At 62.9% G+C, this 57,671-nt stretch carries 45 protein-coding genes (2 of these 45 running past the window's edge); 15 read left to right on the top strand and 30 right to left on the bottom strand.

Annotated features, from left to right (window positions below; genetic code table 11):
- Together J5J06_17130 and J5J06_17125 are read left to right on the top strand one after the other, a co-directional pair.
- Positions 1-99, top strand: the end of a protein-coding gene (locus tag J5J06_17130; protein ID MCO6438821.1) for a cyclase family protein. Its footprint begins 531 nt before the window's first position; only the last 99 of its 630 coding nucleotides appear in the window; its start codon lies off the left edge, out of view; it ends in the stop codon at positions 97-99.
- Positions 100-323: 224 nt separating this feature from the next.
- Complete coding sequence (locus tag J5J06_17125; GenBank protein MCO6438820.1) at positions 324-1,229, top strand: ADP-ribosylglycohydrolase family protein; 906 nt, start codon at positions 324-326, stop codon at positions 1,227-1,229.
- Between the two features lie 151 nt (positions 1,230-1,380).
- Here the strand turns inward: J5J06_17125 and J5J06_17120 are convergent, their stop codons facing one another.
- The 7 genes from J5J06_17120 to pilM form a co-directional block, all read right to left on the bottom strand.
- On the bottom strand, positions 1,381-2,097 hold the full coding sequence (locus J5J06_17120) for a glycosyltransferase family 2 protein (protein MCO6438819.1): 717 nt from the start codon (positions 2,095-2,097) through the stop codon (positions 1,381-1,383).
- A 76-nt stretch (positions 2,098-2,173) separates the two neighbouring features.
- Entirely contained in the window at positions 2,174-3,229 is a 1,056-nt protein-coding gene (locus tag J5J06_17115; GenBank protein ID MCO6438818.1) for a KpsF/GutQ family sugar-phosphate isomerase, read from the bottom strand.
- Between the two features lie 23 nt (positions 3,230-3,252).
- Positions 3,253-4,206 carry a hypothetical protein gene (locus J5J06_17110; protein ID MCO6438817.1) on the bottom strand — a complete coding sequence of 318 codons (954 nt, stop codon included), beginning with the start codon at positions 4,204-4,206 and terminating at the stop codon, positions 3,253-3,255.
- Between the two features lie 71 nt (positions 4,207-4,277).
- Positions 4,278-7,358, bottom strand: coding sequence for a hypothetical protein (locus tag J5J06_17105; protein ID MCO6438816.1), 3,081 nt, complete (start codon positions 7,356-7,358; stop codon positions 4,278-4,280).
- A gap of 255 nt (positions 7,359-7,613) precedes the next feature.
- Positions 7,614-9,509 (bottom strand): hypothetical protein, encoded by a 1,896-nt coding sequence (locus J5J06_17100; GenBank protein MCO6438815.1) that lies wholly within the window; start codon positions 9,507-9,509, stop codon positions 7,614-7,616.
- Between the two features lie 80 nt (positions 9,510-9,589).
- Positions 9,590-10,870, bottom strand: coding sequence for a hypothetical protein (locus J5J06_17095; protein ID MCO6438814.1), 1,281 nt, complete (start codon positions 10,868-10,870; stop codon positions 9,590-9,592).
- Positions 10,871-10,926: 56 nt separating this feature from the next.
- Positions 10,927-12,942 carry a type IV pilus assembly protein PilM gene (pilM, locus tag J5J06_17090; protein ID MCO6438813.1) on the bottom strand — a complete coding sequence of 672 codons (2,016 nt, stop codon included), beginning with the start codon at positions 12,940-12,942 and terminating at the stop codon, positions 10,927-10,929.
- Between the two features lie 119 nt (positions 12,943-13,061).
- Here pilM and J5J06_17085 point away from each other — a divergent pair, with 119 nt between their 5' ends.
- Positions 13,062-14,666, top strand: coding sequence for a MiaB/RimO family radical SAM methylthiotransferase (locus J5J06_17085; protein ID MCO6438812.1), 1,605 nt, complete (start codon positions 13,062-13,064; stop codon positions 14,664-14,666).
- Positions 14,667-14,682: 16 nt separating this feature from the next.
- Here J5J06_17085 and J5J06_17080 read toward each other — a convergent pair whose 3' ends face one another.
- Positions 14,683-15,381, bottom strand: a complete 699-nt coding sequence (locus tag J5J06_17080) for a zinc metallopeptidase (protein ID MCO6438811.1) — start codon at positions 15,379-15,381, stop codon at positions 14,683-14,685.
- Between the two features lie 314 nt (positions 15,382-15,695).
- Between J5J06_17080 and J5J06_17075 the strand changes: the two genes are divergently transcribed.
- Both J5J06_17075 and J5J06_17070 read left to right on the top strand, forming a co-directional pair.
- Positions 15,696-16,769, top strand: a complete 1,074-nt coding sequence (locus tag J5J06_17075; protein MCO6438810.1) for a N(4)-(beta-N-acetylglucosaminyl)-L-asparaginase — start codon at positions 15,696-15,698, stop codon at positions 16,767-16,769.
- A 251-nt stretch (positions 16,770-17,020) separates the two neighbouring features.
- On the top strand, positions 17,021-17,785 hold the full coding sequence (locus tag J5J06_17070; GenBank protein ID MCO6438809.1) for an NAD-dependent deacylase: 765 nt from the start codon (positions 17,021-17,023) through the stop codon (positions 17,783-17,785).
- 138 nt (positions 17,786-17,923) lie between these two features.
- Here the strand turns inward: J5J06_17070 and J5J06_17065 are convergent, their stop codons facing one another.
- The 3 genes from J5J06_17065 to J5J06_17055 all read right to left on the bottom strand — a co-directional run bounded on the left by J5J06_17065 (position 17,924) and on the right by J5J06_17055 (position 21,311).
- Positions 17,924-18,421, bottom strand: coding sequence for a hypothetical protein (locus J5J06_17065; protein MCO6438808.1), 498 nt, complete (start codon positions 18,419-18,421; stop codon positions 17,924-17,926).
- Positions 18,422-18,851: 430 nt separating this feature from the next.
- On the bottom strand, positions 18,852-19,406 hold the full coding sequence (locus J5J06_17060; GenBank protein MCO6438807.1) for a sigma-70 family RNA polymerase sigma factor: 555 nt from the start codon (positions 19,404-19,406) through the stop codon (positions 18,852-18,854).
- 24 nt (positions 19,407-19,430) lie between these two features.
- Positions 19,431-21,311 (bottom strand): serine/threonine protein kinase, encoded by a 1,881-nt coding sequence (locus J5J06_17055; GenBank protein ID MCO6438806.1) that lies wholly within the window; start codon positions 21,309-21,311, stop codon positions 19,431-19,433.
- 218 nt (positions 21,312-21,529) lie between these two features.
- Between J5J06_17055 and J5J06_17050 the strand changes: the two genes are divergently transcribed.
- Positions 21,530-22,348 (top strand): alpha/beta hydrolase, encoded by an 819-nt coding sequence (locus J5J06_17050; GenBank protein ID MCO6438805.1) that lies wholly within the window; start codon positions 21,530-21,532, stop codon positions 22,346-22,348.
- 84 nt (positions 22,349-22,432) lie between these two features.
- Positions 22,433-27,232 (top strand): AMP-binding protein, encoded by a 4,800-nt coding sequence (locus J5J06_17045; GenBank protein MCO6438804.1) that lies wholly within the window; start codon positions 22,433-22,435, stop codon positions 27,230-27,232.
- A gap of 8 nt (positions 27,233-27,240) precedes the next feature.
- On the opposite strand, the gene J5J06_17040 is transcribed toward J5J06_17045, so the two are convergent.
- The 17 genes from J5J06_17040 to J5J06_16960 all read right to left on the bottom strand — a co-directional run bounded on the left by J5J06_17040 (position 27,241) and on the right by J5J06_16960 (position 45,900).
- Positions 27,241-28,650, bottom strand: coding sequence for an MBL fold metallo-hydrolase (locus J5J06_17040; GenBank protein MCO6438803.1), 1,410 nt, complete (start codon positions 28,648-28,650; stop codon positions 27,241-27,243).
- A 491-nt stretch (positions 28,651-29,141) separates the two neighbouring features.
- Positions 29,142-30,065 (bottom strand): carbohydrate binding domain-containing protein, encoded by a 924-nt coding sequence (locus tag J5J06_17035; GenBank protein ID MCO6438802.1) that lies wholly within the window; start codon positions 30,063-30,065, stop codon positions 29,142-29,144.
- On the bottom strand, positions 30,065-30,679 hold the full coding sequence (locus J5J06_17030) for a hypothetical protein (GenBank protein MCO6438801.1): 615 nt from the start codon (positions 30,677-30,679) through the stop codon (positions 30,065-30,067). Before J5J06_17030 ends, J5J06_17035 begins: the two co-directional genes overlap by 1 nt.
- Positions 30,676-32,325 carry a prepilin-type N-terminal cleavage/methylation domain-containing protein gene (locus tag J5J06_17025; GenBank protein MCO6438800.1) on the bottom strand — a complete coding sequence of 550 codons (1,650 nt, stop codon included), beginning with the start codon at positions 32,323-32,325 and terminating at the stop codon, positions 30,676-30,678. Before J5J06_17025 ends, J5J06_17030 begins: the two co-directional genes overlap by 4 nt.
- Positions 32,326-32,360: 35 nt before the next feature.
- Positions 32,361-33,761 (bottom strand): sigma-54-dependent Fis family transcriptional regulator, encoded by a 1,401-nt coding sequence (locus tag J5J06_17020; protein ID MCO6438799.1) that lies wholly within the window; start codon positions 33,759-33,761, stop codon positions 32,361-32,363.
- A complete protein-coding gene (locus J5J06_17015) occupies positions 33,758-34,939 on the bottom strand; it encodes a HAMP domain-containing histidine kinase (protein MCO6438798.1) in 1,182 nt (393 codons plus the stop codon). Before J5J06_17015 ends, J5J06_17020 begins: the two co-directional genes overlap by 4 nt.
- 267 nt (positions 34,940-35,206) lie before the next feature.
- Positions 35,207-36,829: a 2,3-bisphosphoglycerate-independent phosphoglycerate mutase gene (locus tag J5J06_17010; protein MCO6438797.1), complete on the bottom strand. Its 1,623-nt coding sequence runs from the start codon at positions 36,827-36,829 to the stop codon at positions 35,207-35,209.
- Positions 36,830-36,870: 41 nt separating this feature from the next.
- A complete protein-coding gene (locus J5J06_17005) occupies positions 36,871-37,884 on the bottom strand; it encodes an NAD(P)H-binding protein (protein ID MCO6438796.1) in 1,014 nt (337 codons plus the stop codon).
- Positions 37,885-37,950: 66 nt separating this feature from the next.
- Positions 37,951-38,358: an aspartate 1-decarboxylase gene (locus J5J06_17000; GenBank protein MCO6438795.1), complete on the bottom strand. Its 408-nt coding sequence runs from the start codon at positions 38,356-38,358 to the stop codon at positions 37,951-37,953.
- A gap of 69 nt (positions 38,359-38,427) precedes the next feature.
- On the bottom strand, positions 38,428-40,101 hold the full coding sequence (locus J5J06_16995) for an FAD-dependent oxidoreductase (GenBank protein MCO6438794.1): 1,674 nt from the start codon (positions 40,099-40,101) through the stop codon (positions 38,428-38,430).
- On the bottom strand, positions 40,098-40,679 hold the full coding sequence (locus tag J5J06_16990; protein ID MCO6438793.1) for a rhodanese-like domain-containing protein: 582 nt from the start codon (positions 40,677-40,679) through the stop codon (positions 40,098-40,100). Before J5J06_16990 ends, J5J06_16995 begins: the two co-directional genes overlap by 4 nt.
- 91 nt (positions 40,680-40,770) lie before the next feature.
- Positions 40,771-41,079 carry a winged helix-turn-helix transcriptional regulator gene (locus J5J06_16985; protein ID MCO6438792.1) on the bottom strand — a complete coding sequence of 103 codons (309 nt, stop codon included), beginning with the start codon at positions 41,077-41,079 and terminating at the stop codon, positions 40,771-40,773.
- A gap of 127 nt (positions 41,080-41,206) precedes the next feature.
- Positions 41,207-41,947, bottom strand: a complete 741-nt coding sequence (locus tag J5J06_16980; GenBank protein ID MCO6438791.1) for a cytochrome c — start codon at positions 41,945-41,947, stop codon at positions 41,207-41,209.
- 187 nt (positions 41,948-42,134) lie between these two features.
- Positions 42,135-43,274 carry a DegT/DnrJ/EryC1/StrS family aminotransferase gene (locus tag J5J06_16975; protein ID MCO6438790.1) on the bottom strand — a complete coding sequence of 380 codons (1,140 nt, stop codon included), beginning with the start codon at positions 43,272-43,274 and terminating at the stop codon, positions 42,135-42,137.
- A gap of 53 nt (positions 43,275-43,327) precedes the next feature.
- Positions 43,328-44,050 carry a glycosyltransferase family 2 protein gene (locus tag J5J06_16970; GenBank protein MCO6438789.1) on the bottom strand — a complete coding sequence of 241 codons (723 nt, stop codon included), beginning with the start codon at positions 44,048-44,050 and terminating at the stop codon, positions 43,328-43,330.
- Between the two features lie 9 nt (positions 44,051-44,059).
- The gene (locus J5J06_16965) at positions 44,060-44,719 is read right to left on the bottom strand and encodes a hypothetical protein (GenBank protein MCO6438788.1); all 660 of its coding nucleotides are present in this window, start codon (positions 44,717-44,719) and stop codon (positions 44,060-44,062) included.
- Between the two features lie 56 nt (positions 44,720-44,775).
- Positions 44,776-45,900 (bottom strand): Gfo/Idh/MocA family oxidoreductase, encoded by a 1,125-nt coding sequence (locus J5J06_16960; protein ID MCO6438787.1) that lies wholly within the window; start codon positions 45,898-45,900, stop codon positions 44,776-44,778.
- A 431-nt stretch (positions 45,901-46,331) separates the two neighbouring features.
- Between J5J06_16960 and gap the strand changes: the two genes are divergently transcribed.
- The 3 genes from gap (at position 46,332) to J5J06_16945 (ending at position 49,581) form a co-directional block, all read left to right on the top strand.
- Positions 46,332-47,357 carry a type I glyceraldehyde-3-phosphate dehydrogenase gene (gene gap / locus J5J06_16955; protein ID MCO6438786.1) on the top strand — a complete coding sequence of 342 codons (1,026 nt, stop codon included), beginning with the start codon at positions 46,332-46,334 and terminating at the stop codon, positions 47,355-47,357.
- 54 nt (positions 47,358-47,411) lie between these two features.
- The gene (locus J5J06_16950; GenBank protein MCO6438785.1) at positions 47,412-48,644 is read left to right on the top strand and encodes a phosphoglycerate kinase; all 1,233 of its coding nucleotides are present in this window, start codon (positions 47,412-47,414) and stop codon (positions 48,642-48,644) included.
- Between the two features lie 115 nt (positions 48,645-48,759).
- Positions 48,760-49,581: an FRG domain-containing protein gene (locus J5J06_16945; protein MCO6438784.1), complete on the top strand. Its 822-nt coding sequence runs from the start codon at positions 48,760-48,762 to the stop codon at positions 49,579-49,581.
- Positions 49,582-49,764: 183 nt separating this feature from the next.
- On the opposite strand, the gene J5J06_16940 is transcribed toward J5J06_16945, so the two are convergent.
- Positions 49,765-51,207, bottom strand: a complete 1,443-nt coding sequence (locus J5J06_16940) for a glutamine synthetase (protein MCO6438783.1) — start codon at positions 51,205-51,207, stop codon at positions 49,765-49,767.
- A gap of 297 nt (positions 51,208-51,504) precedes the next feature.
- Here J5J06_16940 and J5J06_16935 point away from each other — a divergent pair, with 297 nt between their 5' ends.
- The 5 genes from J5J06_16935 (at position 51,505) to J5J06_16915 (ending at position 57,116) form a co-directional block, all read left to right on the top strand.
- A complete protein-coding gene (locus tag J5J06_16935; GenBank protein ID MCO6438782.1) occupies positions 51,505-52,857 on the top strand; it encodes an adenylosuccinate synthase in 1,353 nt (450 codons plus the stop codon).
- Positions 52,854-53,615: an isoprenyl transferase gene (locus J5J06_16930; protein MCO6438781.1), complete on the top strand. Its 762-nt coding sequence runs from the start codon at positions 52,854-52,856 to the stop codon at positions 53,613-53,615. The genes J5J06_16935 and J5J06_16930 overlap by 4 nt, the downstream gene beginning before the upstream one ends.
- A gap of 253 nt (positions 53,616-53,868) precedes the next feature.
- Positions 53,869-54,258 carry a hypothetical protein gene (locus tag J5J06_16925; protein ID MCO6438780.1) on the top strand — a complete coding sequence of 130 codons (390 nt, stop codon included), beginning with the start codon at positions 53,869-53,871 and terminating at the stop codon, positions 54,256-54,258.
- Positions 54,259-54,327: 69 nt separating this feature from the next.
- Complete coding sequence (locus tag J5J06_16920) at positions 54,328-55,668, top strand: hypothetical protein (protein MCO6438779.1); 1,341 nt, start codon at positions 54,328-54,330, stop codon at positions 55,666-55,668.
- A 668-nt stretch (positions 55,669-56,336) separates the two neighbouring features.
- Complete coding sequence (locus J5J06_16915) at positions 56,337-57,116, top strand: enoyl-ACP reductase (GenBank protein ID MCO6438778.1); 780 nt, start codon at positions 56,337-56,339, stop codon at positions 57,114-57,116.
- A 67-nt stretch (positions 57,117-57,183) separates the two neighbouring features.
- Here J5J06_16915 and J5J06_16910 read toward each other — a convergent pair whose 3' ends face one another.
- Positions 57,184-57,671, bottom strand: the 3' portion of a protein-coding gene (locus J5J06_16910) for a hypothetical protein (protein ID MCO6438777.1). It continues 334 nt past the right edge of the window; the window shows 488 of its 822 coding nt (coding positions 335-822); its start codon lies beyond the right edge, outside the window — the gene reads right to left on this strand; its stop codon occupies positions 57,184-57,186.

The raw sequence follows: 57,671 nt of genomic DNA, 5'->3' as shown, positions 1-57,671 counted from the left end.
GTTCCGGCCGGTGTGTACGAGCTGATCTCCCTGCCGCTCAAGCTGGTGGGTTTCGATGCGAGTCCCGTGCGGGCGGTGCTACGGAAGACGGAATGCTGAATTCGGAATGCGGAATCCCGAGCGCAGAGCATGGCGCCACGACCAACTCGGCGTGCTTGCTCTGGAAGAACAGGAAAGCCGCGAAGCGCTTTCGGGGGAGCCAAATTCCACATTGAGTTTGAGGAAGCATTCCGGGAAGCGAAGCTGCCGGAACGGCCGGACTACGAGCGAGCGAACGACTTTCTGATTCGCGCTCGCCGAACGGCACTTAACGACGAGGCATGATGAATCCAGCAAGCTGCAGCAACACTGACTCTCTGGATCGTGCCTGGCTTTCGCTGGAGGGCCTGTCGCTTGGCGATGCTTTCGGCGAGTGCTTCTTCGATCCGTCCATGCGCGAGTCCCTTGAGAGCCGGGAGTTGCCCGACGGACCGTGGTTCTACACCGACGACACGATGATGGCCTGGAGCGTTGTGGATGTGCTGGCCGAACATGGGACGGTTAATCAGGATCGGCTCGCGCAGCTCTTCGCCGACAGGTTTCGCAAGCAGCCGAATCGTGGGTATGGTGCAGCAACTATTGGACTGTTGGAGCGCGTGGCCACCGGATTCGGCTGGCGAAGTGAAGCCGCCCGCCTCTTTGATGGCGACGGATCGATGGGGAATGGCGGGGCAATGCGCGCTGCGCCAGTCGGTGCCTACTTTGCCGATGACCTCGACCGCGTTGTCTCTGAGGCAAAGGCCTCCGCTGCGGTCACACATGCCCATCCCGAGGGCCAAGCTGGTGCCATCGCAATTGCTGTGGCGGCTGCCATGGCATGGCGCACGCGCGATGACTCAAACCAGGCGAGCGGTGTCCTACTCAGAAAAGCCTACGACTTGACTCCCGATGGTCTGACCCGCGACGGTATCGGGCGGGCTATGGAAGTTGGCCCGACAGCTACGTCGCAAGATGTTGCCGTCGCTCTGGGGAGTGGCCAGAGGCTTCTCGCATCCGACACGGTTCCTTACGCGATCTGGTGCGCCGGCCGTCATCTCACCGATTTCGAGGAGGCATTATGGAACACCGCAGCAGGCCTGGGCGACGTTGACACCACTTGCGCCGTGGTCGGTGGGATTGTGGCATTGGCCGTTGGCGGTGAAGAGCTACCAAGGGAATGGTTGCGCCGTCGCGAGCCGCTGGAAAAGTGAGGCCAGATGCTTGTACCGCAGCCATCGGACCGGCGGCTGAAACCGCCGGCAACGATCGTGTGCCCTTCGGGCGAAGACGGCGACAGCGATGGCGTGCGAATGCGGACAATGTCTTTTGCTGTTCCGCAGGAATCGAACCGTACGGTTCAGCTCAATCAAAAAACCGAAACCGAATGATCGCCCAGAGGGCGGGAAAGCCGTCGAGCCAACTGATTTTCTTGCCCTCGTCGCGGGCCCGGCCGGCGTAGCTGATGCCCACTTCGTAGACCCGCCAATGCCGGCCCTGGCGACTGCGGCGGGAGACCTTGGCGGTGAACTCCGGCTCGAAGTCGAAACGGTTGCAGCGGAGTTTCAGGCCGTCGAGCACCTCGCGGCGGAAGACCTTGTAGCAGGTCTCCATGTCCGTCAGGTTGAGGTTGGTGAACATGTTTGAGGCGAGGGTGATCATGCGGTTGCCGATCATGTGCCAGAAGCGATCGACGCGGTGGGCGGCGCCGCCGCGAAACCGCGAGCCGTATACCACGTCGGCGCGGTCCTCGATAATGGGCTTGAGCAGGTAGCCGTAGTCTTCCGGGTTGTACTCCAGGTCGGCGTCCTGAATGAGAATGATGTCGCCGGTGGCGAGCTGGAATCCCTCGCGAAGCGCCGCCCCCTTCCCCCGGTTGACCGATTGAAGTTTGACGACGAGGTCCTGATCCGGCCAGCGGGCCTTGATCCGCGGGTAGAGGTCCCGCGTGCCGTCATTGGAGGCGTCGTCGACAATGACGATCTGCTTGGGCATGCCCACGTCGACGGCGATGACGCGGGCGAGCAGCAGCTCGAGCGTGTCGGCTTCGTTGAAGACAGGGATGACGACGGTGAGCTTCATGCGGAGAAGGCAACAGGCAACGGGCAACAGCCAACAGTGAAGAAGCGTCGAAGATGACCGGACTCGCGGCGGAACATCAGGACGGATCAAACTCCGAGAAGCCGCGGGCGAGCAGGTCCTGGATGTCGATAAGGCCGAGGAGCCGGCCGTCGTCATCAACCACGGGAAGCTCGTCGATGGCGTGGCGGCGCATCAGTGCCAGACCCTCCACAACGCGAGCGTCGGCCGAAAGACGCTTGGGATTTCGCGTCATTTTCTCGGAAACGGGGCGATCAGCGGCGTAATCGCGTTCCTTGAAGAGCCGGAAAAAATCGCCGTGCGTGATGATGCCCAGGAGAAGCCGCCGGTCATCGACAACGCAGGCCGCACCGGCGCGATGCGGCGCGCGGAGGATCGTCTCATGACACTCGGCGAGGGTCGTCTCCGCGCCTACCGTCGGGCAATCCTGACCGGTACGCATGATCTCGCCCGCCTTCATCAGGAATCGCCCAAGCGCCCCGCCGGGGTGGTAGCTGGCGTATTGCTCCGGCTGAACGGCTTTCACCTCCATGACCGTCAGCGCGAGCGCATCGCCCATTGCCAGCATGGCCGCAGTCGAGGAACTGGGCGCCAGGCGGAGCGGACAGGCCTCTTCCGTCCGGCCAATGTCGAGCACGAAGTCCGCCAACTTCGCGGCGGCGGAATCGGGCCGCGCGGTGAGAAGGATCACACGACATCCCAGGGCACGAAGCCGGGGCAGAAGCTCGACCAGTTCGGAGCTACCGCTCTTGGACAGGGCAAGGATCACGTCGTCGCCGTGGACCATGCCCAGGTCGCCGTGGAGGGCTTCGACAGGATGCAGACTGAAACTGAGCGTGCCAGTGCTGGCAAGCGTGGCCTGGATCTTGTTGCCGACGAGACCGGCCTTGCCCATGCCCGTGACGCAGACACGCCCTCGACAATCAAGAATCGCGCGAACGGCGCCCGCAAAAGAAGCATCCAGCCTCCGGGCGGCGTCCTGAATCGCGGCGGATTCGGCGGTCAGGATGCGCCGACCTGCGGACAGCAGCGCGGCGTCCGTCGAACGCGCCTGGGGCGCCGCGACGGAGCTTCCTGCCGGGGTTCTCGACAAAGTGGGTGTGTCGGGGTTCATTCAGCCTCGATCACTTCGGTTCGTCAATTACCGTCTCGATATCGGACACGGATCCACTCGCGGCGGATTCCGCGATCGACAAGTCCGTCGACAACGCGCTTTACATCCGAAGATAACTCGCCGTCGGCCTTTGACCGCATTGCCGAAGGCGCCACCATCGTGATGCGGACATTCTCGCCACGTTCGACGCTCTGCACAATGCCGCGGGCGATGTCGTCAAGTGAAGCTGGCTTTCCGCCCGCAGACAGCCCGCCTCCGGGATCAAGCTCGATCTCCACTTCCGCCCGCCGGTCGCGGGATTCGATGGAAATGACGCAATTGGTCCCGATCGGAGGAATAGCGTCGGTGTTGGTACTGAGCCAGAGGGCCTCGTTGTCCGAGGTGTGCGACGAAGCAGGACTGATGAGGGCCATGTCGAAATCGACAACGCAAATGACGGTGCCTTCAAGATCGGCGAGAAACCTCCCCTCGGGCGATGACCGCGACCCGGCGAAGACCCAGTCGATGTCGTCGAGCGGCTTATCCGTGTTCTTGTCGAGAAGCCATCGGGCGGCCGGTACAGGGTCCCGGTGGCCGGAGGCATCGCACTGAATCATGATCCGCAGCGATTCCCCGGTGGCCGGAATCGCGCGCTGCTTCTCCATGTCGTAGCGCGGCGGAGAGCCGGGCTCCAGGCCCATGAGTCCCATGGCGTGATAAATATCGCGTGGACGAGCGGGAACCACCAGGATGCTTTCGTGTTCGCGGGTCATGGGGCTGCACGCGAGCAGCTCCAATGGGCCCTCCCGCAGAACGACGCGCGAATCGACCTCAACCGCTCGCCGCTTCCAGTCGATTCGTATGCCCTCGACAAACTCCTTGGCTGCGTCTTTGGCGGATTCGCTGCCGGATGGAAGGGCCTGCGGAGCAGCCTTCGGCTGCCCGGCATCGGCCGCGACGTGCGGAACGGAGAGAATTGCGCCGGCGCTGAGGACCACCGCCGCGAATCTCAGCCGCCTGCGCGCTATGCGTGTGATCTGTAGGACGAGCGATCGGTCAGACGCCGCCATCATTCACGCTTTGCGAAACCGGGGTAGGCCAATTCCTCCTGCTCCGACTGGATCAGGATTTTCGGCTTGATGAGGATGAGCAGAACCTGCTCGTCTTTCACCATCGTCCGCGAGGAATAGAGCCGCTTGAGGAGCGGTATGCGCGAGAGAATGGGAACGCCCGCTTCGACTTCGGTCTCGCTCGCCAGCTTTTGCCCGCCGATGAGCAAGGTCCCGCCATCCGGCACGGAGACCAGGGTCTGAACGCGCTGCGCGGACAGCGTGGGCAACTGGACAAAGGCCTGGTTGGCGCCCGTACCACCGCTGAAGTTGAACGTCTGGAGGTCGAGCAACCGGGTCACGCCGGGCGAGAGAAGCATCATCACGTAACGGCGGTCCGCGGTGACAGTCGCGCGGACAAAGAGGCTGGCACCGGCGTCAATCGTTCCCGTGATGGGAGCCTGAGCAACAGCACCTTGGGCGACGACCGGCTGAAGCTGACTGATGAAATTCTGCTGAATGGTCACCGCGATCCAGGCGGACGCCCCATTGAAGACGACGAGGCGCGGCGCCGTGAGAACCGTGGTGCGCGAATCAGCCTGGGTGGCGCGAATCAGGAAATCCACCTGGATATTGTCCAGGAAGCTGCCGAACACGTTGAGCGCCGGCGGGATGGACTGGCCGCCGAAGCTGCCCGGAACGTCGGACGGAAGATTGGCGGGGTTGGTGAACCCGAGAACGCTGTTGTTGACCGGGACAGGGGTGAGCTGCCGACCGGCGCCGCCGTTGGCCTGGGGCACCAGGAACGGGCGGCTATATGGCTGGGCCGGAGCGTTACCCGGCGTAGTCAACGGGAGGCCGGTATTGGGCGGTTGAGAGCCGAACCCCAGACGCGAGAACGAACGCGGAAGCAGCAGATTGCTTCCCAGCACCGGATCGGTGAGGGGACCCGTGCCGCTGTCGACGAAGTCGTACCCGGCGTTGCCCGCATTCAGAACCACGTCGAGGTCGATACCGATTTCCTCGAGGTAATGGCTCGATACCGTAATGAAGAGTGCCTCGACCGAAATCTGGATGGCGCGCTCGGCGCGAAGCTGCTCCAGAAGACCCACGATCCTGCCGTGCGCCGCGGCGTTCTGCGTGACGACAAGCTGGCCGTTGAATTGATCGATCCGGCCGACGTCGCCGCCGTTCCTGTGCCAACTGTCCTGATCGACGTTGTTGCGAATGATATCCGAGAGCTGCTCCAGGAGTTCCTTCCGCCGTGGATCCTCTTCGGCTTCGTCATCGTCGTCGTCGCCAACGCGCCACGGCATCGACGAAGATTCGATGGCGGGCTTCGCCGTGGTGGTCGCATGGCGCAGGTCGGGCACCGGAGCGTCGGTGAAGTTAGGTAGCTCCATCAGGAGGTCGGTCACGTCGTAGACGACCGTATAGGTCGACCGGCGAAGCTTGTCCCTCGTGGCCACGTTGATGACGCCGTCCTGGACGGCGAAATCCAGCGGCACTCCCGCACCAGCCTGGTCGAGAACCTCCGTCAGCACTTTGCGCAGGGAGATTTCCTGCGGCAACGTGAGATCGACGGTTACGGAACGCTCGACTCCCGCTGTCGACAGATCGTGCCAGTCCACCACGATGTTGAGACCGTGGGTATCCGCCAGGCGCTCCACCACCTGGTTGAACGGGACTTTGGGGAAGTCGACGGATGTTGGTCGGTCCAGCGCACTGATGAGCTGACGATCCACCCGCGTCTGGCCGGGAAGGATGCGCTCCGGCCGCGAGATAATCTCCAACCAGTTGTCCGGATAGTTGATTTCCTCGTGCCAGGGAATCTTGGCTTCTTCGACCTCGAGCAGAGACTTCCGCTGCTGCCGGTAGAATTCCTCTTTTGTGTCGCGTTCTTTGCGGTAAAGGCGTTGGTCCTCAAGGATGTCCATGAGCATCCGCGCGGGGCGGTAGGATGGGTCGATGACCACCACCTGCTGGAGCGTGTTCAAGGCCGCCTCAAGGTCGCCGTCCTTGCGATGCTGCTCGGCCTCTTCCATGAGGGCGTCGACCTGTCGCTCGCGATTAGCCTCATAATCCTTCAGCCGCTTGCTGCGCTGCTGGAGGATCTCCTCCCGCGTTTGGGCCACCTGCTCTTCCAGGTATTTCCGCTGGGATTCAGAGACGTAGTTCGAAAGCGACTTGAGCTCCGCATCGAGATTTTCGTACTTTCTGTAAGGCTCGGCAAACTGACGCGCGGCGTCGAGCACCTGGCGGGCACGAACGAGCGCCTGCTGAGCTTCGTCATATCGATTCTTGGAGACGAGATCGCGGATGTCGCGTTCCAGTTGCCGGTAGTTGGCAACGGCACGTTGCCAGTTGATTTCGTCCAGGCGGCGAATGCGCTCGGCGAGCGATTCGGCGCGATCGGCCGCGATATTCTCCCTGTGGGCACGGACGAGCTCCAAGCCCTGGACGGCCTCCGGTAAACCGGGAACAAGTTCCAGCGCCGACTGGAAGCGTTGGACCGCTTCGTCGTACTGGGCGCTCTGAATCAGGTCCTGGCCTTCACGTGTCAACTGGCGTGCTTGCGCGACCTCGTCGGACGAGGGGCGATCCGGGCGGGTACCACGGCGCTCGTCGGTATCGGCAGGCGCCTCGCCGGCGGCCTCGATCAGGTCCTGTCGCGCGGCGGCACGCCCTTCCCCACCATCCAGTCCGGCCAGATGTGTCCTGGCCGCTTCGCGGAGGGCAGGAGCCGCGTACTCGTTTTCTATGACGCGATTGAGCAACTCGCGAGCCCGCGCCGGGTCGTTGTCATCAATCGCAGTCTCGGCGTCTTCCAGATCGCGGAGAGCCTTTTCGTACATCGTCAGCGCCACCTGCACGCGTTGCAGGTAGTCGCCGCGACGAGTCTGTTCGTCACTGGACAGCGCTTCGGGATCGATCGCCACCAGCAGCTCTTGCGCGGCGAGATAGTCGCCCTCGTCGAAGAGCTTGACGGCCTCCCGCAGCCGTTGCGAATCGTCCTCGGCAAGAGCCGGTCGGGGGGAGGCTAACAACACCAGCGCGACCAGGGGCAGCGCGGCTGCTCGGAACACCTGAAGGCTTCGCAAGGGAACTCCTCCTCGTGGAAACGCGGGCGTTTCACCTTCGGCAGGGCCCGCAACACGCTCCTCCACCGCTCGTCGGAAGGCCGCGCCACAGGCAGGTCATTGCAGGAGAGCCCTCCGCCGGGAAGGCCGGTCTCCTCCGCCGCATCGCAAGCGCCTCAGCGATGCTGAACGGGGCGCGATTCTAGGGTTACGCTCCGCTTGTCGCAAGCGCCGGTTTTCCGGATTGCCGGAATTCCAGCCCGCCACATACGGCCCTTACGGCCCCGCCCCGCGAGGAGGCTGCCAGACCATGTCGGTGTACCGCTTCTTCTCGGGGTGGATCTTGTCCACGGCAACGAAACGGATGTCGAGCCTGCCGCGCTCATCGACGAGGACGGCCGCATCGGTCTTTCCGCCCGCCGGGTACGTCGCCCCCTCGCGCGATGCGCCGCGGGAGCGTTCGCGGAACGGCACGTCGAACTCGAGGTCGATGAGCGCCACATGCGCATCGAACTGAACCAGGGCGTTGTCGACCCCGGCACCACCGAAGCGATCGGGAATCGCAGCGCGCGTCGTCCGGGCCAGCGGTCGTCCGACCTCGAATCGCTCTCTCGTCTTGACCCAGTAGCCCTCGAACCACTGAAAGAGCTCCGCGGTGACTTCCTTGCGCCTCGCATCAGCGCCGGTTACGAAGAACTCGTGGATCGGCGGAACCGCGACAGGCGAAGACGGTTCCGTCCAGGGACCCGGAACGAAAATAACGGTGGCCATATCCGGGTTGTCGAACTTGTTGGGTTCTCCCACGAGCCGATTCAGCAGGTTGACGCGCACCCGATACTCATAAGTTGCTTCGGGCTCGACGCTTCCTTCCGCGGAATCGATCACCCAGAACTGGACGCGCGGCAGATGCTCACGGGGCTTCTCGCCGGGTTCGCCCGGTTGCTGTCCGGGACCGGGACCGCCCGGCCCTCCCCGTTGCCTCTGCCGCCGAAGGTCGCGCTGCTTCTGCTCGGCGCGTTGCATGAGATCCTGGGCGCGGTTCTTCTCGGAGCGGGTGGCCGAGGCGTCGTTGTGGGCAATATCGAAGAGTGTGTTGTAAATGCGAATGCATTCTTCTTCCGTATCCGCCTTGTTCAACCGGTTCTCCAGGTCCTGGAGTCGCTGTGAAAGTGTCTCCACCTGAGGGGCTTCCGATTCCTTTTCTTCCGCCGGTGCGGCGACTTCCTCCTCCTGCCCGAAATCGTAGCGATCGACGGGGCGCGGCGAGGGTTGCACGGGGCTGAGATACTCGTCGTCCTGCTGGACCAGTTCGCGCCGGGGGATCAATTCCGCGAAGCGCCATACGTCGCCGGAGATGATTCCGTACAGAATCGGGCGGAGCAAGTCGAGCTGCGTCCGCGGATCGGTCAGCTTCTCGCGGAATTGGGTATAACGTGTCAGATCATCCACGGGGACAACGATCTGCCGCCCGTCTTCTTCAAGCGTCAACTTGGGAACATCCCGGATTCGTTCGATCCCGGGAGCGGGCTCCGGAGGAATGGTCTGCCAGTCGTCGTCGGACCAGCTTCCATCCGGGCGCTGGGCGCGACGTTGCATTTCGATGGGGCCGAAGAACACATCCCGGCGCGTGTTGCCGTAAGCCTGGGCCTGGAGGTCCTCCTGCTTGCGGCGATCAAAGACGGTGGTGCAGGTCACCCAATTCCGCGCGAACGTGTACACACCGCCATCGCGATCTTCGCGCAGCCAGCTCCTGCCTTGCACGCAAGTCGGCGCAGGGGGCTTAAGCACATCGACAAGCTTGGCGCCGCCGATGATCACCTCAGGGGGATCGATGATCGGAATTTCCGGACCGAGCGGAGCGGCCAGCGTCAGAGGATCGTCCAGGCCGAGCTTCGGAAACGGGTTGAGCATCTGCTCGAACTCGACTTCCAGCGGCTGAGGAATCTGCGACTGAGGCGTGGCCTGGCGAAGTCGTTCGCGCACCTCGTTGGCCTTGGTCGCGAGCACGTCGTCGACCTGCCCGGGGGAAACGGGCTTGCCGTTTCCGAGGTCCATCTGATTGGGCGAAGCGATCAGGTAACGGACCACACAACCCAGAAGCACGAGGGCGGCGAGGCCGATGACTGCTTTCTCCAGATGTCGTTCCAGGGGACCAACAATCTGTTTGGCCATGGTACGTTAACTCCCAATCAGGTGATCATCCGCTGCCGAACGCCCTACATCGAACACCGCAATCGAACCAGCCCGCCCGACTATGGTTCTTCCTCCGGGGGCGCCGGGCACGAAATCCCGTAATTGTCGCAAACGATCGGCGGCATGAGCGGGCGGAAGACGTCGCCCAGCATCACCACATCGAAATCCATGACGACACTGACAACCGGACCGGAACCGTAGATCTTGCCCATCATGTTGCGATTCACCGGCTCGGCGACATAAGAAACACGAAGCAGTGTGTAGAAGCTGTTGGCACAGAGCTTTTCAACAAAGCGGCTGATTTCCCGCTGGTCCATCACCAGCTTGAGGGTGAACTGCTTCACCTCGTAAAGGGGGCTGTTCGCGTTGTGCGTGAAGACGTTGGCGGAGGTGGCGGGCGGCAGGGCCGGATCGCGCCCACCCGGCGCCGCACCGATGATCGAGGACTCCTCTTCCGGTTCGATGTATCCGGTAAAGACCCGGATCGAAATGATGTCCTTGACGGCCATCGTTCCCACCCAGCGGGGCGTCTCGTTCGCCTTGAGCTCATCGGCCACTTCGTTGTTGGTGGCTTCGATGGCCTGGATGACATCCTTTTGAACCCAGTAGGCGATCTGGGCATGCCAGCAATCTTCCGGAAATGGTGCATCGACGGTGCCCGTTTCGGTCATCGTGCCGTAGAAGTCGAGACTGGGAACGGGCTTGTATTCCCGCGTGGCCGGCGCGTCGATGGGCGTGGCATAGAGATAGATCCGCTGGGCGGCCGCCATATTCGCCCGGGCGGCGGCGTCGAGCCTGGCTCCGGCGTACGTCAGGATGCCGGCCGGCGTCTTTTCCGGCCCGGTGACTGGCCGAGGCGGTCGCGCCGCCCCCTCCCCCTCTTTCCCGAACTGCTCGCGGTAGAGCTCATCCTCAATCCGATCCTTCATGAGGTCGATGGCAGCCTGGTCGGCCGGTTGCCCCCAGCGGAGCTTCTCCGTATCGAGCAGGGCACGCATGGCCTTGTTGTATTCACGGCGGAACTTGCGCCGCTGCTCATCCGTCCCGGTCGGAAAGACGCCTTCGACCAGCGGCTCCCAGCCATACAGCGTATTGGCCTTGGCGAGTACGGCGTCGTAGTCGGCACGGGCCGCGGCGATGCGTTCCTCTTCGGCGCGGATCACGCGGTCGTTCACAGCCGACCCGCTCAACTGGTTGAGGCTGCTGTAGAGGCTGCGCGCCTTGTCCATCTCCTTGGGCACCCGACCCATGGCCTGGACTCCGGTCACAAGCAAGGCGATGCCCAGCAGTGCCAGGCCGATAGAGGCGATGTAAAAAGCATGTCGCTTGAGGAAGTCCATTCAATATGCTCCCGTGCGGTCCCCGGAGAAATCGCCGTTCGGCTGGGCCGCGACGATCAACCGCCCTCGGTGCCCTCACTTCCCGGTTCCCCTTCCGGAGATTCCGCCACCTCGAGGAACTCTTCGGGAATATCCGAAAGGACCACGTCCGCATTGATGCTGAATTCCCAATCGTCCGTCCAAAGCTCGTTCGTAACCGGATCGTACTTCAAGGTCTCATCCACCCCGCGGGAGCCCGGACGACCGAAGGGGCTGGCAGGCGCCTCCAGCTCCGCCTCGAGCTTGCGTCCGTCGACCAGGTTGATGCGGTCGAAATAGAAGCCTTGCCCGGGCTTCCGGCCGTTCTCGCGTAACGGTTTGATGAAATTCTCATTGATAAACGCGGCACCGCCGGCATTGGGCGTTCGGCAGGTGATACGCAACCACATGCCCGGCTTGATCTCCTCTTGCGGAAGGAGCGGCGGCGGTGCCTCGACAAGATTGGGCCAGATCAGCAGGTGGATGTCCGACGTATACTGGATATCCATCGACTGAATCCGCACGATGCGCCGCTGGGACCGAGGCGGCCCCCCTTCCTTGATCTTCTCCGCGAGCTCCGGACCGGTATCCGCCGATGCCAGTACCGGGTCCGGCTGGGGAAGGGACTGGTGTACGACTTCCATGATGCGCGGAATAAGAACCTTGTTTTCCTGAAGCTGGACCAGGGTCTCCGTGGTGCTGCGCTCGCTGACGCCCTGTCCGCGCAGGTCGCTGAGTTCCTTGCGGAGGATGTCTCCGGCCTGGTTGACTTCGGCGGCCTTGGCGCGATCCCCAAGACTCGGCGGCGGGCCGTTGTTGATGACGTTGACGGCGTCGTCGACGCCCGCCACGCGAACTTGCTCGGCCTCCCGCGCCCCCGATGCCAGCGCCCGCATATCCGAAGTCTGGCGGAACCAGACGATCCCGCCGGCCAGAACCAGACAAGCCGCCGCTGCCGCGAAGGTGGGCTTTTTCTTGCGCCACACAATCTGCTTGGCGATCTCGACGGGCAAAAGATTGCTGGTCACGCGGGCTTGGTCGATTCCCTGCAACGCGAGGCCGATAGCCGCGGCAAACGCCGGCTGAAACTCCATCGCCGGAATCGGAGCGGGCACGCTCAGTTTCGCGAAGCTCTTGGGAACTTCGGTCTCGATCCCCAGGTTCTGCGTGATGTACTTGTTCAATCCCGAGAGCTGGAACCCGGCGCCCAGACCGATCACGCGGTCAATCTCGGCGTCGCGGTGCGTCGATGAATAGAAGCCGATGGAACGCTGGAGTTCCTGCACAAGGTCGGAGAATACGGGCCGCATGGCCTGGAAGATCTGACGCCGATACTTGCTGGTGTCCGCGGAGCGCTTCAAGGCCTCGGCTTTGCCGAAGGAAAGCTTGAACGCCTTGACCAGGGCTTCGGTGAAACGGTTGCCGCCGATGGCGATGGTTCGCGTCCACAGCCCATTGCGCGTGGCGATCACCAGGTCGGTATTCTCGGCGCCGACGTCGAGGAGAATGGTCGTCTGCTCCGAGATCAGCTCCGAATAGAACCCGGTGTTGTACACGGCCAGGGGCGTGGTCTGAACGGCGACGGGCTCGATGGCGGCCTGCTCAAAGTAAAGCAGATGCTCCCGAAGCAGCTCGCGCTTCATGGCAAAGATGCCGACTTCGATGTCAGGCAGACCCTCGGCCTGGAAGGTCTGATAGTCCCAGATGACCTCGTCCATATCGAATGGAATCTGTTGGTCCGCCTCGTAACGGACGATGTCCGGGATTCGCTTCGGTGCGACCGGCGGCAACTTCGTGAATCGGGCGAGGGTGTTTTGTCCGGCAACGCTGACGACCACCCGATCCTTGGAGATGTCATTGCGCGAAAGGAACTTCTCCAGAGCGCTGCTGATCAGCTCCGTTCGATCGGCGTCAGGCTGCGTCAGGATCTGGGCGTGTTCGATCAGGTCGGCCGCGACGACCTCGACGGCGCCGTCGGTCCCGAGTCGCAGCTTGACGGCCTTGAGGGCGGCGCGTCCCAGATCAATGCCCCATGCGGTTTGGGGAGTAGCCATGCTCGAGAACTCCAGTGTTCCGCCGTGCGCTCTGTCCGGCGGGTTGCGGGCCAGCATTCGTCGCCCGACGACCGCCAAGCGACTTTCCCCATCCGAGTCCGTCGGATAGGCTGGGCATCATGGGCTGGAAGTATCGGGTGAGCACACTCGGCTGTAAAGTTAATCAGTACGAGTCGCAACAGGTTCGCGAGATCCTCGAGTCGCTCGGGGGCAAGCCCGCTCTCCAAGGCGAGCAGGCTTCCATCGCCGTCGTGAACACCTGTGCAGTCACCACGAACGCGCTGCGCCGCAGCGGGCAGGAGGTTCGACGCCTCCTGGGTGGACCGGCCGAGCAAATCGTCGTCTTTGGCTGCGGCGCCTCGGCCGACGCGGATCGCTTTCGCCGTATCGACGGCGTCGACGCCGTCTGGGGGCACGGAACCGATCTTCGGAAGAGCCTTTGCCTGCTGTTGGAAGCGCGTCCGCCGGTAAGCTCCGGCACGCCGTCTTCGGAGAACAATCACGTCGCGCATGACGCCGGGGATAACATACCTGGGCAGGCAATTGGAACGAGGACCACATCAGGCTTGGCGACGCCCGGTCCGGCGACCCACGACCGACGATTGCGGCAAGCTCCGCCGATACATCCACTTCCGATTATTCCGCTCGAAGATGAGGGTGTCAAGGCGGGCACCCCGATCGGATTGATCCGCCGTTTCGATCGGCACCAGCGCGCCTTCCTCAAAATCCAGGACGGCTGCGACGCGCATTGCACCTACTGCATCATTCCCCGGTTGCGCCCGGACTTGCGCTCCAAGTCAGTTCATGATGCCGTAGCCGAGGCGCGGCAACTGGTCGCCGCGGGTCATCGCGAAATCGTCCTGACCGGCATTTTCCTCGGCGCCTACGGGCGGGAGACGGCCCTGCGGCGCCGCATTCACCGCCATGACGCACCCCTGGCCGAACTCGTCGATGCCCTCGCTCAGGTCGAAGGACTTGCGCGGCTGCGGCTTTCGAGCTTGGAGCCCGGCGACGTCGGCCACGCCCTCCTCGACGTTCTCCGCCGTCACGAGAATTGCGTCCCCCACCTGCATCTGCCGCTGCAATCCGGCAGCGAAGACGTGCTTCGGCGAATGAACCGCCAGTATGACCGGGAAAACTTCCACGAGATGGTCGAGCGGGTTCGGACAAAGCTCCAACGGCCTGCAATCTCCACGGACGTGATCGTGGGATTCCCTGGAGAAAGCGAAGGCGACTTTGCAAAGACGCTCGAAACCGCGCGATTTGCCGGGTTCATCAAGATCCACGCCTTTCCCTTCAGCCCACGCGCAGGAACCGCGGCCGCGCGCTGGCAGCGACAGTTTATTCGGTCCGATGTCGTGCGGGAGCGGATGAATCGGTTGGCGGAGCTGGAACGCGAGCTGTCGCTGACGTTCCGGCAACAGGCGGTGGGATCCGTGGAGCGCGTGATTGTTGAATCGACGGCGGGCGATGGCGACGAAGGACCGCCGGGGCACTCCTCAGTCCGTCCCGCGCCTGTGAATTCCGAGGTGCTGGCCCAAGGCCGGACCGATCGCTACTTCCGCGTCCACTTCCCGTCCGGAAGGGCAATTCCCGGCAACCTGGTTCGCGTACGGATCCAACGCGCGACACCGACGCGAACGCATGGAACGGTTGTGACTTCCAGGCCCGACCGCCCCCCGGACATCGAACGCGCAACCCACCTGAGCATCCACGTCGGATAACGCGCTCGCCTCGCGATCAGTTCCGGCGGCCGAAGACCAGCATGGCGAAGTAGATCATCTGCGCCAGCGCCGTGATCGTGGCGGCCACGTAGGTCATGGCGGCCGCGTTGAGTACCTTGCCAACCACCACATCCTCTTCACGCGTGATCATGTTGTTATCGAGCAGGATCGCGCGGGCGCGGCTGGACGCGTTGAACTCCACCGGCAGGTTCACGATCTGAAAGAGCACGACCGCTCCGAATAGGATCAGGCCCGCCAAGGCCACGGGCATGCCCAGCCCGATCTGCATGTACGACAAGATCAGCCCGCCAATGATCAGCAGGAACGACAATTGGCTGCCCGTAGAGGCGAGCGGCACGATCAGGTTGCGCATCGTCAGCGGAGCGTAACCGCTGGCGTGTTGAATGGCATGTCCGACTTCGTGCGCAGCCACGCCGAGCGCCGCCAGCGACCGCCCGTGATACACATCCGGGCTCAGTCGCAGCACCTTATGCTTTGGATCGTAATGGTCGCCGAGTTGCGTCCGGATGGGCTCCACGGCGACATCGCTGATCCCGTAGTAGTTCAGGATCCGCTGGGCGGTCTCGGCCCCGCTTAAACCGCTCCGCGCCGCGCGACGCTTCCCCTTGGCAAATGCGGAACTCACCGCCGCTTGGGCCCACATGGCCAACAGGATGGCCGGGCCGACGATGATGAAATACATCGGGTCGAACATGATGAACGCAAGCGGATGCATGGCCTGCCTAGCTCCTTCCGTGGTCGCCGCTGTCGGGGCAGTCTCCGCGCCGCTGTCCTGATTGCGGGCGAGCTGCTTTTTCCTCCGCGGCGGCTGACTTCGTCACCGCGGCCGACAGCGCTCGATGCACCAGGGTTCTAGGATCGACTACGATGGGCGCCCAGTAGAAGATCGGATACAAAATTGTAATAACCCCGGACCCGGCGGCATCGGGTACGCAAATTGTCAACGCAGCGAGCTTATCGGCAGCTTGCGCCCGAGTTCGCTACATAATACCCTGTGGGGCCCTTCCCATGAACCGGATTGATCGGCGTGAGTTCCTCGGGCGGGCAGCGGCTGCCGCAATTGCGACGGGAACCCTGGCGGCCAAGTCCCACGGACAGACAAGAGTCCAGGGAATCAAACCCGCCCGCGGGACCGGGGGCCCGGTCGTGATCGCCAGCGCAAACGGCATCCGCGCCGTCGACCGCGCCGCGCAGATGATTCTCAAGAACGCAGACCCGCTGGATGCCGTGATCGCCGGCGTGAACCTCGTCGAGGAAGATCCGGACGACATCACCGTGGGGCTCGGCGGTCTGCCCAACGAAGACGGCGTGGTCGAGCTGGACTCCAGCGTGATGCACGGCCCGACCTGCCGGGCGGGGGCGGTCGCGGCGCTGCACAATATCGTCTACCCCTCCCGCGTCGCGCGCGTGGTCATGGAGCGCACCGACCACGTCCTGCTCGTGGGCGAGGGAGCGTTGCGTTTCGCCCGGGCACACGGCTTCGAGGAAACGAATCTGCTCACCGATCGCGCGAGGAAGCTCTGGCTGGAATGGAAAGAAGGCCTCTCGAACGAGGACGACTGGCTGCCGCCGGCGGACAGTCGCCAGGGCGCGGCGCCCATCGAGCATGCCAAGCGCCATTACGGGACGATCAACTGCTGTGCCGTCACGCCGGGGGGAGATCTCGGCGGCGTGACCACGACGAGCGGGCTCGCATTCAAGATCCCGGGACGCGTGGGCGACTCCCCCATCATCGGAGCCGGGCTGTACGTGGACAACGAAGTCGGCGCGGCCGGCGCGACGGGACGCGGCGAAGCGGTCATCAAGATCTGCGGAGCACACACCGTCGTCGAGGGAATGCGTCACGGAATGAGCCCGGCCGAGGCATGCCGATCGGCGCTCAAGCGCATCGTGGCAACGACCACGGAGAAACGGCTGCTGGATTCCCAGGGGCGCCCGAACTTCGACGTGAAGTTCTACGCCGTGGCGAAGGACGGTCGATTCGGTTCGGCCTCGATCTGGTCCGGGGGGCAATGTGCGGTGTTCGAAGGGGGACGCGCGCGGCTGGAGGAAGCCGGGTATCTTTACGAGCGGACGAAATGATGAGCTTGCAATGCGGTCGGCGCCGTCCACTTTCGTTGCCAGGGCACGCCTAGCAGCCTTTGGTGCCTCAGCCGCCGCCTCGCTTGAAGATAAAGAAGAGCGCCAGGCCGAAGAGGGCGATCAGGAGAACATTTTCCATTCCGAAGCACCTCGTGGAATCGATCAATCCGTTTGGCGTTGCAACGCTTAAGGACATTATAGGGGTAAAGAGCAACGCGGCCAGCCCATGAGGCGGAGAGTTGCCATCCATCGTGCGTGAGGTCGATGCATTGAATCCGATCGAACAACTTGCCGGCTTTCTGCGGGACGCCCGCCACGCCGTCGTGTTCACCGGCGCGGGCATGAGCACGGAAAGCGGCATCTCGGACTTCCGCAGTCCCGGCGGCGTATGGTCCAAACATCAACCCGTGTACTACGACGACTTCATGCGCTCGCGGGCGGAAAGGGTCCGGTATTGGAAGATGCGCCAAGAGATGTACGCCGAGTTCCGCGGTGCCAGGCCCAACGATGGCCACCGCGCGATCGCTCGGTTGGAGGACCTCGGCCGCATCGTCGCGGTAATCACGCAGAACATCGACGGCCTGCACCAGGATGCCGGGAGCCGGCGCGTGCTGGAGCTGCACGGCACGAATCGCGTCGTCGCCTGCTGCGTCTGCGGCAAGGAGTGGGCGCCGGAAGTGGTTATCGCCCGGTACGAGGCGGGTGAAGAAGCGCCGGATTGTGACCACTGCGGCGGCCCGCTGAAATCCAAGACGATCTCGTTCGGGCAAGCCATGCCGGCGGACGTCATGGCCGAGGCCGCCGGACTCGCGGCGGAGGCCGATCTGTTTCTTTCAATTGGATCGTCGCTGGTGGTGGAGCCCGCCGCGTCGCTGCCGCGGATCGCTTGCGCTCGAGGTGCCAGGCTCGTCCTCATCAACCGCACCGAAACGCCCCTGGACGGCTCCGCTGAGTTGATCATTCGTGACGGAATCGGCGCCACGCTTGGCGCCGTGATGGACAGGATCGAAGCCTGAAAGATCGGTACGTTCGCGAGGTCGAACGATCCCGCGGCACAAATACAAATGGGGCGGATCCCTCATGGATCCGCCCCATTCGTGTCCCCATCCGTCACGCAGACCCCCCAGTTTGGGCGTGTGAGGATGGTCCCTGAACTACTTGGGGAAACGGAAAGCCTTGCCGTTGTTCGTCTGGGCCGTGGCGACCATGAAGGCGCCGTTCTTCGCCCGGGCGACGGCCTTGATGCAGTTCTTGCCGAACTTCTTGGTCAGCACGTTCTTGCAGGCCGTGACCGACGACGTCGTCGGGTTGAAGTTCGCCCGCGTGGTGCGAGCCCAACGGGCAACCTGCTGCGGGCTGCACGTCTGCACGACGGCGCCCTTCTCGATCCAATTCGCGAAATTGTTCAGCGTGGTGGGCGTGGGACGCGGGAACTTGGCCGGACCCTTCGTCTGATTGATCAGCGTGCGATACGAGCTGATCTTGTTGTTGAACGTGTTGCAGACGTTCTTGTAGGCCGTCGTCGGCTGGCTCGTCCCCGTCGTGCGGGTCCGATTCGTGGTGCGGTTGCCCGCCGTGCCGGTGTAGCCACCGAAACGGTTGTAACCGCGCGTCGTCGTTCCGAAAGTGCGTCGTGCATACGTAGGCATCATCAATTCTCCAAGAACCAATTCGTGACAGGGAACACTTTTCCCAGACTGCGCGTACATCGGACCGAGAGGAGCGCGCCTTGAACAATCGGGCGAATTAACTCAAGAATTTCGCGCAGCTTTTTTGGGCGGACGGCCTCGTCCCCGCAGCCCCACAACGTCAAGGGACAGGTCCGGTGAATGGCACGGCCGCATCATGAATCACCCGCGCCAACTGAGCCTGCGCGGAGTGCAGGCGCGAGAATATCGCCCCGCGCGACCGGCTGGAGCCTGAACAAGGCAGCGATTCACTCAGGCTCTTCGGGTGAGTCGAGGGACCCGAAAGTCGATGGAATTCGATCGTCGTAATGCCAGGATTGCGCGGGCCCGAGGTAAGTCAAAGCAAGTAGGATTTAGAGTAAGGATGCGGATACCTAACGTAGCGGTGGTGGCTCTAAGTGTCCTGAGCACTGCCGGTAGAGTTTCGAAGCCGTTGAAGGCCCTCGAAGAGCCTGCTTTTCACCACCGACTCGGACAGTTCCAGCACTTCCGCGATCTCCGCTCGAGAGAGCCCCTCCACATAGCGCAAGCGGAGGACTTCGCGCTGGCTTTCCGGCAACCGCTGAACCAGCTCGATCACGATTCGCTTGTCCTCGTCCCGCACAAGACGCGTGAGATTTCCGGTCATGGAGGCACGAACGCGGGCGTCGGTGGGAAGCTCAAAACGATCGCGTCGGCGGGCACGATCCCGAAGAAGGTTGAGGCAGTGATTTCGCGCGACGCGGTAGAGCCAGGGCCGAAAACGATCGGGGATATTCTCAGCCGTCAGAACCTTGAAGGCGATTTCCTGCACGGCATCCTCGGCGTCGGCAATGTCGCCGAGATAGCCCCAGCAGAATCGCACGAGGGACTCGCGATATTGCCGATCGAAGATCGGCGCGGCCTGGGCCCCGCCCGACCGCAACTGCTCGACAAGTTCCGCCGTTTCTCCCCATTCGCTCGACGTCATGTGCAGAACCCTTGCCCCGGTGGTTTACTGCAAAGTGCCCGAGGTATGGAGTTCGGGCACCTCTTGTCCTGATAGCGAGGCGACACGCCGTATCATGGCATCGATTTCACCGAGATTAAAGGCCTGTTCGAGGTCTCCGGCCGGAGGCAGCAGGTCGTTGGCCGCCGCGTCACCGCCTGGCTCGGAAGCGCCGCCCTCTTCCGGCACGGGAGCCGAGCCGCCCGGCGCCGGTGGGCCTTCCGCAAAATCCCCGGCTTCATTGAGATCGGCATCGTCGCGGAACTCCGCCATATCACCGGCTGGCGGGTTCGCTTCCTCCAACCTTCGGAGCATTCGCAAGGCGCTGATGATAGAGCCGGCCTCGGCTTCCGGGATCGCGAGTTTGTACTCTTCGTAGAGATCCAGCCCGTCCTTGATAAGCCGTTTGGCCTCATCGAAATCCGGGGCGCTCGGGCGAGCGTTCGCCTGAGCGGTTACGCCGCGCACGATGAGCGTCTGGCCCAGACCCAACTTTACGCCTCCCAGCCGTTGCCGTGCGGTGTTCGCCACCGACTCCGGGCCTTCGTCCACGATTCGCTCGTACGTGTGCAAAGCCTCACGGTAGAGACGCGCCGAACGGTCCAGCGCCGCGGCTCTGTCCAGTACTTCCGGTTGCCCGACGCTGCGCGAGTCGCGTGCCAGCTCCTCAAAACTGGCGGCCGTGGCGAGATCGTTGAACATGCTGTTCACCAGCGCAGCATTGTTGGCTTCCGTTTGAACGCGCTCGCTCATGTATTGGACGAACGCGCCGGCTGCTATCATCAGGACGATCAAGGCCACGACGATGCTGTGCCGCTGGACGAACTTCCGCGTGAGGTAAAGCGTGCTCGTCCGCCGCGCCAGGATCGGCTCGTTGCGCAGGAATCGCCCGACATCCTCGGCGAGCGCGGCCGGGCTCTGGTAGCGGCGGGCCCGCTCCTTCTCCAGCGATTTCAGGATGATCGTCTCCAGATCACCGCGCAGACTGCGGTCGAACTGGCTGGGACGCCGTGGCACTTCCTCGCAGATGACGCGAATGGCCTCGGGAATGGCCTGCCGGCTGACAGTGTACGGCAGGCTCCCAGTGAGCATCTCGTAGAGAATGACGCCGAGCGAGTAAACGTCACCGCGGACGTCGATCTCGTCGGGATTTCCCCGGGCTTCTTCCGGGCTCATGTAGGGCAGGGTGCCCATGATCCGGCCGACGAGTGATCCGGTGGTGGTCGCGCCCATTTCCGAGTCCGTGATCCGGGCCAGACCGAAGTCAAGAATCTTCGGATTACCTTCTGCATCCACGAGAATGTTGCTGGGCTTGATGTCGCGGTGAATCACCCCGCGCTGGTGGGCGTAGTTGATCGCGTCGCAGATCTTCATGAACAACTCGAGCCGCTGCCGCAGCGGCACGTGGCGATCCAGGACGTAGTCGTTGAGCCGCATCCCCCGGACGAGTTCCATCGCAAAGTAGTGCTGGCCGTCTGCCGTCCGACCTGCCTCGTAAATCGCCGCGATGGCCGGATGCTTGAGCCTCGCAAGCGTCTCCACTTCGCGCTGGAAGAGTCGAACGCGATAGTCGTCGACATAGTGGCCTCCGCGTACGACCTTGACGGCGACAAGCCGGCGAGGGTTCTCCTGCTCGCCCTCATAGACAATGCCCATTCCGCCGAGACCAAGTCGGCGCTGGATCAGGTACGGGCCGATGCGCTGCGGAATCGGACATACCTCGGGCTCGGATGCAGACGCAACTGCGGCAATCGTGGCGCGCAACGATCCGGCACGTTCCTGGCAGGTTGGGCAGTTTTCAACGTGCTCGAGAATCTCCGGCGCGTTCCGATCAAGCCCGCTCCAAAGCTCTTCTTCCGTCAAACGGCATGTCACGGCCTGATCCATGCCCAAGTTCCCCTGCCCGGGATCGCTGGCGCCTGCGGCAGCAGACCTGCAACCTTTGCAGGCCAAGTGATTTGAGTCTTCCTGATCGCCTGGTAATCATACCCGTCTTTGCGCGGAGTTTGCATGTTTACCCGACAGAATTTCGTTCGAAATCGGACAACCCCCCTGCTTCCCGCCTGGCTCGCCTGCATCGCACAGTCCCGTAAACTGGTTCGGCGATGACCAAGCTCCCCCAGGCCGAGTTCGGGATGTTCCTCGATGCGTTTCCGTACGGGCGCGTCGGCGAACCCGGACCGCCTCTCGTCGTGTTTCCGGGAATCAATGACGCCCTCCAGGAACTGGCCAGCCGAAGGCGTTTCATTACCTGGTTCTGCTCTCGCTTCGCCGAAGGCCGCACCGTGTATTGGATCGGCCGGCGCCGCGGACTTCCTCGCGGGGCGACCATGCGCGACATGGCCGGTGACTACGCCGCGGTGATCGACAAGACCGTCGGCCGGACCGACGTCCTGGGCATCTCCATGGGCGGCGTCATTGCGCAGGAATTCGCCGCGGCTTACCCCGACCGGGTCAACCGGCTGGTACTGGCACTGTGCGGGTGCCGCACGCCGCCCGGTTCCGACGACGTGTACGGGCATTGGGTTGAGCTCGCCCGAGACGGACGTTGGCGCGAGGTCTACCTGGAGCTCGTCGCTCGAACGTACGGCCCCGCAAGGAGGCAATTCTACGAGGCGCTCCTGCCCGCCGAGGGAAAACTGTTTCTCAAGGTTACAGAGGATCCGAGTGATTTCGTGGTATCGGTCGAGGCGTGTATGGATTTCGACACCCGTCCGGTGCTTTCGGCGATTCGAGCGCGCACCCTTGTCATCGGCGCGGAGAAGGATCAGCTCATGCCGGCCGAGATTGTGCGCGAGCTGGCCAAGGGGATCAAAGGAGCAACGTTGCATATGATCCCCCGCGCCGGACACGGCGTATTCGAGGAGCAGCAGGAAGCGTTTGATGCGGCGATCCTCGACTTTCTCAACCACGAGAACGGCTAGCGGGTGGCAGAGTTCGTTGATTCGTGATCGAAGTTGCGACCGCGCGGTTTGACGACGAAAATCAAATGCATGGCAGGAGACACGATGATTGACTCGGCAAAAGGCGTCGGAGACCTCCCCGGTGCCGTGGTGACCCTCCGCGCCGCGAAGGGACCGAAGGACATCGCTGCGGCGACCCGCTCCGTATTGCAGGCGGCTGGGGCCCATGTGCGATCAAGTATCGATATCGACGCACTCACCGCCGCGGGTACCACCATTCTGGAACGACTGCCGGATGTCCCCTCGGATGCTGCCGATCGATCCGCGTTCCTGGACAACGTCCATCGCTTCATCGACCTCGCCCGCGACAAACGCGTTCGCGCGGCGGCTTACCCTCCGGAGCCCGGTCGGCCGGGCGGTGTCTGGATCGACCTGGTCTGCAAGCTCATCGAAAAAAGCGACTTTCACGTGGGGGCGATGCTGCGCCAACGCGCGGGTCAGTATCCCGATCGCAACGTCTTTGTCGTCCCCCGCCGCGATCAGGTGGCCGAGTACGCGTTGGCGGAGGTGCTCGCGGAGTCCGAGCGGATCGCTCGCGGCGCGCTGGCGCTGCTCGGCGACGACGCCCGCGTGGCTTTGTACACGCCCAACCGGATCGAGGGCGTGCTCTGCGACCTCGCGTTCCTGGGCAACGGTATCTTCGTTTGCAGTGTGCCGGCCAACGCCACCCAGGAACAGGTCGAGCACATCCTCGCGGAATCCGGGGCGCGCCTCGTCGTGGTTTCCGGCGCGCAGCAGGTTCCTCAGGCATTCGCGGCCCTCCAGCGTGTGCCGTCGATTGAGTGGCTCGTATCGCTGGATGTCCTGCCGCATGTCCCCGGGGGCAACGTCCTGACCCTCGCGGAGTTGATCGAACGGGGCGCGGAGACACCGGCGGACCTGCTCACGGAACGGTCGAAGCGCGTCCGTGCGCTCGACGTCGCCACGACTATGTACACATCAGGAACCACGGGGGCGCCGAAGGGCATTCAGTTCACTCAATTGAGCCTGGTTAGCAAGCGCTATTGCCGGGCGGCGGCGCTTCCCGAAATCGACGAACACGAGGTCTTGCTGTGCTACCTGCCGCTCTATCACACCTTCGGCCGGTTTCTCGAAATGCTGGGATGTGTACACCTGGCCGCCGCCTACGTGTTCGCGGAAGACGCCTCGACGGAAACCATCATACGGAACATGCAGACATTTCGACCGACGGCGATGATCAGCGTCCCCAAGAAGTGGATCGACCTTCGGCGGGCCGTGGTCGCCCATGACGAGCCGCCGGACAATCCCGACGAAGTGCGCAAGGCGCTGGCGCAATTGACGGGCGGCCGATTGCGCTGGGGGCTCAGCGCCGCCGGTCGGCTCGACCCCGCCGTGTTCCGGTTCTTCCAGAATGCCGGCGTCGATCTTCTCAGTGGATACGGCATGACCGAAGCGACCGGGGGCATCACCATGACGCCGCCGGGACAATATCGGGACGATTCCATCGGCAAAGCCCTGCCGGGCATCGAACTGGGCCTCGGCGAGGATGGAGAGCTCATGCTCCGCGGACCCTATGTCACCCAGGGATATACGAATCCCGAAGACAACAAGGGCGTGTTCCGCGACGGCTGGTTCTGCACCGGCGATGTGGTCCAGAAGGATGAAGTCGGCTTTATCCGCCATGTCGATCGCAAGAAAGACATCTACAAGAACGCCCAGGGGCGGACCGTCGCGCCCCAGCGCGTGGAATCGCTCTTCGCGGACTTCCCCGAAGTCTCGCGTGTGTTTGCCGTCGGCGATGGGCGGGAGTACGTCTCGCTCCTCATCCGCCCCAACATGAGCTATCCGGAGGTAAGATTCGCGGAGATGCCGCCGACCGAGGTGGAGGAGTACTTCCGCGGCCTCGTGGCGACCTGCAACCGATTCCTCGCTCCGTTCGAACGCGTCGTGAAGTTCGCCGTGATCGACCGCGATTTCTCGGCCGAGCGCGGAGAGTTGACCGACAAGGGTTCGTTTCGCCGGTCGGCGGTTGCGGAGAATTTCCGCGACGTCATCGAACGGATGTACGAGTCGTCGACCATTGAGCGAAAGATCGACGGGCTCCGCATCCGTGTGCCCTTTGCATTTCTTCAGCATCTCGGGGGCACGGAGTCCGGGCTTCAGACCGTGCCCGATGGGCTGGCATTTCGCGCCATCGACCGGAAGTTGACCGTCCGAAGGGACTCCGTCGTGGTCGGACGGGTCTGGGTGGGCAACTGCTGCTACGAGATCGACGGGGATCAATTCGATCTGGATGACTGGCTGCGGCTGCCAAGACTCTGGGTGGGCAATGCCGAACTTTCCCACATCGCCGGCGAGAGCATTCTTCTCTGGTCGCTGTCGCGCGGAGATCGCTCCACGCCGGCGCGGCTGGTTGGCATGCGGACGCCGATCTCCCCGGTGGAGGAATGGCGGAGGCGATTGGATACGACCGGCACGGCAACGCCCAGCCTGATGACGATCCACTCCGCGGCCGTGTTCCTCTCCGCGCCCGACCCGAATGACGCGCTGGTCGCGGTGGAGCATCTGACGCGCGCCATCACGGCCGGTCGGGCGAGCTACCAGGAACTGGCCGAAACCCATCTCCAGCTCGCGGCCATGCATCCCCAGGAAGTTGTGCGGAGCCGGGCGTTCGCAGCGCTGTTCGAGCATCAGCCGGTCGAGAACTTCGGCCGGACCGCCGCGATGTTCTGCGAGTCGCTCCGCCCGTTTCTCGACGAAGAGGCGGTGGCCACGATCGCCGCACTTCCGGTGGACGGTGGGAAATGGAGTTGCCTGGCAGCCGCGCTGGCATCGCTCCGACGCATCGTGGCCCACTCGCGGAATGGACAAGCGGAATCGTTTGCGCAGGGACTCTTGGAGGCGCTCGGGCGCATCCCGGAGCGCAACCCGGATTATTTCCTTCCGGTTCGCAGGGAGTTGACGGCGTGGATGCTGGCCAAGCTCGCTCCGCCATTGCCGAAGAACGCGGAGCGAATCGCCAATCGACTCGTGGAGGGCGTGCGCCACAGGCTGCCGCCACGGGAACCGGAGGTCGTGGACCCGGACACCGGCGAGACATTCACCTGGGCGGATGCGTGCCGCTTCGAAGACGGAATCGATCCGGGCGAGTTGGCGCGGATTACGGCGGCGATGCTGGCCACCGACCTGATTCCCGAAGCCGTCCATCTCCTTCATCAACGGCACAAACTCGGTTTGGAGGATCTCACGCCCGGTAGTGTCTGGATCAGTCTCCTCGGCACGCGCTTCGGACGCAGCGTCTACCACGTCGGCGTGCGGCTGCGGAACCGGGAACGGGTAGACTTCACGCTCTACGTGAACAGCACGGCCGCGACCGAGGCCTTTGTGACCGATCTGCGCCTGATGACCGTGGCGGCCGGCGGCCCCGGCGAAACGGCACTGACACCCAAGGTCGGGGGATATTGGCCTCAGTACGGACTGGCCACGCTCGAGTACATTCCCGGCGAACCGCTGGAGTCTCTCACCCGGCACATGCACGACCATCCCGATCGCGACGTCTTGCAGCGCCTGCGGGGTTCGTGGAGGCATCTCTCCTGGGCGGCGCTCACCGCAGCCTACGAATTCCATCGGCGCACCGAACGTCAGTGGATGCTCGTGGGAACGGTAACGCGCGATGTGAGCGTTCCGCTCAACGATTTTGATGAGAACATTCGCGTGGTATCCGCCGCAGGCTGGCGGCCGTTTGAGGGAACGCTGGACATGGTCCTGCGGCTCAAGCGAGCCCTGCTGGACCGCGTACGCTTTCATTTCCCGGCCCTGATCCCGCACACGCAGGATGAGATTCTGTTTGCAGCGGCGATTGAAGCGCTTGGAATGCGGGACGGGCTGTCGTTTCTGGAGGAAGCACTGTCCGAGGCGGGTAGAACGGTGGAACCGGACCGCGAGGTCGTCGAGCTGGCCGAGGAGCTCCGCAAGTACATTGGAGCCGTTCGGCGCGACGGCTACATGCCGCGTGCCCTGTATTGCGCGATCGAACGATATCGCGCCTGGGAACAGCAGGTTCCCGAAGCAAACACGCACGCCCGGGCGGCGCAGTTGCACGAGATCAAGAACAACTACCGCATCGAAGAGGTGCGACGGAAGTTCCCCGGATCGCGCCTGTGGCTTTTCGCGGAGACGGTCCTGCGAAATGCCCCGCCGGAGGGACAGCGGACCATTCGCGAGGCGATTGTCCGATTGCGCGACGGCGCGAGCATCAAGGACGTGCTGGGGCGCTTGTACGTGGAACTGAAGGAGACCATGCCGTCGCAGGATCAACAGTACTTCCTGACGCGGGCCACGTATCCGCACCTCGAAGTCGATACACGGGCGGAGCTGGTGCGCTCCGGCGAGGTCGGACAGGACCGCGCCGAACTGGCAACGCACCATACCGACCGGATCGGGCGGTTCCTGAAAATCCGCCCCGCGGCCAACTCCCGAGAAGTCGACACGCTCAATCGCATTTTCTACGCGAGCGGCATCGGCGGCGGCCTGACTTCCCGCGAACGCCTTCTCGTGGGCACCGACCAGGCGGGCTACGTGGTCGGCGGGGTGGCGTTTATTCGCCGGACGCCGTCACACGTGATTCTCGACAAGATCGCCGTGCTGCCGCGAAACCGCGGGCGGGGCATCGGGCAAATCCTGCTCGAGGAGTTCCTGCGGCGGCAGGCGGCGGACGGCGTCAAGGTGGTGTCGGCCGAGTTCATCCGGGCGAGCTGGCTGGAGCCATTCGGGTTCCGATCCCATCCCCGCTACCCCGGCATCGTGCTCGAGCTTCACGGAGATCGCATCGGGCGGCGCGAATCCACTGCGGGAACGTCCCTGGCACCGTCGGGCGCCGCGTAGCCGTCCCATCAGTCGAGGTGCACTTCGTCGCGGTATTGCGGCACGTTCGTCTCAAAATCGAAGCGCTTGCGGATTTCCTCCGCCAGGGTCATCGCGGCTTGCTCCTCTCCGTGGGTGACGAACACCTTGCGGGGCGGTTTTTGCAGGTTTCCGACCCAACGAAGCAGCTCCCCCTGGTCCGCGTGTCCCGAAAGACCGTGAATCTGAACAATGCGGGCGCGGACCGGGAACTCCCGGCCGTGGATGCGCACCTTGTGGGCGCCGTCGAGAATCTGTCGCCCCAGCGTTCCGTGGGCCTGGTAACCGACGAACACGATCGCGCTTTCCGGCCGGTCGATGTTGCGGGTCAGGTGGTGCTTGATGCGGCCGGCGGTACACATCCCCGAACCGGCCAGAATGATGCATGAACCGCGAATGCGGTTGATGGCCTTGGATTCGTCGACGGAGGTCACGAGCTTAAAGCCCGGGTAGACGAAAAGCCGCTCGCCGTTGCTGACAATGCGGGCGGCCTCCTCGTCGAGACACTCGGGATGCTTGCGGAAAGCGTAGGTGGCGTCGACACCGACGGGGCTGTCGAGGAAGCCGAGGACGTGGGGCACGCGGTCGGCGTAGATCAACCGGCTGATGTGGTACATGACCTCCTGCGAACGCTCGACGGCGAACGTCGGGATAAGGATGTTGCCCCCCTTCTCGACCGTCTCGTTGATGACCGCAGCAAGCTGATCCTCTACGTCACCGGCCGAGGGATGATTGCGATCGCCGTAGGTGGATTCGACGACGACGTAGTCCGCTTCCTCGAAGAGCGTGGGGTCGCGCAGAAGGGGCTTGTTCCACGGGCCCACGTCGCCGGAGAAAAGCAGACGTTGCGCCACGCCGCCGTTGTCGCCCCCGATTTCGATCTTGAGCATGGCCGACCCGAGAATGTGTCCGGCGTCGTGAAAGGTGACGCGCACATTCCTGCCGATGCCGAGCGGCTTTTCGTAGGGCACGGCGCGCATGCGGGGGAAGACCTTGCGGGCATCCACCGGGGTGAACAGCGGCGCTTCGGGAAAGCGGCCGCTCCGCCCTTCCTTGCGGTGCCGACGCCGCTTGTAGGCCGCGTCTTCCTGCTGGATCTCGCCGGCGTCGAGCAGAATGATCTTGGCGAGATCCCGGGACGCGGACGTCGTGTGGATCTTGCCCTTGAAGCCGTCGTGGACCAGGCGGGGCAGGAGCCCGCAGTGGTCGAGATGGGCGTGCGTAAGCAGCACGGCGTTAATGGAACCGGGCGGCACGGCAAGCGGAGCCCAGTTGCGTGAAAGGAACTCGCGCTCCTGGTACATCCCGCAGTCGATCAGCAGGCGCAGGCGATCGTGCTCGAGCAGGTAGCACGATCCGGTTACCTGGCGGTTGGCGCCGAGGAAATGCAGTTTGGTCATGGTTTTCAACCCGATTCCTGGACAATCGTGTTCAGCCTATGGGAGAGTCCCTCCATAGGAAAGAACGCGCATGGGCGCGCGCTCGAAATGCAGAATAAAGTGAGCGCGCCGTTAACGGGCGCTTTCTAAGTTGAGCGTTCGATTGAATAATTCAGTGTTCATGTATTGGCGACGTTTTCACGTTAAGACAATTCTGACAGTCCGGCGGGTGAGTTGTAGCGTTTGAGGGGCGCCTGGGAACGGGCGGGTAGAGGCGGTTCAGCATGGCCACGAGGCGTGGCCACGGCACCCCACCGACCGGCTTGAGGGAAGTGCATGGCGGCGCCACGTCCGCGCTTCGCGGGACGGGCTTGGCCATGCCACCCAAGGTCGAGGAATGTACGTTTCCATGACGAGTTGAAGAGGTGCATCGAGGTGCACGGTGCGGTCCTATCGCTCCCCCACCGCTTAAGCGGTGGGCCACCCGGCGAAGAGGTGCATCGAGATGCGTCCTACGGGCCGATCTCCTGGCGGAAGGAGCCGGGGACGCGGCGATAGGGAACGGCCGACGGTTGTGCGGTCAGGCGCACGTCATCCACGATGAAACTGCCGAGCAGCGAATTCGACTCGACGCTCAAGCGCGCTTCGGTCAGCGTGCCGGTCCAGGTCGGCGTGAAGGTGGCGGAGATTTTCGTCCAACTTGTGCCGCAAAGGGTCGAGTTGCCCGCGAGGCGCTGGGTACCGGAACCTGTCGACGTGACGGTCAGCACGAGCTTCATGGACAATGATATGCCATAGGACCGCGCCCAAGCCTCGGCGTTGAACGTGGAACCATTCGCAATCTTCCCCGTGACCAGTTGGCTGGGTCCGTCGGCGGCCAAGAGCCGATTCTGGACGAGCACGCAATAGGTTCCACTGTTGGGCACCGTGGTCCAGGTGGACATGGTGCAGGAACCCGTAGCCGTCCAGTAAAGGGTGCCCTGCTCGAAACCGGGGTTGTCGAGAAGATTGGTCGGCGTGGGCTCGGGCTTAACCAGTACGCTGTAGGTCCGAACGACGTCGTCCACTGTACCCCGGCCGTAGACGCGGATGGCGGCGAAGGGGTCGGCCGTGAGGCTGGCGTTGAGCTCGTCGGCGAACTTCCATTGGACCTTGCCGTCGCCGATGGCACGCTCCGTGGACCAGACATTGTGCGTGTAGGTGGTGCGCCAGGTGGAGACGGTGGCCATCTCCTGTTCGGCGGCGGCGATGGCGGACCGGGCGAATTGGCGGGCCATGGACATTTTTCCGGACAATGCCGAGATGCGTCCGCCCATGCGCGCCATGGAGAGTGAGGCCAGGGCCACGGTGCCGATGAGCGTGCCGACCATGAGGACCATGAAGTACATGGCGGCGCGACGGCGATACGCAGGTTGGTGGATGTCGGCGCGGCGCATCAGGGCATCTCCGATGCAAGAGGCAGCGCGGAAACGCGCAGCGCGGTGGCCTTGGCGATGAGACGGCCTTCGTAGCGCGCTTCCACGAAAACGCGCATATAGCCCGATTCCATGGACGCAATGCTGTTGAAATCCTTGATCTTGATGTGCTCGACGTTGACGGTTCGAGACCAGCCGGTGAATTCGGTCATTTCGGTCCCGTCCCGTTGCTGGGGCGGAGACTCCTCCCAGCCGATGTAGTCGTGGAGCTCATCGAAGCAGGCGCGAACGGGCGGCGTACACGAGCCGGGAAGGGCAATGATCGGATCGAGATCGATTCCGAGAACCTTGGTGGCGGAGGAGCCCGAACTGAGGTAACTCACGTGCATGATCTCGTCGAGCAGGTCCTGGGCGAGGGCCGTGCCAAGGCGCTTCTCGGCGCTGAGGCGCTGCGAAGTCTTGGAGGCGCCGAGGGCATCCAGGGCGGCGACGAGCAGGAGACTCACCAGGGCGACCGAGACAACCGACTCGACCATGCTGAGGGCGCGGCGGCGCAGCGAGCGAGGAGCGGCCGCGCGGGGAGTCCGGGGGCGGAAAGCGTTCAGAAGAATGTGGTTGGGGACCGTGCGGATCATCCCGGGGTTCCTCCCACGCGGATGGAGACCCAGTCGAACTGGGCTGATCCGCCCGAGGCCGAGAGACTGGCGTACTTGTCCTGCGTCAGATGCAGGAACGTGGCATAGGTAAAGGTCCGGCGGTGGATTTCGTTGACCCAGACGGCGCAGGTGTCGCGGGTGGGGTCGATCACGAGCCGGAGGCGGACGAACGCGCTCTTGGGAAGATCGGTGACGCGGACGACGGTCTCGAAGGCGGAGGCTGAAGTGGCGCGGAGAACTTCGAGGGTCTGTGTTCCCGTTGCTTCGAGCCGGGTGACGGCGCGAATGCTGCCGGCCGAGGAGAGAGTCCAGTCCGGGCTGATCTGGAAGACGGCGGAGGCGCCGGCCGTGGCGGCCCGGGCGTGGACGTCGACGGTGGTGACGGAGGAAAACTCGTTGTCCGGGTAGGAATTGAGTTGCTGCGCACCGGGCGTCCAGTTGCCACCGCTGAGCAGGCCGGAGAACGCGCCGCCGCCGTTGACGGTCCAGTCGGCATAAGTGTCGCCGTTCAGATCCAGCGTTGGCTTGGAGCTGAAGTCGGCTCGCCAGAGGGCGGTGAGATCCTCGGGGCGGTTGCCGAACGTTGTCCCGGTCAGGACGGCGGATTCGTCCTGGGGGCCGGATTGGGCGGAGAGTTGAACGCGGCGGAGGTAGCGGCGGGTGATGCTCTGGGTGGCGCCGGAGTTCGCGTACGTTTTGCCATATACCTCGTATACCAGCGCTTGCGACGCATCAACCGTCCAGGTGCCACCGGTCCGCGACAGTATTGCCCCACCACCCTGGACGACGGAGTCGTTGTCATAATGAATCGTGATCGCTTTTCCCGCCGTATCCGCTGTCGTGACCGTAAAGCAAAGCCGCTGTCCTCGAGGTACGGGCAACATGCTGTTCACGGGGATACTGAACCACGCGGCGGCACTGGGCAGTTCAGATTCGAGGATTTTTCCTTGTGCGAGAGACGTGAACTGGGGTGCTCCGCTGCCCTCGGCGGGGAGGATACTCAACAATGCCGTGCCATCGGCTGTTCCATTGTGTTCGCAGAACAACCGCACGCGTGTAACCATGAACGACACGGCCGGGGCGGAGACCGCCGGTATGAACAACTGCCCCCAACTGTTGGAAGCGTCCACCTCCCCACTGTTCAATGCCGCTGTATTGGTCCAAGACGCCAGCACCTGCTCGGCCGACTCGGTCAGCGGCGCGGGATAGGTTTCCACGAGGTCGGCCGTGTCGTAGCGGAACTCGAGCTTGGTGACGTCTTCCAGGACGTTTTCCTGGAGCGAGCCGACGGCCTGTCTGGTGAGGGGATCGCCGGGGGTCCCCGACCAGGCGTAGACGATTTTTTCCGGTACGCCGTCGCCGTTGCGATCGGGAGCGAGGAAGGTGATGCCGTGGTCGGATCGTGCGAGGACCTGAATGGCGGAGGCGAGCTCTTCGGCGATGAGGTCGAGGGCGTCGGCGGTGCGGACCTGGCAGCGGAGAGGGGAGTCCGTCTCGGGCAGCGCCCGCGTGGCGAGCACGAGGGCGGAGGCCAATCCGGTCGTCAGGATGGTCATGATGGCGAGGGCCGTGATGACCTCGACGAGGGTGAAGGCTGAAGATCGCTTCGACTTCCGGATCAACATGAATCTCCTGATGCGGAGAGGTTCCGCACACGTCATCAGCGAATTCCGACCGAGCGTTCATCGAGCCCGTAACGCTTCATCTTCTTGTAGAGCGTGGTGCGATTGATGCCGAGTTGCTCGGCGGTGAGCTGGCGGTTCCAGCCGTTGGCCTTGAGGGCGGCCTCGAGGATGCGGCGTTCGGGGAGTTCGAGCGCCTGGCGCAAGGGCATGGGGGTGAGCGGGGTGACGCTCTCCGCGGTTTCGGCGCCGTCGACGAGGGCGGCGGGGAGGTCGTCGACGGTGACGTAGGGTCCCTTGCTGAGCACGACGGCGCGGGTGACGACGTTGACGAGCTCGCGGACGTTGCCGGGCCAGGCGTGGCGCTGCATGAGGCTCATGGCCTGCTTGTCGAAGCCGAGGCATTCGCGGCGCATCTCTCCGGCGGCGCGGCGGAGGAAGAACTCCGCGAGGAGCGGGATATCGCCCACGCGCTCGGCGAGCGAGGGCAGCTCCAGGCAGACGACGTTGACGCGGTAGTAGAGATCTTCACGGAAGCGGCCGGCGCGGACTTCGTCTTCCAGGAGGACGTTGCTGGCGAGGACGACGCGGACGTCGACGGTTTCGGTGCGGTTGCTGCCGACGGGTTCGAACTGCTGCGACTGGAGTACGCGGAGCAGCTTGACCTGCATGGTCGGCGATGCGGAGGCGATTTCGTCGAGGAAGAGGGTTCCGCCGTGGGCGGCCTTGAACTTGCCGATCTTGTTGGCGACGGCGCCGGTGAAGGCTCCGCGGGCGTGGCCGAAGAGCTCGCTTTCCAGCAGGGTCTCGGGGAGGGCGCCGCAACTGACCTCGATGAAGGGCTTGTCGCGGCGTTCGCTGAGCTGGTGGATCACGCGGGCGAGAAGCGATTTGCCCGTGCCCGAGGCGCCGTGGAGCAGAACGGTCACGGGCGACGGGGCGATGCTCTCGACCATGTCGAAGAGTTTGAGCATGCGGTAGTCGTGGCCGATGATGCTTTCCAGTCCAAAGCGCTCATCGAGCTGCTGCCTCAGGTCGCGATTTTCGCGCACGATGGCCTGCTGGGCGACCGCGCGCTGGAGACAGAGGAGCAGTTCGTCGTCGTTGATGGGTTTGGTGAGGTAGTCGAAGGCGCCGAGCTTGATGGCTTCCACGGCGCTCTCGATGGTGCCGTAGCCGGTGATCATGATGACGGCGGCGTCGGAGAAGCGCTTGCGAATGACGTGGAGCAGTTCGAAGCCGTTCCCGCCGGGCATGCTGACGTCAGCCAGAACGACGTCGATATCGTCGCTTTCCAGCGATCGTACGGCCGTGTCGAGAGAAGAGGCCGTGCGGACGTCGTAGCCTTCGACGCGCAGAAGCTCGCTGAGCGAATCGACGATGATGGAATCGTCGTCCACGACCAGGACTCGTGCGGCGGCTCGGCTTGGCGGACTCATGTGTGATCCTCCGGTTGATCGATGCGGTCCGCGGTGGGAGCGGGCCTCCACCGCTGACTCGTTTCAGACGCTTCATCGGGCTGTGTCGGAAGCGGTAGCCGGATGAGGAAAACCGCGCCGCCGGGCGCAGCCTGTTCGGCGGTGATGGAGCCGCCCATGTCTTCGATGAAATCGCGACAGATGGCCAACCCGAGCCCCGTTCCTTTGCCCGGCGGCTTGGTGGTGAAGAAGGGCTCGAACACGCGGTTTGGCGGATCGGGGAGTCCCGGTCCGGTATCCGCAAAGCGAATGACAATCTGTTCGTCGTGGATGCCGCAGGTGACCGTCAGGCGTCCGCCGTCGGGCATGGCGTCCAGGGCGTTGCGGATGATGTTCCCGCAGACTTGAAGGAGGCGGTTCCCGGGAAACACGGGCATGCGGGAGGACTGGAAATCGGCGGCGATGACGACCCGGGTTGCATCGGCAGCGGCCGCGTGTGTGCGGATGGCTTCCTCGATGACCTGGTTGACGTCCATGCCTTCGAGGGCGGCCGCGGCGCTGCGCGAATACTCCAGCAGGTCCGTGATGATCGAGGCCATGCGCAAGACGCCTGAGCGGGATTCGTTGAGATAGGATTCGATGCGGGTCTGTGACGACTGTTCCGCGAGTCGAATGGCGAGGTTGATGTATCGAAGGATGCCGTCGAGCGGGTTGTTGAGCTCGTGGGCGACGCGGGCGGCGAGCTTACCGAGGGAAGCGAGCCGCTGGGGGAGATCGGACCATTCGTCGCGGCCCGGAGGAGCACTCGAGGCCGGATCGACAACGAGGAGGAATCGCGGCGCGTTATCAGCCTGGTCGCCGAGACGCGCACAGCGAACCAGATAGGTCGTGCCCTCCTCGGACTCGGCATCAGCCAAGGTGGCGGGGAGGCGGGTCGGAGTTCCGGTTGGCAAGGATTTCAGGACTGAGGTCCAATCACGTAGTTCACCCGAGGGCGAAAGCGTTCTCAGTGCCTGGTCAATTCGCGTGCCCGAGGGGAAATCCGATGCGGCATGAGCGCTGCGACGAAGGATGGTCCCGGTCCGGTCGACCATGAACGCGGCCATGCCGAGCGCATCGAATCCGGCCAGCTCGCTTCCCTCGGCTGTTGATGCGGAGCGGTCTGCCGCTGGAGCCATCTGTTGTTTCAGGGCGGCCACGTGGATCAAGACTCCTGCATGTTCGGTCGCCGCGCGGAGAACCGGCCCCAGCAGGTCGACCCGCTGTTGCGTTTGCTCAGCGCGAGCGCGTTGCTCTACAACCACAACGTCGCATACAGGAGGGGCAATGGGCCAATGAAGCGTGGTTATCGGAGGAGCGAATTGCGGGAAGCCGTCAAGACGCGCGGGTTCCGAGAATCCACGTTGAGCGGGAGGAACGGGGAATAGATCGAGAAGGTACGTTTACAGGGGCAACGCGGCTCGCAGTCAGTGCCTCGGGAGAATCAGCGACTTTCCGGTCATGGACTGCGGTTGCGGCAGTCCGAAAAGCTCCAATACCGTGGGAGCGATGTCCGCGAGTCGCCCGCCGGAGCGAAGCGTTCGGCCTTTCAACTTCTCGTCCACCACGATGAGTTCCACGTCGTAGGTGGTGTGGGCCGTGTGGGGACCCCCGGTCGCGGGATCGATCATCTGCTCGCAGTTGCCGTGATCGGCGGTGACAATCGCCGCCCCACCGCGTTTGAGCACGGCGTCCACAACGCGACCGACGCCATCATCGACGGTTTCCACAGCCTTGATTGCGGCCTGCAGGTTACCCGTGTGGCCGACCATGTCCCCGTTGGCAAAGTTGAGCACCAGAAGGTCGTCGACGCCCGTGGCGATGCGCCGAAGCATGACGTCGGTCACCTCCGGGGCGGACATCTGCGGCTTCTGGTCGTACGTGGAAACATCGCGCGGCGAGGGGACCAAGAACTGCTCTTCGCCGTCAAAGGGCTCCTCGCGATAGTCGTTGAAGAAGAAGGTCACGTGAGGGTACTTCTCGGTCTCCGCACAGCGGAACTGGCGCAGACCGTGCTCCGAAATATATTCGCCGAGTATGTCCTTCATCTTCGACGGCTTTTCGAACGCGACATGCACGGGAAGGCCGGATTCGAAACTGGTCATGGTTACGAAATGGAGGTCGAGTTTCGGACCGCGATCGAAGCCCATCAGCCGGCCGTCAAGTCCCTCGCCTTCGTACGGAAACTGCTCGTACACAAAGGCCTTGGTCAATTCGCGAGGCCGGTCACCGCGGAAGTTGAAGAACACCACGCTATCGCCGTTGCGGATGCGACTTGCTTCGGCACCGGCCTTTTCCATCATGCTGGGGGTGACGAATTCGTCCCCGTGGCGGCTGTCTTCCGACGGATTTTCGTAGTAGTGCTTGAGGGCGGCGGTGGCCGAGGGGAATCGGTCGCCCTTGCCCTCGGCCAACAGGCGGTAAGCCTTCTCGACCCGGTCCCAGCGGTGATCGCGGTCCATGGCGTAGTAGCGGCCGATGACGCTCGCCACCGGGTTGGCACCAATGTCCTTGCATCGCTTCTCAATTTCCGAAACGTATTTGATCCCCGCGTCCGGAGCGGTATCGCGCCCGTCGGTAATGGCGTGCACGTAGACGCGCTCGGCAGGAAAGGCGACTCGCCGGCTCATATCCAGCAGGCCGTACAGATGCTCGAGATCGCTGTGCACGCGGCCGTCGCTGCACAAGCCGAGGAAATGGACGTTGCCGCCGGTCTTCTGGGCACGATCAAACGCCCCGCGAAGCGCATGGTTTTCGAAGAAGGCGCCGTCACGGATTCGCCCCGTGATGCGCATGATCTCCTGCTCGACAATGCGTCCGGCGCCGATGTTCTGGTGCCCGACTTCGCTGTTGCCCATGACGGCATCCGGCAATCCCACATCCGGACCGCACGTGCGGATCTGCACGTGCGGGTAGGTCGCCATCAAGCGATCGTCGACCGGCTTTCGCGCCAGGTGAACCGCGTTGGCGTGATTCCATTCGGGATGGGGATTCGCGCCCCATCCGTCACGGACAATGAGCAGAACCGGCCGGCATCGCAATTGGGACATGGGCTGCACACTCGCCTTCTCGCAGGAAAGGACCGAAACGCTTACGAGACCTGATCAGCGTAGGCGGCCAGTTCACTTTCAAAGTCGCGCATTGTGAGGCGGAACATTTCCTCAGCAATGCCCGCATCGCAGATGTTATCCTCTTGAGACATCGTCACCTGCCCGCGGTCGAAACGCAATGTTCGAAACGAGGGAATCAGTTGCTCGGCCGGGGCCATGATCGGCGCGGAGACCACGGCGGCAATCTTGGCCAGCGGGACAGGCAGGGAAAGCATGGGCTTCCAACGCCTTGCTCCTGGAAGCAGGCTACGGCAGACGGCGTATAGTTCCTTCCATGAATAAGCCTTGGGGCCGCACAAGGGGATCACCTTGCCGACCGTTTCCGGGCGTGCAAGGGCGGCCACGAAGCAGAAAGCCGCGTCCTTGACGAACACGGGCTGGAGCTTCGCCGAACCCTCTCCGAAATAGGGGACAAAAGGCGGATTGAGGCCGCACCAGAAACGTTTCATCAACTGCATGAACTCGCCGTCCGGGCCGTGAATCAGGCTCGGCCGGAAAATCGTCCAATCCAGCCCGCTCTCGGCGACGATGCGCTCCGCCTCCCACTTCGTTCGATGATATTCGGTCGCAGCATTCGGGCGGCTGCCCTGGGCCGACATATGCACGTAACGCAATCCAGCGGAACAGGCTGCCGCCACGACGTTTCGGGTGCCGTCGACATGAACGCGCTGAAAGGTCTGCCCGCGGAGCCGGCGATTCATGATGATGCCGACAAGGTGGATGGCGGCGTCGGACTGCTCGGCGGCGCGGAACAAGGCGCTGCGATCGTCGAGGTCACCTCGGACGGCGGTGATCCGATCACGACTGACGCGGGGCTGGGTCTGATAGAGCTTGGATATGGACCTGACGAAGCAGACCGGCCGATGCCCCTGGGCGAGTAGCTCCCGAACCACGTGTCGGCCGACGAACCCGGTTGCTCCCGTAACAAGGACCCGCAGGGACGCCTTGCTGCTCTCGGCGGCTCCACGTTCGGGCGTTGAAGGACGCTCGCTCATACGTCAACGTACCATGGGCTCGTATGCGCACGGATGCCCTGCGGGACGGGGGAGCTTCCGGATACCTCACCCGCCGAGCATGGACGCGATTTCGTCGGCCGTGGGGAGCGGCGTCAAGTCGGAGACCGGGTCGTTGTTCTCGTCCAGGCGCAGGGCGCGCGGCCGGAACTTGCCGGAACGGACCTGGGACTCCTCCACCATGCAGAAGGACATGATGATAATGCGGTCACCCACGCAGCCGAGTCGAGCCGCCGCGCCGCGGGCGACCATCCGCCGCGAACCGAAGGGCTCGGGAATCGCGTAGGTTTCGTATCGCGCTCCGTTGTTGATGTTGGCGATCAGAAGCTTCTCGTAGGGGTAGAGCCCTACCGCCTCCATCAACTCCGTATCGATTCCGAAGCTGCCTTCATAATTGACATCCGCGTGTGTGATGCACGCCTGATGCAACTTCGACTTGAGCATCTCGATCTGCATGGGTCAGGACCTCGAACCGACGAATCCGCTATATTGTTGGGACTTGAAGCCCTTCTGTCAAAATCCCGATCAACCGGCCGAGGCGCCATCCTGCTGGGTCAGATAGTGGGCATATCCCCCCGCCAGATTGACCACATCGCTGCGACCCAGACCCTTCAATATTCTCGCGGCGTAGTAGCCGCGTTGGCCGACCTCGCAGAACACGGCGATGGGACGAGACGGGGTCAGCTCGTTGAGTCTGGAGCGAAGTTCATCCACTTCGGCCAGAACGGCCCCAGGAATCGTCCCCGCCGCGTGCTCGGCCGGCGTGCGAACATCGATCCAGAGATAGCCGTTGCCGTTCGACGCGCGGACCGCGTCCGGATCGATGTGCCGCACAAGGCCACGGTCCTGGTTACCGGCCACGAACGCCGCGATGTGAATGGGATCCTTGGCCGCACCGTATTGCGGGGCGTACGCCAAATCGAGCGCGGCCAGGTCATCCACGGTTCCGCCGAAGTGAATCGTCGTCGCCACGACATCGATGCGGCGGTCCACGCCCGCGCCGCCGACCATCTGAGCGCCAAGCACGCGGCGCGTTCCCGGCTCGTAGATCAGCTTGATGGTCATCGGCTCAGCGCCGGGGTAGTAGCCGACGTGGTGGCCGCGCCTGACGATGACGTGATCCGCATCGATTCCGGACCTCTCCGCAGCGCGGCGGCTGAGTCCGGTCACGGCAACCGTCAGGTCGAAGACTTTCACGATCGCGGTTCCCGCAACACGGGGCGCGGGAGCGGATGTTCCGGTGGCCGCGAACTCGCCTGCCAGACGCCCGTGCTTGTTGGCGGGACCGGCGAGCGGGACCAGCGCCGGTTTTCCGGTGACGGCATGCACGACTTCGACGGCGTCGCCGGCGGCGAGAATGTCGGGGTCGCTGGTCTGCAAATGCTCGTTGACAAGGATGCCACCCATGGCACCGATTTCCAAACCCGCATCCCTGGCCAACTGGATATTGGGGCGGACGCCGACCGAGAGAAGCACGAGGTCGGTCGGCAAGACCTTGCCGTTCGCGAGGCGGACGCCGGAGACGCGCGCGCCATCGACAATGAGATTCGCGACGGCTTGTCCAAGGTAAACGCCGACGCCCTTGGTTTTCAGATGCGCGGCCACAGGTCTGGCCATGTCGGCATCGAGCGGCGGGAGCACTTGCGGGGCGAGCTCCACGACATCCACGTTGATTCCGCGATGAACGAGTGCCTCGGCGACCTCCAGCCCGATGAAACCCGCGCCGACAACCACGGCTCGTTTCGTTGGGTTCCCATCCACGAAAGCGCGCATGGCGTCCGTGTCTTCCATCGATCGCAGGACGAACACGTTCTCGGAGCCCACGCCATTGAAGGGAGGAACAATCGGGTTCGCTCCCGTCGCAAGAATGAGCTTGTCATAGCGCTCCCAACGCTCACGGGAGTGGTCGAGGTCACGAACCAGAATTCGTTTCCCGTCTCGATCGATCCGCAGGACCTCGTGGCGGACATGGACATCGATGTCGAACCGTTTCTTGAACCGCTCGGGAGTCTGTAGCAGCAATGCTCCGCGATCGCGAATGATGTCGCCGACGTAGTACGGAAGCCCGCAATTGGCGAACGAGGGGTATCCCCCCTTCTCGAACACGACGATTTCCGCACGTGGATCCATCCGCCGCGCGCGGGTCGCGGCACTGGCACCGGCCGCAACTCCGCCGACGATCAGAATGCGCTGGCTCATGAGCAGTCTCCGGATACGACACAGGAGCCGCTGGGTCGAAGTGCGCCCGTGCCCCGAGGCCTGTTCCAGGGCATGGCCGCGATCATGCTCGACATGGGGCAGAAGCCGGTGTATCCCGCAACGATCATCGCCCCGCCCGTCAACCAGCACAGGGCGATCAGCCACGGGTGGACGAATGTCGCCAGAGCAAGCTCCAGCAGCAAGACCGTGCCCATGGCCATGAAGACCTGTCGGGGGAGTGGGATCATGCGCTTGCCGCGGACCACGGACACCTCGGCCGCGATGCACGCTTTGGTGCCGCCGTCCACGACGCGGAGGCTGCGAAACCCGGCATTCTGAAGTTCCGCGGCCGCCTGCCGGGCACGCTGTCCGCTGTGGCAGATCAGGACCAGGCATTCGTCCGGCGACCATTGTGACGCCTGAGACAGCAGGCGCGGGAGCGGAACGCACTCCGCCCCATCCACATGCACGGCCGCGTATTCATCGAGATCGCGAACGTCGATCAGCCGTGCTCGACGGTCGGTCATCTGGTGATTCTTGAGAACGTCGGGCGAAATCACTTCAAACGTACTGCTCATTGGACTCCTCATCGTGGGCTATGATCAATCCTTCTGTATCCGAATAGACAGGTCCGGGTCGGCCTTCAAATCGCAACGAACGGGTTCGGGGTCAGGCATCCGCGCCATGTTGATGGATGCAGGACAGCACGGTGAGGGCCTGGGGATGAATGACGCGGTAGAACATCACTTTTCCGTCGCGCCGGGCGTCGAGCAGACCGTGGGCCCGCATCATGTTGAGGTGCTGGCTGCAGGCGTTCGGGGCAATGCCCACCTCCCGGGCCAGTTCGCCGACGGGCAGTTCGCCGTCGGCGAGGAGTTCAATCATTCTCAGCCGGTGCGGGTGCCCGAGAACGCGGAGCATTCTGGCAACGCGGTCGAGGACACGGTCATCAATGCGTGGCGTGGTGGTCGTGCTCATACGAGGAAGTTATATATCAACACCTATTGACATGTCAACATGCCAGCCCAAAAGAAAGGCGACCCGAAACCCGGGTCGCCTTGGATTGCCGTAACTGCCTACGAAATAAGCGTTTACAGGACCTCGACTAGAAGCTCCCCAAGTACGCCTCCAGGTCCGCGAAATCCTGATCCGTGAAGTCCGGCCACGCCGCATGCACACCCGCCGATTGTACGCTCATGATCTCCGCCGCGGTTTCTCCCTGGATGTTCGGCGCAAACCCGCTGGCACCATCGGCGCCGTGGCAAGCCTGGCAGTTCGCCGCCACAAGGTTCTCTCCCTGCATCGCATCGCCGGTAAGGCCGCCATTGTCGTTGGTATTGTCGTTCGTGTTCATGTTGTCGTTGGTATTGGTGTTGTCGTTCGTATTGCTGTTCTCGTTGTCGTTCATATTGGCATTGTCGTTGTCGTTGTCATTCCCCTCTTCCCGAACGAGATCGAGCATGCCTGCGGGGACGGTGATCATGACCATATCGCCCACGGAAAGCTCCTGGGCGAGATCGCCTTCGATCGTGTTCTCGTCCTGACTGAGCGTGCCCATGTACACGACATCCGTGTCGCCGACGGGAACGCGGATGGTAACGCTGCTGCCCGAAACCGTCGTGGTGGAGCCGCTGATGTCAACCTGAACCGGCTCCCCCTGATCGTTCTCGGTACTGATCCGAACAAGCTGCCCAACCGCATTGAATTGCAGCTCGAACGTCTGCCCGCCCGCGTCCGTCAGCCAGGTCCCCGCGAGCTTGGCTGCCGAGGGAACCGAAATGACCGGACAGCCGAACATGGTCACGGACAACGCCAGCATAGACAAGGCGATCGCACCTCTCCTCATAGCTTTCTCCTCACTGTTCTTGTTGCAAGAAACCGGCAAGCATGGGGACCGCGCCCCGGCCCGAAGCGGTGATTATAGTCGCACTGTCGGCGCACGCCAGCACGGCGGATTGCAGGATTGTCAGGTCTGGCCTTGAGTCGAGCTGTGGCGCCGGCGCCACGAGTTCGATCACCCTTTCGGATCCGCCTCAGATGGCGCAGGCCAGTGCAGGCAGTTGGCTTGGGACCACGGCTTTTTCGCGCACGATCTGCGCGATACGTTCGACCTGATCGTCCGAAACGAAGGGGCACATGGGCAGGGATACGATCTCGTCAGCGAAACGATCGGTAAACGCCGGCGGACGCGGGACGATGCAGGATCGTCTGAACGCGATTTGGCGGTGGATGGGCAGCGGATAGTGAATTCCCGCGCCGACACCGGCTTCCTGCAGGGCGGCCAGAAGCTCATCGCGATTGCCGCAGCGGATCACGAAGAGGTGGTAGACGTGTTCGACATCGCCCCGCTCTTCCGGCAGTGCCACGTTCGAACCTGAAAGGAACTGGCGATAGCGCTCGGCGATCTCCCGCCGGCGCTGATTCCAGCCGTCCAGATGGGGGAGCTTGGTACGCAGGATCGCGGCCTGGACGGTGTCCAGCCGGGAATTGCAGCCCAGCACCTCGTGATAATACTTCACGACGGAGCCGTAATTGCGACAGGACCGCAGCCATTGGGCGAGCTCGTCGTCATTGGTTGTGATGGCCCCCCCGTCGCCCATGCCTCCGAGATTCTTGCCGGGGTAAAAGCTGAATCCCGCGGCCCGGGCAAGAGACCCGCAACGACGCCCCTTGTATTTGGCGCCGTGGGCCTGCGCGGCGTCCTCGACCACGACCAGTCCGTGCTCGTTGGCGATGGCGTCGATGGCGTCCATCTCGGCGGGCTGTCCGTAGAGATGGACGGGAACAATGGCTCGGGTGCGCGAAGTAATCGCGGCCGACAACCGGCGAAAGTCCAGGTTATACGTCTGAGGATCATGATCCACGAGCACCGGCGTCGCGCCCGTGTGGTGGATGGCCAGAGCGGTGGCAATGAACGTGTTGGCCGCGGTGATCACCTCGTGGCCGGGTCCGATCCCCAGGCCTTTCAGGGCAAGCGTGAGCGCATCGAGCCCGCTCGCAACACCGATGCAGTGCTTGACGCCGCAGTACTGGGCGAACGCCTGCTCGAATTCGGAAACATCGCGCCCAAGGATGAAATCGCCGCGTTCGACGACGCCTCGAATGGCAGTGTCCAGTTCATCGCGCAACGACTCGTGCATGGCCTTGAGGTTTACCAGCGGTATGCTCGACATGATTCCGTCCTTGTCCAGTTCGTGTGTTCGTTTCGCGGCAGCAGTCGATGTCCTTAAGTCCGAACACCCATCCCCAGCAGGAAGATGGGACGAAGTATGCTCCACCAGCCCACGATCGGCTTCATCTTGGTGTAGCCGATCGAACGTGGCGGATAGATTTTCGTGCAGGGAACCTCGGTGTGGCGGTAGCCCAGACGGAGCACCTTCCACAAGAGGTACACTTCGAGTCCGTACGTATCGAGCCAGCGCTGGTCCAGACGGATGCGCGGGTCATCGAGAAGCGAGAGCTTGAAGGCCCGGAAGCCGTTCGTGCTCTCCGTGATCGTCTTCCCGGTAAAGACCCCCATCAGCCAGGGATGCAGGCGCGTGGCGAAGCGCCGGTACCGGGGCATGTCCCCCCCGGCGCGACCCCCTGCCAGGTGGCGAGAGCCCATCACCAGATCCATCTCCTCGTCGCAGATGGGGTCGAGCAGACGGGGGATTTCTTTGGGTTCATCCTTGTTGTTGCCGGCGATGATAATGCCGATGTCGTGACCCGTGTCCTTGCCGTACATGAACCCGGCACGAAGTGCAGCGCCAACCCCGCTGCGCTTGGGCAGCGTCAAGACGGTGGCACCGGCCTCGCGGGCGACCGTCGCCGTGTGGTCGGTGGACGCATCGTCGGCGACGAGCATCGTGTCGACCGCCTCGATCCGGCACCGGCGAACAACGTGGCCGATCTTGGCTTCCTCGTTGAAGGCCGGCGCGACGACAATGATCTTCTTGCCCTTGTACATGTTCGTGTGCTACGACGCGGCGACGGTCGACGTCGCGCGCGTGAAATTGCGACGCTCGCCGAGCTGCTCGGCATCGGCGGCGGTGTAGTACGTTGCGGAGGAATCCTCCTGCTGTCGCGGGCGGATGCGGTCCAACATCGGCATGGTCTGCTCGAACAGCGCGTAGCCGAAGGTGAGCGCCCGCCGGTACACATCGATGACCTCGTCGTGCTCGGGGAATATGCTGAATTTGACCTGGGCGACGATGTCGCCGGCGTCGAGCTCGGGCGTCATTTCGTGAATGGTCACGCCGTGCTCACGCTCGCCGTTCTTCAGCGCCCAGTTGACGGGATTCATGCCCCGATAACGTGGAAGCGGACCGTTGTGCAGGTTCAGCGCCCTGCGAGCCTTGTTCAACAGCCACGCAGGAATGACCTTGTCGTAGAACACGCTGAAGATCAGGTCGACCGACCAGTTCTCGGCTTCAACACAGGGAATGTCGCGGAAGTGACCGCTCTCGATGAAGGAGACGTCGCGCGATCGACACCACTGCTGAAGGGACTGTGTCCACTTGGGCTCCGGCATGACCGGCACGACCCAGCGAAGCGAATGCGTCCCGCTGGCCACGAACCAGTCGCCGATGCGACAGGCCAGCTCACCTTTTCCCAGAAGTACGACGTTGATCGGCATGGTTTCTCCTGCGTCGCTTCACGCCCGATGCCAACAAATGCGATTTCTCCCACAGACTATTTGGTTGTCGCGTGTGCCGGCTCTTCCGCGGGCTCCAGCATGGTGACTTCCTGAGCGGATCGCGTGGCGGTTGTGTAGGTTGTTCCGTCATGCGAGGCGATCGGACACATCGCACCGCCGTTCTTCATGGACAGCGCCGCGGCCTCGAGGACGCGAGCGACCGCGATGCCCTGCTCTGCGTTGCAGATCGACGCTTCACCGTCGAGCGTCCACCGCAGGAAGGCGTCCGCCTGTGCGACGAGCGGCTCGGTCCTGCGGACCGCCGGAATGTGTACGTCGGCGTTGCGCAAGAGGTAATGGAATTCCCCGAACGAATCGTAATACGGCGGCTCGTTGAGGCCCTTGTCATACAAGCGAAGCGTGTCCGACGGATCGATGTCGTCCCAGGTGGCCATCTTGCGCTCGCCGATGATCGTCACCGTGCGGACCTTGCGCGGATTCATCCAGCTTACGTGGATGTGTCCCAGGGTGCCGTCGGGATAACGAAGCGTCGCGAAGCACACGTCCTCGATGTTCTTCTGCGAGATGCAGCGACCGAGAGCGGACACGGCCACGGGCGTCGCGTCGAGCAGGTAGTTGAAGATGGTGATGTCGTGGGTGCCGAGATCGTAAAGCGCATTCACGTCGCCGCGGACGGGCCCCAGATTCGTCCGAATGGCGTCCAGGTAATGAACGCGTCCGAGCTCGCCGCCGGCGATGGACTGGCGGAGTTGCCGAATCCCGGCGTTGAACAAGAAGATATGTCCCACCATCAGGATCCGGCCTGTGGATTGGGACAGCTCCGCAAGTTCGATGGCCTCGTCCAGCGTGTGGCTCATGGGCTTTTCCACGAGCACGTGCTTGCCTGCCGAAAGCGCTTCTCGGGTCAGGGCATGGTGCGTCCCGGTCGGCGTGGCGATGACCACCGCCTCGATTTCCGAGTCCCGCAGAATTTCATGATAGTCCCGCGTGGTCTTGACCCGCGGAAAACGCTGCCGAATTGCCAGCAGGCGCGCTTCGTTGGTGTCGGCGCATGCTTTGACCACCGACCGATCATGCTCGGAGAACACGCGAACGTGGTTGGGACCCCAGTGACCACAGCCGATAACGCCGATGCTCAACTTCTGTGCGGAAGATGCCATGAGTAACGACTCCGAAACGGGCGCGTTGAACTTTGTGGTTAATATCGGAACCGGCTGGGGCCTGATTCAGTACGGTCCATGAATTGGATGACGGTCCCATCCATGACCGACTCCGGACCCGCGTCGCGATCGGGTATCGGGACGGCCCCTCGGATGCTCCGCGCGGTAGCGACCTTGGTGTTACTCGGGGCATGACCCGGCGGGTGGTCGCCTGCGGGGGAGTCCGTACAATCCTCCCTGGGGCGTCTGGATTGCACTCGCCCGGCTCGGCGAGCCGATGCATTTCCGGAGGCCTGGCAGTTGCGCCGGCGGAACGCCCCTTGCAGGTTGTTCCGATAATCTGGGTTTCGGGAGGTGCGGCCCGGCTCAGTCTGTTTCGGCGAAAGCGTCGAGTTCCAGTCTGGCTTTATGTTCATTCACGGAGTTGAATCATGGCAGTGCGAGTTGCGATCAACGGATTTGGTCGGATCGGGCGGCTCACCATGCGGGCGATGATCGCCCGGTCAAAAGAGTTCGAAGTGGTCGCCATCAACGACCTCAGTAACCCGGCGGCCCTTCAGAACCTGTTCAAGTACGACTCCGTGCACCGGCGATTTCCCGGAACCGTTGAGTCGGCCGACGACGGACTGATTGTGAACGGGAAGAAGATCAAGGTTCTTGCGGAGAAGGCTCCGGCCAAGCTCCCGTGGAAGGACCTTGGCGTGGATGTCGTGCTCGAGTCCACGGGCGTATTCACGTCGAAGGAAAGCGAAAAAGGCGGCTACGGCGATCACCTCAAGGCGGGTGCCAGGAAGGTGGTGCTCAGCGCCCCGGCCAAGGACGAGCCGGATCTGACCGTCGTGCTCGGGGTCAACGATGACCAGCTCAATGCGGGACACAAGTGCGTATCCAACGCGAGCTGCACGACGAATTGCCTCGCACCGATGGCCAAGGTCGTTCATGAGAACTTTGGTATCGTCGAAGGTCTGATGACCACGGTCCACGCCTACACCAACGACCAGAACATTCTCGACCTCATTCACAAGGACCCGCGCCGTTCGCGTGCGGCAGCAATGAGTATCATTCCCACGACCACCGGCGCCGCCAAGGCCGTCGGCAAGGTTCTGCCCGCGCTCAACGGCAAGCTGAACGGCTTCGCCCTGCGCGTTCCGGTTCCGACGGGCTCTATCGTGGACCTCGTGGCCACGGTCGAGAAATCGACCACGGTCAAGGACATCAACGCGGCATTGAAAAACGCGGCCGAGGGGAAACTGAAAGGCATCCTCGAGTACACCGAGGACCCGATCGTGAGCTCGGACATCATCGGCAATCCGCACAGCTCGATTGTCGACGCCCAGAGCACGATGACCATGCCCAACAGCGGGGGCAAGATGATCAAGGTCGTCTCGTGGTACGACAACGAGTGGGGCTACGCGAGCCGCACGGCCGACCTCATCGCGCGGATTGGCAAGCTCTGATTTTGAATCGTCGCACTGGGTTCGGGCCGGGCAACTGTCCAAGGAAGGCGATCCATGAAGAAGACGATTGAAGACATCGACGTGCGCGGTAAGCGCGTGCTCATTCGCGTGGATTTCAACGTTCCGCTGGATGCCGGCCGCAAGATCACCGACGATCGCCGCATCCGCTCGGCCCTGCCGACGCTGAAGTACCTGGCCGATCGTGGAGGCAGGCTGATCGTGATGTCGCACCTCGGCCGGCCGGATGAAGAGCCCGAGCAAAAGCAGAAGTACTCGCTCAAGCCAGTCGCGGACCGACTGGGTGAGCTGCTCGGCAAACGGGTCACGTTTGTTGACGACTGCGTCGGCGAGAAGCCGAGGCAAGCGGTGGCCACATTGAAAGACGGCGACGTCTGCCTGCTGGAAAACGTCCGCTTCTACGAGGCGGAAACGATCAAGGACAAGAACGCCAAGAAGGAGCCCGACCTCCGCGAGAAGAAGGACGCCTTTGCTCGCGGGCTGGCGAAGCTCGGCGACGCCTACGTCAACGACGCCTTCGGCACCTGCCATCGCGACAATGCGACCATGCTCACCGTCCCTCAGATGATGCAGGGCAAGCCGCGCGTCGTGGGATACCTCGTGCAGAAGGAACTGAAATTCCTCGGCGAGGCGGTGCGGAAGCCCCAGCGGCCTTTCGTCTGCCTGCTCGGCGGAGCGAAAGTCTCGGACAAGCTCGGCGTCATCAACTCCCTGATGGAGAAGTGCGACCGGATTCTGGTCGGCGGAGCGATGGCCTACACCTTCCTCGCGGCCGAGGGCCACAAGGTCGGCAAGAGCAAGCTCGAACCGGACCTGCTCGACACCGCTCGCGAGCTTCGCAAGAAAGCCGGCGACAAGCTGATGCTGCCGGTGGATTCCGTCGTGGCGGCGGAGATCAAGGCGGGCGTGGCAACGGAGGTCTGCGGCGAGGACATCCCCGACGGCAAAATGGGCTTGGACATCGGCCCGAAGACCATCGAGAACTACCGCAAGGTAATCGGCGCGGCCAAGACGGTGGTGTGGAACGGTCCGATGGGCGTGTTCGAGACGCCCCCGTTCGACAAGGGCACAATGGCCATGGCCCAGGCTCTGGCCGAAGCAACCGGGCGCGGAGCCAAGACCATCGTCGGCGGCGGGGACAGCGCCGCGGCGATCGACAAGGCCGGCCTCGATGAGAAGGTCACCCACGTCTCCACCGGCGGCGGCGCATCGCTCGAATTCCTCGAAGGCAAGGACTTCGCCCCGCTGGAAGTGCTGGACGAGGCGTAACAAGTAGGGCCTGCGGTTCGCATGCCCTACAGGGCTGGCGATGCACGTCGAACCAGAAACGCCAGAGTGGGGCGCCGGCACTCAAAGAATAACCCAGCCAAGAGAATTGGCTCTGATGCAAGAAACGACACCTCAACCAAGTTCCTTGCGTGAACTCCTTGAGCAGTTAGACATTCTGAGCGATCTGCCGCATCGATGTATCTGTCGCGGGCAGCCCGACGCGTCTTGGCCGCTCCAACCCTCGATAGATAGAAGCGTTCCTGATCACATCACTTATTCAAAACGCTTGGATGAAGAACGGTGTTTGGTCGAGAAATTCCGGCACCGCGCCGAATGGCTGTTGGGCGAGATCGAGTGGCGTTTTGTGAGGGAAGCCGCCCCTGATGATCAAATTCGCCCAATGACGGTGATGCAGCATTTTGGAGTTCCTACACGCCTTCTCGATTGGACGAAATCCCCTTGGATGGCCGCGTTCTTTGCGGCTGTAGAAGTTGACCGGTGGGACTTTGACGGCGCGGTCTGGTGGTATAGCGAGTCTGCTTTCGGGGCCGCCATAGACATGCAATGGGAGCGGTTGAATATGAGGCGGACTCCCAATGAGGAAATCGACTACAATCGATTCGCGTTTCGGGGAGTCCATCTGGAGTTCATTGGGCCGGTGTATCTGAAAATCCCGTTTGCCCGTGCCGAAGCACAACAAGCATTGTTTACCATCGGCGGCACTCTCGGCCAGAATCACGAAGTGCTACTATCGAAGCTACTGAAAACAGGTGAATTCGGCAAACTTATAATTCCATCACGCCTGAAACACGAACTACTTGTGGCGTTGAAGGTGAGAGGCCTTACGGCAACCTCGCTTCAGCACGTTGGGGCGGACCGATTGGGATTCTCAATGGCAGCGGATCTTTTGCGGGAACGCACAGGTACAAAGACATGACACCCCGCGGAGCCCGCCACGCCCACGCCTCGTGGGCAAGCGTGCAGTAGGACACGCGAATCGCCGCAGCGCGCGTTCGCGCAACCTGAAGCCAGCGGCTCAGAAGATGGTCCGCGGGGCGGACCCTACGCCAAGGTTGATCGGCCGCATCTTCCCCTATTGCCTACTGCCTGTTGCCTTTCTTCAGAACTGACTCCACAGGAACTGATTCGTCACCTCGTGGTGGAAGATGATCTCCCCTTCCTTCACGCGGGTGCCGAGTTCCTTCGGGCAGCGGTCGGCCGCGCGCTGCTTGAGTTCCACGTACTTGCCGTGGCAGTCCTCGCCGAGGATGTCCGCGGCCAGCCGGCTGCTCTTGAACAGGCGGATCGCGTCGTGAATGTTGTCGGGCAGAAAGCGCGTGCGATAGCGCTTGCCTTCGGCGTCGGGCGGGGCGGGCATCTCCCCTTCCAGGCCCGTACGCAGCAGCGTGTACAGGAGCAAATACGGATTCGCGTCCGGGGCGACGGAGCGGAACTCGATCCGCGCTGAGCGTTCGTTACCAAGTGGAATGCGGATCATCGCGGCGCGATTTGTTGCGGACGCCTTGATCTGATTGGGTGCCTCAAACGCAGGATCGAGTCGGCGGTAGGCATTGACGCTGGCGTTGAGGGCCAGGCAGATGTCCGTGGCGTTGTTGAGAATGCGGTCGACGAAATTCCAGGCGAAAGTCGACAGGCGATCCTCGCCCTTGGCGTCGAAGAACAGGTTCTTGCCTTCCTTGTTCAGCGAGATGTTGCAGTGCATGCCGTTGCCGTTGACGCCCGCGACCGGCTTGGGCAGGAACGACGCGGTCATGCCCATGCCCCGCGCGATCTGCCGGGCAATGAGCTTGTAGATCTGAACCTGATCGGCGGCGATCACGGCTTCTGAAAAGCCGTAATTCATCTCGAATTGCGAGGGGGCGACCTCCGGGTGGTCCTTCTCGTTGGATAAGCCCATCGCCCGCTGGGCCTCGGCCGCGCGATCGATAAACTGCCGAAGCGGATCCTGCGGCAGGGAGTGGTAGTACCCGCCGGTGGAAATGAACTCGAACTTGCGGAACTCGTGGTAGCGCCGCTCGGCGTCGGTTTCCCTGAACAGGAACCCCTCGATCTCCGGCGCGACGTGCATGGTCGTCCGCTCTTTCTTGAACATCTCCTCGGTGTGCAGACGCAGGCGCGAGCGGAAGTCGGCGGTGTACGGCGAGCCGTCCTGCGAGCGCACCTCCGCGAAGCAGATGACTTTGCCCGGGCCGAACACGTCCGACGGCGTCCAGTAGAACGCCGACCAATCGGCCTCGAGTTTCAGGTCGGACTCGCTGATCGGCGAGAAGCCGCGGATCGACGAACCGTCGAAGGTGAGGTTATCGGCCGCGGCGAGCAGGAACTTCTTGTCGTAGTCCAGCATGTGGAAGCGGCCTTCGAGGTCCGTAAAGCAAAGCGTCACGGCCTTGATGCGCTTTTCGTCGGCGAGGTACTTGCGGCGCTTTTCCTCGATGATGCCGCGATCGACGCGCTCGAGTCGCATGCACTTGGATTCGAGGTTCATTTCCTCGAGTTGGTCGTACGGGATCTCGAGAAAGGACCGAAGTGAATCGCTGGACATGGCAGTCGTCTCCCGCGCCCACCGACATGGCTGGCAGGTCGCTTACAATAAATTTCCTCATTCTTATCTTTGTGTCGGCCGACTGTCAACTAAAATGAACCGTGACTAACTTTGTCTAAAGCCATGTTAGCTTTCACAACTGCCTGCGGCCCCCTTCTGACAGTTGACTTCACGCCTTCCGCAAGGTAGCTTCCTTGGCATCGGCTGGTTGGGATCGGCCGATAACGCCTTGATTTGCAACCATTTGGCCCCGATGCGCCATTTTTGAGCCCGGCATTCGATTCGGACCGATCCCCTGTGCCCCAGCGACCCCCCGGACATTGCTGCGTTTTCGGACTCGGCTGGGGTGACGAGGGCAAAGGGAAGATCACGGACCTCCTCTGCCCCCACTTTGACGTCGCCGTTCGGTACAACGGCGGTGCGAACGCCGGCCACACCGTATTCGTCGGTCGGGAGAAGTTCGCCCTGCACCTGCTGCCCACCGGAGCCCTCCACGAAGATATGGAGATCGTTATCGGTCCGGGCGTCGTCGTCGATCCAATCAAGCTGATTGAGGAGATTGACGGGTTGGTCGGCCGGGGAATGGATGTCCGCTCCAGGCTACGAATCAGCGACCGAGCACACCTCGTGCTCGATTACCACAAACTGGAAGACCAGCTCGGGGAGAGTTCCGCCGGCGAAGGAACGAAAATCGGGACAACGGCGCGGGGCATCGGGCCCTGTTATGCTGACAAAGCGCGGCGCTCGACGGCGGTACGATTCGGCGATCTGTTGCACGACGCCGGACTGGAGGACCGTGTCGGGCGAGTCATCGAGCAGCGGAAGCGGGTCTTCACGACTCTTTACGGGAGCGACGGCGGACTTGAGGCGAATGCCGTCGTTGCGGCGCTTTCCCTGGCTCGCAAGCGGCTTGGCGAGAACATCGGTGATACCACCGCGGAGCTGCACGCAGCCCTCGAACAGAACAAGCTGATCCTGTTCGAGGGTGCCAACGGAGTCCTGCTGGATGTCGACCACGGTACCTACCCGTTTGTTACGTCCAGCAGCACCGGTCCCCACGGAATCGGCTCGGGAGCCGGCGTTCCGGATGGGCTCGTGACGAGCCGGATCGGCGTGTGCAAGGCCTACGCCACCCGTGTGGGTTCCGGACCATTCGTCACCGAGCTGCACGACGCCGTCGGGGAGCGCATTCGCCGCCAGGGGAACGAGTTCGGCACGACCACCGGCCGTCCACGGCGATGCGGTTGGTTTGATGCGGTGGCCTGCAAGTACGCGGTTCAGTTGTCCGGAGCGACGGATTTGGCGGTGATGCACCTGGACACGCTCAGCGGGTTCGAGCAGATCGGCGTCTGTGCGGGATACGATCACGCCGGGGAGCGGCTGGGCACGTTTCCGGCGAATACTCAACGGCTGGAGCACTGCCGGCCGATTCTGGATATCATGCCGGGTTGGAGCGATAGCCTCCGCGACGTAACGAAGTTCGATGATCTCCCGAGGGCGGCGTTGGATTATCTTGCCCGGCTGGAGGAACTCGTCGGGGCGCCCGTCAATCTCGTCGGCGTCGGGCCGGAGCGGTCGCAGACGCTTGTTCGCGGTGAACTGTCGAAATGGATACAAATTCCCCCACCGCCGCCCGCCTCTTTACCATGAGCAGCGCGCACCACGACCCCATTGATCCGCGGATCGAAATCGGCATCGACCGGGAGCGCCTCCCCCGCCACATCGCCATCATCATGGACGGCAACGGACGGTGGGCCCGCAGCCATGGTGAGCCCCGCTATCGCGGGCACGAAGAAGGCGCCAAGACCGTCCGCCGCATCGTGACCCACTGCGCCCGGCTGGGAATCGAGGTGCTCACGCTCTACAGCTTCAGCACGGAGAACTGGAAACGGCCGAAGGACGAGGTCTCGTTTCTGATGGACCTCTACGCCCGCTATCTCGTTGCCGAGCGGGACACGATCATGAACAACAACGTCCGTTTCATGCACGTTGGGCGGCGAGCGGGCCTGCCGGATGTCGTGCTGAAGGAGATGGATCGCACGGTCGAACAAAGCCGAAGCAACAGCGGCCTGACGCTCTGCCTTGCGCTGAACTATGGCAGCCGGGACGAGATCGTCGACGCGGTTCGATCGATTGGCGAAGGCATCAAGACCGGCCGGCTCGACCCGGCGGAAATCGACGAGGCGCTGGTCGGCTCGTCGCTTTACACCGCAGGGCTGCCCGATCCCGACCTGCTGGTACGCACCTCGGGGGAGTATCGCGTGAGCAACTTCCTGCTATGGCAGATCAGCTACGCGGAAATCCACGTCACGCCCAAGCACTGGCCGGAGTTCACCGAGGCCGACCTCAACGCCGCCATCCGCGACTTCGCCGCCCGCGAGCGCCGGTTCGGGGGCGTGGAATCGTAAGGAGCATCGTCTTCGCGCGTTCCCCTCGCGCGACTGAACCCAGCCTATCTCTTGGGCCTCCAATACTTTGGTTTGCGAAGAATCTCGGACTTGCACTCCGTTGTGAGCAAGTCGTGAAGTCGCTGCGTGCGCAGAGCCGGCTATGGATTGCCGTTGAATCGCAAGCCTCAATTCCGTACGATAGCAAATTGGTAATTTTAGTACCTTGACCAGAAAGTGTATTTGCTGAATCGTATTGGTCTGGAGCCAGCCGATGTCTGCTATCCCCATATTGCTGATGCTGCTGCCGGTTCTTGAGCCTGATGGTCAGCCGGGCACGACGCGCTGGACGATCGACGGTGGCGGCGTGGTCTCCAGCACCGGTGGCGGTCTTGAGCTCCACGCAACGATCGCTCAGCCTGATGCCGGACTTCTCACTGGGGGAAGCCTGGAACTCGCCGGAGGATTCTGGTTCCCGCTGGACCCCGGCGACTGCAACATCGACGGCAACGTGGACCTTCTGGATTACGATGACCTCCGGAATTGCCTCGCAGGGCCCGCCGACCTGTTCGCGACCGGCTGCGGCTGCCTCAATCTCGACCACGACCTGGACATCGATCTCGCTGATATTGCCTTGTTTCAGCACGCGTTCAGGGGAAACTGAATTGTCGGGTTGGCCAAGGATTGCTCATACGCAGTTGTTTCTTGGCGCCAAGCCTCTGGGGAACATGCCATGTCGCATCATCGATTCTGGACTGTCGTAGTGGGCCTTTCCCTAGGTGGCGCGGCCGCTGCTGCTCCGATGGGAACGGCCTTCACCTACCAGGGACAGCTCAAGCACAACGGGGCACCCGTCGACGGACCAGTTAACATGCAGTTTTGGCTCTGGACTGACGCTACCGGCGGTACGTACCCGGCCATTTATGGCCCCGTTTCAGTCAACCTCACGAACGGCCTTTTCGTCACGCCAGTCGATTTCGGTGATCAGGTATTCTCCGGCGCCGCGCTGTGGATCGAGGTCCGCATTGAGTATCCCGTGGGCACATGGACAACGCTTTCGCCACGCCAGCGCATTGCCCCGGCACCGTACGCAATCCGCTCAGCTCGCGCGGAGAATCTGGTTCTGCCCTACACGGCAACAGTCAGCACTTCGCAGAGCGCCGTGGCCTTGACCCAGACCGGCACTGGCCGCGCGGCCACGTTCAGCGCGGGCAATGCGGGCAGCGACGAGCCCACCTTGTACGTGTTTCAGAACGGCATCGGCCCGGGTGGCGAGTTTTTCATAAACAGTTTGGGCAACAGCGAGCCGGCCGTCCTGGCGTCATCGATCGGCACGGGTCCCGGCGTTCAAGCAAAAAACTTCTCGTCCGGACCAGCCGTGGAGGGCAATGCCTGGGGGTCTGGGAGGGCGGCCTCGTTCCTGACCGAGCTTTCCGGCAACAGCAGTCCCACCATTTACGCGGAGCAGAAAGGAACGGGACGCTGTGCGCATTTCCGCATCACCAACGCATCGAACGACACCGATGCCTTAGCTGCTTCGACGACGGGGGACGGCGTGGCCGTTTCGGGCTATACGATCGGAGAAAACGCGGCCGGAAAATTCGAGATCAACAATTCCGTCAGCGATGCCTCCGCGGTCATTGCCAAGACCAACGGCAGCGGCTACGCGATCGAAGCCCAATCGACCAACGATGTGGGTGTCAGCGGAGGCGGCGCCGTCGTGATCGGCGCGACAACCGGTATCAACGTGGCCCTCGACGGCAACGAGATCATGGCCCGCAACAACGGCGCAACCTCCACGTTGTTTGTAAACAATGACGGCGGTGACGTCTACTTCGGCGGGGCGATTGACATCGGGTACGAGATTGTATCGAACACGGAAGGCGACACCGACTACGCGGTTGTTCATTGTCCTGCGGGAAAGAAGGTGCTCGGAGGCGGCTGCTGGAGTTCCACTGACGCCAACTACCTCCAGGATTCGTACCCCATTACGGATGGCGTGGGTTGGGCTTGTCAATGTCGGTATTCGACTGTCTTCATCTCTGTCTACGCCATCTGCGCCAGGGTCAAATGAGTACCGGGTACCGCTCGGGCGACCTGCCGGACGGCATGATCCAAATTCCGCGATACGGCCCTCTGCTGTGGCGATGCCCCCCAGACGTGCAACCTTGACAAGTTCTGCTACGCGGAGAGGCTTGTGTGCCGCCGGATTTAGCCCGCGCGATCCTCCCTATCCAATTGAACTGCCTGTTTTCTCCTGCGATCAACCAACCACAAGCAGCTGGCCAAGACCGCCGTCGGCAGGAACGGAATCCACAGCGGCAGGTTGAACCACTCCCAGGTCTTCAGAGAACCTCCAAACGTCCAGAACCTCGGCCTCGAAATACATGGCGGGTACTTCATCGACCATCCCGGCGGCGCCGGATACTTCTCCTCCGCGCGATTCCACCCCGGCGGCCGCCATCCCACTCCGAGGAGGCCGGAGTGGAGACCGACCTGATACCGCGTCGACGGGCTCGTCCAATACACCGCGCGCACCAGGCTCAAGCAAAACGCCCCCGCCAGCAGCAGCGCCGACACCGTCGCCAGCCACTTCGTCGCCGTTCTGAACCTCCGCCGCGAGAACATGCTGTGAAACTACGCCCGTTTCCCCCCTCCGTCGAGGCGCTTCGCAACTTCCGCCGGCCGCGTTATCATCCCCCGTCAAACGATTCGGGACCGGAATCAGCAGAGGGCTTCGACATGGGACTGCTCACAGGCAAGAAGGGACTCGTTTTCGGCATCGCCAACGACCGCAGCATCGCCTGCCACATCGCCCAGGCGTTCGTGGCGGAGGGCGCGGCCTGCGGATTTCCGTATCTACCGGGCGAGAAGAACGAGCGGCGGGTGTCGAAGGCCCTGGAGGAAATCGGCGTTCGGGAGCCTTGGCTAATTCCCTGTGACGCCTCGAAGGACGAGGACCTCGACGCCCTGTTCGCCGCCACCCGGGAGCGCTTCGACTCCATCGATTTCCTCGTGCACTCCATCGCCTTCGCCGACCGGGCGTTCCTCAAGCCCGGGCAGTTCGTAATGACCCCCCGCGAGGTGTTCCTCCAGGCACTGGACATCTCGGCCTACTCGCTCGTGGCCATGTCCCGCCGGGCGCGGGAGATCATGCCCCGCGGCGGGTCGATCCTGGGCATGACCTACTACGGCAGCCAGAAGGCCGTGCCGGGCTACAACGTCATGGGCGTGGCCAAGGCCGCCCTCGAGGCCTGCATGCGCTACCTGGCCCTGGAACTCGGGCAGCAAGGCATCCGCGTGAACACCATCAGCGCCGGACCCGTCAAGACGCTATCCTCGATGGCCGTCGGCGGCATCGACGAGATCTTCGACTGGGTGGAGCGCAAGGCCCCCTTGCGTCGCAACATCACCGCCGGGGAGGTCGGCCGGACCGCCCTCTACCTCGCCAGCGACCTGTCCTCGGGCGTTACGGGCGAGAACATGTTCGTGGACGCGGGGTACAATATGGTGGGGTTGTAGGCTCCGCCGTGCGGACCATCTTCGCTGTAGGGTGCATCCCCGATGCACCTCTTCCGAGCCCCAGGTTTCAGCTCACGCGGAAGGGCGGTAGGACAAACCGCTTTAGTCTTCCAGCAACGTGTTGAGCCGTTCGCCCGACACAGTAGCCCAAGGCGACATTCATGAACCCCAGGGCGGTTCCGATTTGCCAATCTTCCCAGTATTTGATCAAGAGAAAGAGCAGGCGGGGGTACGAAAAATCCAACGCACTATACAGACTGAGCATGCCCAATAGCAGCATGACCCACGAGACGCCTTGGGCAACACGCACTCTCCGTCTTATCCGACGGTCCGGAAAGTTCATGTTTGACAACACCGAGCGCACAACGTCGCTAAGCCAAGCAGGCCCGACAAGCATCGCAATGATCACTACCACGTCCGTCGGAGTTGCGGTAAATCGGGAGCTGGACGAAAGGACGAACGGCCAAAGGAGGAACAAAACGGCGAATAGGGGAGCCGCAACTGGCAGAAAGGTTCGATACTTGAGAAACAGCCTGCCCGTCAGTAGGGCCAGCA

Source organism: Phycisphaerae bacterium, assembly GCA_024102815.1.
Classification (GTDB): domain Bacteria; phylum Planctomycetota; class Phycisphaerae; order UBA1845; family UBA1845; genus JAGFJJ01.
Note: the sequence above shows the minus strand (reverse complement) of the source record. Positions and strands in the feature narration are given on the sequence as shown.

Coding starts and splice junctions, on each gene's coding strand:
- J5J06_16975 (MCO6438790.1), bottom strand. CDS start 43,274: ATGTCGAGCATACCGCTGGTAAACCTCAAGGCCATGCACGAGTCGTTG.
- J5J06_16970 (MCO6438789.1), bottom strand. CDS start 44,050: ATGTACAAGGGCAAGAAGATCATTGTCGTCGCGCCGGCCTTCAACGAG.
- J5J06_17060 (MCO6438807.1), bottom strand. CDS start 19,406: ATGACGTCGAGCGAATGGGGAGAAACGGCGGAACTTGTCGAGCAGTTG.
- J5J06_16950 (MCO6438785.1), top strand. CDS start 47,412: ATGAAGAAGACGATTGAAGACATCGACGTGCGCGGTAAGCGCGTGCTC.
- J5J06_17035 (MCO6438802.1), bottom strand. CDS start 30,065: ATGCGCCGCGCCGACATCCACCAACCTGCGTATCGCCGTCGCGCCGCC.
- gap (MCO6438786.1), top strand. CDS start 46,332: ATGGCAGTGCGAGTTGCGATCAACGGATTTGGTCGGATCGGGCGGCTC.
- J5J06_16980 (MCO6438791.1), bottom strand. CDS start 41,947: ATGAGGAGAGGTGCGATCGCCTTGTCTATGCTGGCGTTGTCCGTGACC.
- J5J06_17030 (MCO6438801.1), bottom strand. CDS start 30,679: ATGATCCGCACGGTCCCCAACCACATTCTTCTGAACGCTTTCCGCCCC.
- J5J06_17085 (MCO6438812.1), top strand. CDS start 13,062: ATGGGCTGGAAGTATCGGGTGAGCACACTCGGCTGTAAAGTTAATCAG.
- J5J06_17065 (MCO6438808.1), bottom strand. CDS start 18,421: ATGATGCCTACGTATGCACGACGCACTTTCGGAACGACGACGCGCGGT.
- J5J06_17020 (MCO6438799.1), bottom strand. CDS start 33,761: ATGAGTCCGCCAAGCCGAGCCGCCGCACGAGTCCTGGTCGTGGACGAC.
- J5J06_17010 (MCO6438797.1), bottom strand. CDS start 36,829: ATGTCCCAATTGCGATGCCGGCCGGTTCTGCTCATTGTCCGTGACGGA.
- J5J06_17045 (MCO6438804.1), top strand. CDS start 22,433: ATGATTGACTCGGCAAAAGGCGTCGGAGACCTCCCCGGTGCCGTGGTG.
- J5J06_16930 (MCO6438781.1), top strand. CDS start 52,854: ATGAGCAGCGCGCACCACGACCCCATTGATCCGCGGATCGAAATCGGC.
- pilM (MCO6438813.1), bottom strand. CDS start 12,942: ATGGCTACTCCCCAAACCGCATGGGGCATTGATCTGGGACGCGCCGCC.
- J5J06_17080 (MCO6438811.1), bottom strand. CDS start 15,381: ATGTTCGACCCGATGTATTTCATCATCGTCGGCCCGGCCATCCTGTTG.
- J5J06_16965 (MCO6438788.1), bottom strand. CDS start 44,719: ATGCCGATCAACGTCGTACTTCTGGGAAAAGGTGAGCTGGCCTGTCGC.
- J5J06_17040 (MCO6438803.1), bottom strand. CDS start 28,650: ATGACCAAACTGCATTTCCTCGGCGCCAACCGCCAGGTAACCGGATCG.
- J5J06_16985 (MCO6438792.1), bottom strand. CDS start 41,079: ATGAGCACGACCACCACGCCACGCATTGATGACCGTGTCCTCGACCGC.
- J5J06_17075 (MCO6438810.1), top strand. CDS start 15,696: ATGAACCGGATTGATCGGCGTGAGTTCCTCGGGCGGGCAGCGGCTGCC.
- J5J06_16945 (MCO6438784.1), top strand. CDS start 48,760: ATGCAAGAAACGACACCTCAACCAAGTTCCTTGCGTGAACTCCTTGAG.
- J5J06_17120 (MCO6438819.1), bottom strand. CDS start 2,097: ATGAAGCTCACCGTCGTCATCCCTGTCTTCAACGAAGCCGACACGCTC.
- J5J06_16990 (MCO6438793.1), bottom strand. CDS start 40,679: ATGAGCAGTACGTTTGAAGTGATTTCGCCCGACGTTCTCAAGAATCAC.
- J5J06_17055 (MCO6438806.1), bottom strand. CDS start 21,311: ATGGATCAGGCCGTGACATGCCGTTTGACGGAAGAAGAGCTTTGGAGC.
- J5J06_16915 (MCO6438778.1), top strand. CDS start 56,337: ATGGGACTGCTCACAGGCAAGAAGGGACTCGTTTTCGGCATCGCCAAC.
- J5J06_17000 (MCO6438795.1), bottom strand. CDS start 38,358: ATGCAGATCGAGATGCTCAAGTCGAAGTTGCATCAGGCGTGCATCACA.
- J5J06_17100 (MCO6438815.1), bottom strand. CDS start 9,509: ATGGCCAAACAGATTGTTGGTCCCCTGGAACGACATCTGGAGAAAGCA.
- J5J06_16920 (MCO6438779.1), top strand. CDS start 54,328: ATGTCGCATCATCGATTCTGGACTGTCGTAGTGGGCCTTTCCCTAGGT.
- J5J06_17115 (MCO6438818.1), bottom strand. CDS start 3,229: ATGAACCCCGACACACCCACTTTGTCGAGAACCCCGGCAGGAAGCTCC.
- J5J06_17125 (MCO6438820.1), top strand. CDS start 324: ATGAATCCAGCAAGCTGCAGCAACACTGACTCTCTGGATCGTGCCTGG.
- J5J06_17095 (MCO6438814.1), bottom strand. CDS start 10,870: ATGGACTTCCTCAAGCGACATGCTTTTTACATCGCCTCTATCGGCCTG.
- J5J06_16960 (MCO6438787.1), bottom strand. CDS start 45,900: ATGGCATCTTCCGCACAGAAGTTGAGCATCGGCGTTATCGGCTGTGGT.
- J5J06_16925 (MCO6438780.1), top strand. CDS start 53,869: ATGTCTGCTATCCCCATATTGCTGATGCTGCTGCCGGTTCTTGAGCCT.
- J5J06_17025 (MCO6438800.1), bottom strand. CDS start 32,325: ATGTTGATCCGGAAGTCGAAGCGATCTTCAGCCTTCACCCTCGTCGAG.
- J5J06_17005 (MCO6438796.1), bottom strand. CDS start 37,884: ATGAGCGAGCGTCCTTCAACGCCCGAACGTGGAGCCGCCGAGAGCAGC.
- J5J06_16940 (MCO6438783.1), bottom strand. CDS start 51,207: ATGTCCAGCGATTCACTTCGGTCCTTTCTCGAGATCCCGTACGACCAA.
- J5J06_17050 (MCO6438805.1), top strand. CDS start 21,530: ATGACCAAGCTCCCCCAGGCCGAGTTCGGGATGTTCCTCGATGCGTTT.
- J5J06_16995 (MCO6438794.1), bottom strand. CDS start 40,101: ATGAGCCAGCGCATTCTGATCGTCGGCGGAGTTGCGGCCGGTGCCAGT.